The sequence below is a fragment of the Marinobacter sp. genome (genome assembly GCF_041984545.1).
Lineage (GTDB): Bacteria > Pseudomonadota > Gammaproteobacteria > Pseudomonadales > Oleiphilaceae > Marinobacter.
Genome location: NZ_JBHIXV010000007.1, coordinates 57,672 through 115,342, shown reverse-complemented (window position 1 = coordinate 115,342; position 57,671 = coordinate 57,672). Strand labels below are relative to the sequence as shown.

General features: G+C 59.3%; 49 protein-coding genes and 1 tRNA gene (2 of these 50 cut by a window edge). 17 read left to right on the top strand and 33 right to left on the bottom strand.

Annotation, left to right across the window (positions count from 1 at the left end):
* The 4 genes from ACFC20_RS05380 to ACFC20_RS05365 form a co-directional block, all read left to right on the top strand.
* Positions 1-440, top strand: the end of a protein-coding gene (locus ACFC20_RS05380; protein WP_375183412.1) for a DNA topoisomerase 3. The gene continues 1,744 nt to the left of window position 1, outside the view; only the last 440 of its 2,184 coding nucleotides appear in the window; its start codon lies off the left edge, out of view; its stop codon occupies positions 438-440.
* Positions 441-506: 66 nt separating this feature from the next.
* Positions 507-1,241, top strand: a complete 735-nt coding sequence (locus tag ACFC20_RS05375) for a response regulator transcription factor (RefSeq protein WP_375183413.1) — start codon at positions 507-509, stop codon at positions 1,239-1,241.
* A complete protein-coding gene (locus ACFC20_RS05370; RefSeq protein ID WP_375192101.1) occupies positions 1,234-2,868 on the top strand; it encodes a FecR domain-containing protein in 1,635 nt (544 codons plus the stop codon). The genes ACFC20_RS05375 and ACFC20_RS05370 overlap by 8 nt, the downstream gene beginning before the upstream one ends.
* A 33-nt stretch (positions 2,869-2,901) precedes the next feature.
* Positions 2,902-5,469: a CHASE2 domain-containing protein gene (locus ACFC20_RS05365; RefSeq protein WP_375192100.1), complete on the top strand. Its 2,568-nt coding sequence runs from the start codon at positions 2,902-2,904 to the stop codon at positions 5,467-5,469.
* 28 nt (positions 5,470-5,497) lie between these two features.
* Here the strand turns inward: ACFC20_RS05365 and ACFC20_RS05360 are convergent, their stop codons facing one another.
* The 17 genes from ACFC20_RS05360 to rpsB form a co-directional block, all read right to left on the bottom strand.
* Complete coding sequence (locus ACFC20_RS05360; protein ID WP_375192099.1) at positions 5,498-5,662, bottom strand: fibronectin type III domain-containing protein; 165 nt, start codon at positions 5,660-5,662, stop codon at positions 5,498-5,500.
* A gap of 500 nt (positions 5,663-6,162) precedes the next feature.
* Positions 6,163-6,239, bottom strand: a tRNA-Met gene (locus tag ACFC20_RS05355).
* 69 nt (positions 6,240-6,308) lie between these two features.
* The gene (rnhB, locus tag ACFC20_RS05350) at positions 6,309-6,992 is read right to left on the bottom strand and encodes a ribonuclease HII (protein ID WP_375192098.1); all 684 of its coding nucleotides are present in this window, start codon (positions 6,990-6,992) and stop codon (positions 6,309-6,311) included.
* Positions 6,992-8,152: a lipid-A-disaccharide synthase gene (gene lpxB / locus ACFC20_RS05345; protein ID WP_375192114.1), complete on the bottom strand. Its 1,161-nt coding sequence runs from the start codon at positions 8,150-8,152 to the stop codon at positions 6,992-6,994. Before lpxB ends, rnhB begins: the two co-directional genes overlap by 1 nt.
* A 39-nt stretch (positions 8,153-8,191) precedes the next feature.
* A complete protein-coding gene (lpxA, locus tag ACFC20_RS05340; protein WP_375192097.1) occupies positions 8,192-8,983 on the bottom strand; it encodes an acyl-ACP--UDP-N-acetylglucosamine O-acyltransferase in 792 nt (263 codons plus the stop codon).
* Positions 8,983-9,420 (bottom strand): 3-hydroxyacyl-ACP dehydratase FabZ, encoded by a 438-nt coding sequence (fabZ, locus tag ACFC20_RS05335; protein WP_375192096.1) that lies wholly within the window; start codon positions 9,418-9,420, stop codon positions 8,983-8,985. The genes lpxA and fabZ overlap by 1 nt, the downstream gene beginning before the upstream one ends.
* 11 nt (positions 9,421-9,431) lie before the next feature.
* The gene (lpxD, locus tag ACFC20_RS05330; RefSeq protein ID WP_375192095.1) at positions 9,432-10,457 is read right to left on the bottom strand and encodes a UDP-3-O-(3-hydroxymyristoyl)glucosamine N-acyltransferase; all 1,026 of its coding nucleotides are present in this window, start codon (positions 10,455-10,457) and stop codon (positions 9,432-9,434) included.
* Between the two features lie 46 nt (positions 10,458-10,503).
* The gene (locus ACFC20_RS05325) at positions 10,504-11,001 is read right to left on the bottom strand and encodes an OmpH family outer membrane protein (RefSeq protein ID WP_091992126.1); all 498 of its coding nucleotides are present in this window, start codon (positions 10,999-11,001) and stop codon (positions 10,504-10,506) included.
* A 45-nt stretch (positions 11,002-11,046) separates the two neighbouring features.
* Complete coding sequence (gene bamA / locus ACFC20_RS05320) at positions 11,047-13,365, bottom strand: outer membrane protein assembly factor BamA (protein WP_375192094.1); 2,319 nt, start codon at positions 13,363-13,365, stop codon at positions 11,047-11,049.
* A gap of 44 nt (positions 13,366-13,409) precedes the next feature.
* A complete protein-coding gene (gene rseP / locus ACFC20_RS05315; RefSeq protein ID WP_375192093.1) occupies positions 13,410-14,759 on the bottom strand; it encodes an RIP metalloprotease RseP in 1,350 nt (449 codons plus the stop codon).
* Between the two features lie 48 nt (positions 14,760-14,807).
* On the bottom strand, positions 14,808-15,992 hold the full coding sequence (ispC, locus tag ACFC20_RS05310; protein ID WP_375192092.1) for a 1-deoxy-D-xylulose-5-phosphate reductoisomerase: 1,185 nt from the start codon (positions 15,990-15,992) through the stop codon (positions 14,808-14,810).
* A gap of 2 nt (positions 15,993-15,994) precedes the next feature.
* Positions 15,995-16,834 (bottom strand): phosphatidate cytidylyltransferase, encoded by an 840-nt coding sequence (locus ACFC20_RS05305; RefSeq protein WP_375192091.1) that lies wholly within the window; start codon positions 16,832-16,834, stop codon positions 15,995-15,997.
* Between the two features lie 21 nt (positions 16,835-16,855).
* Positions 16,856-17,626, bottom strand: a complete 771-nt coding sequence (uppS, locus tag ACFC20_RS05300; RefSeq protein WP_375192090.1) for a polyprenyl diphosphate synthase — start codon at positions 17,624-17,626, stop codon at positions 16,856-16,858.
* Between the two features lie 71 nt (positions 17,627-17,697).
* The gene (gene frr, locus ACFC20_RS05295) at positions 17,698-18,255 is read right to left on the bottom strand and encodes a ribosome recycling factor (protein ID WP_375192089.1); all 558 of its coding nucleotides are present in this window, start codon (positions 18,253-18,255) and stop codon (positions 17,698-17,700) included.
* Between the two features lie 64 nt (positions 18,256-18,319).
* Complete coding sequence (gene pyrH / locus ACFC20_RS05290) at positions 18,320-19,048, bottom strand: UMP kinase (RefSeq protein ID WP_375192088.1); 729 nt, start codon at positions 19,046-19,048, stop codon at positions 18,320-18,322.
* A gap of 188 nt (positions 19,049-19,236) precedes the next feature.
* On the bottom strand, positions 19,237-20,106 hold the full coding sequence (gene tsf / locus ACFC20_RS05285) for a translation elongation factor Ts (RefSeq protein WP_375192087.1): 870 nt from the start codon (positions 20,104-20,106) through the stop codon (positions 19,237-19,239).
* A gap of 92 nt (positions 20,107-20,198) precedes the next feature.
* The gene (gene rpsB / locus ACFC20_RS05280; RefSeq protein ID WP_091992117.1) at positions 20,199-20,951 is read right to left on the bottom strand and encodes a 30S ribosomal protein S2; all 753 of its coding nucleotides are present in this window, start codon (positions 20,949-20,951) and stop codon (positions 20,199-20,201) included.
* Positions 20,952-21,204: 253 nt separating this feature from the next.
* Here rpsB and map point away from each other — a divergent pair, with 253 nt between their 5' ends.
* Genes map through dapE form a run of 6 tightly spaced genes read left to right on the top strand, consistent with a single transcriptional unit; the run spans position 21,205 to position 28,364 of the window.
* A complete protein-coding gene (gene map / locus ACFC20_RS05275) occupies positions 21,205-21,975 on the top strand; it encodes a type I methionyl aminopeptidase (RefSeq protein WP_091992116.1) in 771 nt (256 codons plus the stop codon).
* A complete protein-coding gene (locus tag ACFC20_RS05270; RefSeq protein WP_375192086.1) occupies positions 21,976-24,621 on the top strand; it encodes a [protein-PII] uridylyltransferase in 2,646 nt (881 codons plus the stop codon).
* Positions 24,618-25,820: a succinyldiaminopimelate transaminase gene (gene dapC, locus ACFC20_RS05265; RefSeq protein WP_375192085.1), complete on the top strand. Its 1,203-nt coding sequence runs from the start codon at positions 24,618-24,620 to the stop codon at positions 25,818-25,820. Before ACFC20_RS05270 ends, dapC begins: the two co-directional genes overlap by 4 nt.
* The gene (locus ACFC20_RS05260) at positions 25,817-26,158 is read left to right on the top strand and encodes an ArsC family reductase (protein WP_375192084.1); all 342 of its coding nucleotides are present in this window, start codon (positions 25,817-25,819) and stop codon (positions 26,156-26,158) included. The genes dapC and ACFC20_RS05260 overlap by 4 nt, the downstream gene beginning before the upstream one ends.
* 54 nt (positions 26,159-26,212) lie before the next feature.
* Positions 26,213-27,241, top strand: a complete 1,029-nt coding sequence (dapD, locus tag ACFC20_RS05255; protein WP_375192083.1) for a 2,3,4,5-tetrahydropyridine-2,6-dicarboxylate N-succinyltransferase — start codon at positions 26,213-26,215, stop codon at positions 27,239-27,241.
* On the top strand, positions 27,228-28,364 hold the full coding sequence (dapE, locus tag ACFC20_RS05250) for a succinyl-diaminopimelate desuccinylase (protein WP_375192082.1): 1,137 nt from the start codon (positions 27,228-27,230) through the stop codon (positions 28,362-28,364). The genes dapD and dapE overlap by 14 nt, the downstream gene beginning before the upstream one ends.
* 79 nt (positions 28,365-28,443) lie before the next feature.
* Here the strand turns inward: dapE and ACFC20_RS05245 are convergent, their stop codons facing one another.
* On the bottom strand, positions 28,444-28,662 hold the full coding sequence (locus ACFC20_RS05245) for a SlyX family protein (RefSeq protein ID WP_091992110.1): 219 nt from the start codon (positions 28,660-28,662) through the stop codon (positions 28,444-28,446).
* Positions 28,663-28,884: 222 nt separating this feature from the next.
* Between ACFC20_RS05245 and ACFC20_RS05240 the strand changes: the two genes are divergently transcribed.
* A complete protein-coding gene (locus ACFC20_RS05240; protein WP_375192081.1) occupies positions 28,885-29,409 on the top strand; it encodes a cold-shock protein in 525 nt (174 codons plus the stop codon).
* A gap of 47 nt (positions 29,410-29,456) precedes the next feature.
* Here the strand turns inward: ACFC20_RS05240 and ACFC20_RS05235 are convergent, their stop codons facing one another.
* The 3 genes from ACFC20_RS05235 to ACFC20_RS05225 all read right to left on the bottom strand — a co-directional run bounded on the left by ACFC20_RS05235 (position 29,457) and on the right by ACFC20_RS05225 (position 31,765).
* A complete protein-coding gene (locus ACFC20_RS05235; protein WP_375192080.1) occupies positions 29,457-29,831 on the bottom strand; it encodes a hypothetical protein in 375 nt (124 codons plus the stop codon).
* Positions 29,803-31,227, bottom strand: coding sequence for a Clp protease N-terminal domain-containing protein (locus tag ACFC20_RS05230; RefSeq protein WP_375192079.1), 1,425 nt, complete (start codon positions 31,225-31,227; stop codon positions 29,803-29,805). The genes ACFC20_RS05235 and ACFC20_RS05230 overlap by 29 nt, the downstream gene beginning before the upstream one ends.
* 97 nt (positions 31,228-31,324) lie before the next feature.
* Complete coding sequence (locus tag ACFC20_RS05225; RefSeq protein ID WP_375192078.1) at positions 31,325-31,765, bottom strand: VOC family protein; 441 nt, start codon at positions 31,763-31,765, stop codon at positions 31,325-31,327.
* A gap of 74 nt (positions 31,766-31,839) precedes the next feature.
* Between ACFC20_RS05225 and ACFC20_RS05220 the strand changes: the two genes are divergently transcribed.
* Positions 31,840-32,736, top strand: a complete 897-nt coding sequence (locus ACFC20_RS05220) for a DUF1853 family protein (protein ID WP_375192077.1) — start codon at positions 31,840-31,842, stop codon at positions 32,734-32,736.
* Between the two features lie 15 nt (positions 32,737-32,751).
* Here ACFC20_RS05220 and ACFC20_RS05215 read toward each other — a convergent pair whose 3' ends face one another.
* The 5 genes from ACFC20_RS05215 to ACFC20_RS05195 form a co-directional block, all read right to left on the bottom strand.
* Entirely contained in the window at positions 32,752-33,828 is a 1,077-nt protein-coding gene (locus tag ACFC20_RS05215) for a hypothetical protein (protein WP_375192076.1), read from the bottom strand.
* Positions 33,829-34,021: 193 nt separating this feature from the next.
* The gene (locus ACFC20_RS05210) at positions 34,022-35,149 is read right to left on the bottom strand and encodes a hypothetical protein (RefSeq protein ID WP_375192075.1); all 1,128 of its coding nucleotides are present in this window, start codon (positions 35,147-35,149) and stop codon (positions 34,022-34,024) included.
* Positions 35,149-38,619 (bottom strand): toxin VasX, encoded by a 3,471-nt coding sequence (locus ACFC20_RS05205; protein ID WP_375192074.1) that lies wholly within the window; start codon positions 38,617-38,619, stop codon positions 35,149-35,151. The genes ACFC20_RS05210 and ACFC20_RS05205 overlap by 1 nt, the downstream gene beginning before the upstream one ends.
* 54 nt (positions 38,620-38,673) lie before the next feature.
* Positions 38,674-39,447: a DUF4123 domain-containing protein gene (locus tag ACFC20_RS05200; RefSeq protein ID WP_375192073.1), complete on the bottom strand. Its 774-nt coding sequence runs from the start codon at positions 39,445-39,447 to the stop codon at positions 38,674-38,676.
* Positions 39,444-41,516 carry a type VI secretion system Vgr family protein gene (locus tag ACFC20_RS05195; protein WP_375192072.1) on the bottom strand — a complete coding sequence of 691 codons (2,073 nt, stop codon included), beginning with the start codon at positions 41,514-41,516 and terminating at the stop codon, positions 39,444-39,446. The genes ACFC20_RS05200 and ACFC20_RS05195 overlap by 4 nt, the downstream gene beginning before the upstream one ends.
* A 178-nt stretch (positions 41,517-41,694) precedes the next feature.
* Here ACFC20_RS05195 and ACFC20_RS05190 point away from each other — a divergent pair, with 178 nt between their 5' ends.
* The gene (locus tag ACFC20_RS05190) at positions 41,695-42,720 is read left to right on the top strand and encodes an NADP-dependent oxidoreductase (protein WP_375192071.1); all 1,026 of its coding nucleotides are present in this window, start codon (positions 41,695-41,697) and stop codon (positions 42,718-42,720) included.
* Between the two features lie 34 nt (positions 42,721-42,754).
* Here the strand turns inward: ACFC20_RS05190 and ACFC20_RS05185 are convergent, their stop codons facing one another.
* The 5 genes from ACFC20_RS05185 to ACFC20_RS05165 all read right to left on the bottom strand — a co-directional run bounded on the left by ACFC20_RS05185 (position 42,755) and on the right by ACFC20_RS05165 (position 48,550).
* A complete protein-coding gene (locus ACFC20_RS05185; RefSeq protein WP_375192070.1) occupies positions 42,755-43,723 on the bottom strand; it encodes an NAD(P)H-quinone oxidoreductase in 969 nt (322 codons plus the stop codon).
* A 72-nt stretch (positions 43,724-43,795) separates the two neighbouring features.
* Positions 43,796-45,535: a sugar phosphorylase gene (locus tag ACFC20_RS05180; protein ID WP_375192069.1), complete on the bottom strand. Its 1,740-nt coding sequence runs from the start codon at positions 45,533-45,535 to the stop codon at positions 43,796-43,798.
* Positions 45,532-46,755: a glycosyl transferase gene (locus ACFC20_RS05175; protein ID WP_375192068.1), complete on the bottom strand. Its 1,224-nt coding sequence runs from the start codon at positions 46,753-46,755 to the stop codon at positions 45,532-45,534. Before ACFC20_RS05175 ends, ACFC20_RS05180 begins: the two co-directional genes overlap by 4 nt.
* Before the next feature lie 15 nt (positions 46,756-46,770).
* Complete coding sequence (locus tag ACFC20_RS05170; RefSeq protein ID WP_375192067.1) at positions 46,771-47,583, bottom strand: HAD-IIB family hydrolase; 813 nt, start codon at positions 47,581-47,583, stop codon at positions 46,771-46,773.
* A gap of 13 nt (positions 47,584-47,596) precedes the next feature.
* Positions 47,597-48,550 (bottom strand): hypothetical protein, encoded by a 954-nt coding sequence (locus ACFC20_RS05165; RefSeq protein WP_375192066.1) that lies wholly within the window; start codon positions 48,548-48,550, stop codon positions 47,597-47,599.
* Between the two features lie 74 nt (positions 48,551-48,624).
* Here ACFC20_RS05165 and ACFC20_RS05160 point away from each other — a divergent pair, with 74 nt between their 5' ends.
* Complete coding sequence (locus tag ACFC20_RS05160) at positions 48,625-50,079, top strand: YdiU family protein (RefSeq protein ID WP_375192065.1); 1,455 nt, start codon at positions 48,625-48,627, stop codon at positions 50,077-50,079.
* A gap of 73 nt (positions 50,080-50,152) precedes the next feature.
* Here the strand turns inward: ACFC20_RS05160 and ACFC20_RS05155 are convergent, their stop codons facing one another.
* A complete protein-coding gene (locus tag ACFC20_RS05155) occupies positions 50,153-51,667 on the bottom strand; it encodes a fumarate hydratase (protein ID WP_375192064.1) in 1,515 nt (504 codons plus the stop codon).
* Between the two features lie 182 nt (positions 51,668-51,849).
* On the opposite strand from ACFC20_RS05155, the gene ACFC20_RS05150 reads away from it, so the two are divergent.
* Complete coding sequence (locus ACFC20_RS05150; RefSeq protein WP_375192063.1) at positions 51,850-52,623, top strand: enoyl-CoA hydratase; 774 nt, start codon at positions 51,850-51,852, stop codon at positions 52,621-52,623.
* A gap of 306 nt (positions 52,624-52,929) precedes the next feature.
* A complete protein-coding gene (locus ACFC20_RS05145; RefSeq protein ID WP_375192062.1) occupies positions 52,930-55,740 on the top strand; it encodes a hypothetical protein in 2,811 nt (936 codons plus the stop codon).
* A gap of 60 nt (positions 55,741-55,800) precedes the next feature.
* Here ACFC20_RS05145 and ACFC20_RS05140 read toward each other — a convergent pair whose 3' ends face one another.
* Positions 55,801-56,865: a CaiB/BaiF CoA transferase family protein gene (locus ACFC20_RS05140; RefSeq protein ID WP_375192061.1), complete on the bottom strand. Its 1,065-nt coding sequence runs from the start codon at positions 56,863-56,865 to the stop codon at positions 55,801-55,803.
* A 192-nt stretch (positions 56,866-57,057) separates the two neighbouring features.
* Here ACFC20_RS05140 and ACFC20_RS05135 point away from each other — a divergent pair, with 192 nt between their 5' ends.
* Positions 57,058-57,671, top strand: the 5' portion of a protein-coding gene (locus tag ACFC20_RS05135; protein ID WP_375192060.1) for an AraC family transcriptional regulator. Its footprint extends 406 nt past the window's final position; the window shows 614 of its 1,020 coding nt (coding positions 1-614); the start codon lies at positions 57,058-57,060; its stop codon lies beyond the right edge, outside the window.

The following is a 57,671-nucleotide window of genomic DNA, read 5'->3' as shown; positions in this document are numbered from 1 at the left end:
CGACCCTGGAAACCATCCGGCGTGGCGAGGGTGATCCAAGGCAGTTCCTTGAAACGCTCAAGGAGGAGATCCGGGCGCTAATGGACCGACCGGAAGGTCAGGCCGCCGCTCCTTCAGGGCTCCCCGGCAACCTCGCCGAAACGTCCTCCCCTCACTGCCCAAAATGCCGCGCACCCATGCGCGAGCGAGACGGAAAATTCGGGCGATTTCATGCCTGTACGCGCTATCCGCAATGTCGCGGCACCCGCCCCATCGAAGAAACTCGGCCCGAGGACGGAACCGGCCAGAAACCGGTACCCTGCCCCCACTGTTTCTCGCCCCTGGTCAGGCGCCAGGGGAAAAAAGGCTGGTTCTGGGGCTGCAGTAATTTTCCTGCCTGCCGACAAACAGTTGATGACGACAACGGCAGGCCGGCCCTGCGTTTACGCAAGACTACATAACGAAACTGAACCCGGATCCACATTTTGTGATAATTCGACGACGCATTCTTTTCCTGGAGACGGTCGATGCGCATTGCTCTGCTTGAAGATGAAACCGAACAGGCACAGCACATTCAGGCAATTTTGTCTGAGCGTGGTCACCACTGTGACAGTTTTCCAACCGGCCAGAATTTTCTGAGCGCCGTTTTGCACAGAAGTTACGATCTGCTGATCCTCGACTGGCAGATACCGGACATGACCGGCATCGACGTTCTCGAGAATGTGCGAGCGCAGTTGAACTGGCCGATTCCGGTCCTGTTCCTGACCCAGCGGGACAGCGAGACCGACATCGTTCGGGCCCTGGACGCTGGCGCCGATGACTATCTCGCGAAACCGGCGCGGGCCGCCGAACTGGTCGCCAGAATCAATGCGCTGGCCCGACGCTCCAATCCCGACAGCGACAAGGAAGTGCTGCGCTACGGCCCTTTCGAAATCAACACCCAGCAGCGCACCATTGCCTTGCACGGCACTCAGCTAACCCTGACCGACAAGGACTTCGACCTGACCCTGTTCCTGTTCCAGAACCAGGGGCGACTGTTGACCCGGGAAATGCTACTAGAGCGTGTCTGGGGGCTGGCCAGGGACATCAACACACGCACTGTGGACACCCACATGAGCCGGCTGCGCCGGAGGCTGGGCCTGAATCCGGAAAATGGATTTCGCATCAAGACCATCTATCAGCGCGGCTACCGCCTGGAGGCCATGAAAACGCCGGCGCCGGCGGTCGAAGACGGGGAACTTCAGAAGGCAGCCAATGACTGACCGCACCACCCGGCTTTTTGCCCTGCTGGTCTCCGCCCTGATAGCACTGGGGTCGGCCCCGGCAGGCGCCGAGCTTTCCGTTACCCGCGGATCGGCGGGGCAGACCGATACCGCTTCCGCTAATCAGATGCCCGAGTGGATCTACACGCTCCGTCCGGGCGAGAGCTTTCGGGAGGTAGCCGACGAGCTGCTCGCTAACGGATACACCGGCGCACGACTGCTGCAGTACAACAGAATCAGCAACGGAGCCACCCTGGCTGCCGGCGACAGTGTTCGCATTCCGCTTTCCTGGTTGAAACGCCAACCTCAGCCCGCCAAAGCGACCTCCGTGTCCGGCACGGTTCAGTTAATCTCCGCCAGCACCGGCCGGAAGATGCCGCTGGACGAAAACGCTCTGATTCGGGTGGGTGACGAAATTCTGTCAGCCTCCGGTACCGCGACGGTGGAACTGGCGGACGGCTCCGAGGTCCGGATTTCACCCAACTCCCGCCTCATCTTCAATCGCCTGACCCAGTACGGCAAGGCCGGCATGGTAGATACCCGCCTGAGACTTGACCGGGGTGAAGTCCACACCCGCGTTAAGCCCGTTATGGAGGGCGGTGCCCGTTTTGAGATCGAGACACCCTCAGCCGTGGCCGCAGTAAGAGGCACCGTTTTCGCCCTTCAGACATCGAGCAACGGTAGCAGCCTGCAGGTGACGGAAGGCACCGTCGATTTCGGGGCACCCGGCAAGGTTCGCCGTATCCCGGCCGGCTTCGGAGCCAGCCTGTCCACTGGTGACCGGGCCGGACTGAGCATCCGGCGGTTGCCACCGGCACCACAGATCAACCCCCTGCCCGCCACGCTCACCAGCCTGCCATCGACCATGACATGGCAGGATAGCCGGGCGCCACGGCACCGCATCGATATCTTTGAGACCGAGAGCGGCCGCTGGGTGGAAAGTCGCACCACCGCCGAAAATTCATTCGACATCGGGCTTCTGGACAACGGCCGTTACGAGATTCATCTGGCAGCACTCGACAGCCGTGGCATTGCCGGCATGCCGGGCGTGGTGCCGGTAGAGGTGGATCTTCAGGCTCGCGCTGCAAGCCTTGTGGCGCCGAACGATGGCGAGACCGTGAACGACGACATGCCGGAGTTCCGCTGGCAACTCAAGGGCCAGAACGAAGTCGCCCGGGTTGAAATTGCCGCGGACCAGAATTTCAGCAATCTGATCACCACCAGCGAGTGGGCACCCGAAAACACCGCCCTGCCTTCGCGTCCACTGGGGCCGGGCAAATATTACTGGCAGGTGGTTACCGAGGCCGGTGGTAACTCTGTGGCCACCACCGAAGCGCGCACACTGGTGGTGAACGGCAGCCTGCCGCCCGTTCGAATCATCAGCGTTAACTACATCGATAGCCAGGTGCGGGTATTCTGGGAGAAGGTCGACACCGCCACAGACTACCGACTGCAGCTCTCTGAGGAGCCGGGATTCAACAATATCATCAAGGAAGCGACGCTCTCTGATACCACTGCAGCCTTGCGTCTGATTCCCGGAAGGCGGTATTTTGTGCGCCTGAAAGCTCTTTCTGATGGCCCACTGGAAAGCCGGTGGGGACCCGGGAGGGAACTGTACCTGGAATAAACCGTTGATCGACCGAAACACACAGCAGGACTCATGAACCGGGATTGGCTGCCAATACGAACAACCCCCTGGACCCTGGGCCTGATCCTGCTGACCCTTGTACTATTGGTTCAGATCAGCGCCCTGCCGCAACGCCTGGACTTCTGGCTTTACGACCAGGCCATAACCTCTGCCCCTCCCCGGATCTCAGACGACGTGGTGCTGGTCACCATTGATGAGCGGAGCCTGGGTCATCTTGGGCGCTGGCCCTGGCCGAGGAACCTGCATGCGGAGCTGGTCTCCAAACTCCACCAGGCCGGCGCGAAGACCATCGTGTTCGACATCCTGTTTTCAGAGCCCTCCCCCGACGACGCATTACTGGCAAAGGCGATGAGGCGACACGGCAATGTCTTCCTTCCGGTTTACCTGTCTCCGCCGACCTCCCGTTATCTCCTGCAGGAACAACTGCCTGTCGACCCGCTCGCCAGTGCCGCTGCCGGCCTGGGCCACGCTCACGTGGAGCTGGACAGTGACGGGGTAGCCCGCGGCCTGTATCTCTACAACGGGATGGGTCAGAAGCTGTGGCCCAGTCTTTCCCTGGCGGTGACCGGCGCCGAGCCGGACCGGGTATCAACGGCGGATGCACCTGCCTATGTGAACGTCCGATCCGGTTATCGGGCCGTTCCCCTTGCCGGGGGTGCAGGCTCTATTCCCGCCTATTCCTATTCGGAGGTTCTCAACCAGCCACCCTCACCGGAACTGTTCCGGGATAAAACGGTGTTCGTCGGCGCCACCGCCGCCGGTTTCGGTGACATTCTGCCCACACCGTTCTCCGGGCTGAGCCGGCCCATGTCGGGGGTCGAGTTTCACGCCAATGTGTTCTCTGCCCATCAACTGGGACTGCTGATCCGCACGGCTCCACCCTGGGCCGCCGCCCTACTGACAGCCCTGGCCATCCTGACGTTGGCAGCGGTATTGCCCAGGATGCGGCCGGCACGCACCCTGCTCGCCTGCGGCGCGGCGGCGCTTTTGCTCCTCGGTCTGTTTCTGTTCGGCCTGTTCCGGCTGGGCTGGTGGCTTCCCGTAGCCAACGCACTGCTGGTTCCACTGCTGGCCCTTCCGGTGTCCAGCGGGCTCCGACTGGCCATGACCAATCGCTTCCTGAACCGGCAACTGGACGACCTGGCGCGAAGCCCGCAGGTTTCCCTTCCTGCCCCGGCGGGCCGCCATCCGACCCAACTCCTGGAGCATTTCCGGGCCCTGCTGAGGCCGGAGGGCTGGCTGCTCATGGAGGAAAACGAGCTGCTTGCTGCGAATGGGCTGGTACCGGATGACATCCCGGCCGGCCTCGAACCGGGCTACTGGCATCACGACAGCAACCGCAGCTGGATCCGACTGCTACGGGGCGGTACCCGTTACCATCTAGGGCTGTTATTACCGAACGACCTTGGTCGTGAGGCCATCCAGCGTTACCTTCGCAGGCTGCGCCTTGAAGATCCGGCACAGACATCGCACTCGTCCAGGCCAAGGGAGAACATTTCGGCACGGATCGAGCGGGTCCGTCTGGCTACCGAGCGACTCAATCACATGCAGGAGTTTATTCGGCGCAGCTTCGAGCACATGCCGGATGGCATTATCGTGACCGACGAGCTGGGTGTGATTCGCTTCGCCAATGGCCACATTGAGGAATGGTTCCAGGAGCCGATGCCGAGCCTCGGCGGCCTGCCACTGGTCAAACTGCTGGAGGGCCACGACCCGAGGGAGACACCACCCTGGCATGAAACCGTATCCGACACCCTGACCCTGCAGCAGAGCCGCACAGTGGACCTGAAGATCCGCCACAAGGACTTTCTCATTCACTTTGCGCCCTTCGCCCTGCCCGATGGTGACCAGCAAGGCATCATTGCCAACATATCCGACATCTCTGAACTTCGGGAGCAGCAGCGACAGCACCGGGAGGCGATCGACTTTATCTCCCATGATGTGCGCTCACCCCTGGTGTCTCAGCTTGCGCTGATCGAACAACTGAAGCGTGACCCGAGCCATATCGATCAGGAACAGCTGGACCAGTTGGGCCGACTGGCGCGGCGAAGCTATCATCTGGCCGAGGAATTTGTTCAGTTGGCCCGGGCCGAGCAATTAACAGAAACCCGCTTTTATGAATGTGAGTTTCTGTCCATCGTGGAGAACGCCCGCGATAGCGTCAGTGAACAGGGCGTTGAGAAGCAGATCCAGATCCAGCTCCATGGCAGTGAGGATCTCTGGCTGAAGGGTAACGCCGAACTGCTGGAGAGAGCCGTCATTAACCTTTTGACGAACGCCATCCAGTACAGCCCGGAAGCGTCTACCGTGAGCATTCAGGTATTCCGGGCCGGCCATCAGGCCTGCCTCACCATCGCCGACGAGGGCAGCGGCATAGATCCAGACGAGCTACCACATCTGTTTGATCGTTACCGGCGCCAGAAACGCACAGAGCTCGCTGGCATTCACGGTACAGGCCTGGGCCTGTCCTTCGTGAAAACGGTCGTTGAAAAGCATCGTGGAGAGATTTCGGTGGCATCAAGCCCGGGGCATGGATCGGCGTTTACGCTGAAGCTGCCAATCGCAAACCCGCTTCAGTAAGGCGAGCCGGCCTCGAACCGGCTGTGAATCATGAACTGATCGATTTGCTGACAACCTCAGACGGGGCGCTGATCAGACCATTAATGTCCTGAACCTGGATCGTAAAGTACCAGGTACCCGTGGCGAGGCCCCCGATCCGGTAGGACATGTCAGCCTCGGCCGCCGCATTTTCGACAACCACCTGCTTGGTCAAGTCCCCTGCATCCTGACCATAGCGAATTACATACTTATCAAGCTCCCCCATCGGGATACTTTCGCCGTTCACCCGGGTTAGCGGCGCTGTCCAGCTCAGGGTTGCTGCACCCTGCCCGCCACCGCCGGAGCTTCCACCCCCACAGCCCGTTAAAACGATCCCTACTATGCACGCGGCAATCCATGCCTTTGACATTTTAATGACGCGCTTCATATGGATTTGGAACCAAAATGTCGTCGAATTTTAAAAATTTTACAAAACAGACCGAATTATCTATGTGAAGCCCGTCATTTCCCAAGTTACGAAATTGTCAATTTCTCGTCAGGAATCGGTAAGAAAGCAAAGGAAGTCTCTGAATTATCGGGCAAAAATTTGCCCGCAGAAGACAGAACGGGGCGCACGCATGCTACGGAAGTTGTACGGGCAGACTGGAAGGTGAGATTGCATCGGTGGGCGGTGACGGGAAATAAAAAAGCCCGCTGTTGCGGGCTTTTCGAAAGTGGTAGCGGGGGCTGGATTCGAACCAACGACCTTCGGGTTATGAGCCCGACGAGCTACCAGACTGCTCCACCCCGCATCAAAACTGGTTGTTGCCGGGGCACCCCCGATCAACGTGCGCGTATATTAAGGATTAGATGAGAGGCTGTCAATCGATATCTTCGAAAAGATCGGTCCGGAAAACGGGTTCGGACTCAGCGGCGGGGCCACCGCTAAACCAACCCACCTGGTCAATTACCTCCTGAACCGGGCGGAAGGACCGACGGTGTTCCGATGTCGCCCCAAGGCGGCGCAGGGCCTCCAGGTGGACAGGCGTCGGGTAACCTTTGTGCTGGGCCAGCCCGAACCCCGGGAAACGCTCTTCCAGGGCTTCCATTTCCCTGTCTCGGGTCACCTTCGCCAGAATGGAAGCCGCGCTGATGGCCTCAACTCGACTATCTCCCTTGATTACCGGCTCCGACGGCCAGTGCCATTTGGGGCAACGATTACCATCCACCAGAACATACTCCGGCGGAATCGACAGTCCGCAGACCGCTCGCTCCATGGCGAGCATGGTCGCCTGGTAGATGTTCAGCTCATCTATTTCCCGGGCCTCGCATCGACCAATACTCCAGGCCAGCGCCTGATCAAGGATCTGCTCATACAGGGCGTTTCGGCGCTTTTCAGTCAGTTTCTTCGAATCGGCCAGGCCAGCAATGGGCCTGTCGGGGTCCAGAATCACCGCGGCGGTAACGACAGCACCGATCAACGGGCCGCGCCCTACTTCATCCACGCCCGCCAGCAGGGATCCGGTATAACGACATTCGAACGGAGGCAACGGAACCCTGGCCATTATCGCCCTGTATTCTCAAGCAGATCGGAGATGGCCTGGGCTGCCTTTTCATCGGCATCCTGCCGAAGGGTCTGGTGTAACTCGGTAAACGCCCCTTTCAGCCGCACTCGCTCATCCGTGTTCTCAAGCCGCTCGAGTACGGCGGCACCAAGACTTTCCGGGGTGGCGGCGTCCTGCAGCAGCTCAGGCACCAGCGGCTGCCTGGCAAGCAGATTGGGCAACGCGACATGGGGCACCTTCACCAGCCGTGAGACCAGTGCATAGCTGAAGCCACTCAATCGATAGCCCACCACCATGGGCTTTTTCAGCAACATGGCTTCCAGAGTGGCGGTACCGGAGGCGAGCAGCACCACATCGGAGGCTGCCATCACATCCCGCGAGCGTCCCCGCACGATGGTGACAGGCAGCTTGACGGCGAGTGCGTCCACCAGGGCCCGCACCTGCTTCTCACGTTCCCGGTTCACACAGGGAATCACCAGCTGCAGGTCCGGCCGCTTTTCCTGAATCCAGCGGGACGCCTCCAGAAACAGTGTGCCCAGTCGCTCCACCTCACCGGCGCGGCTGCCGGGCAGCACTGCCAGAACCGGCGCCTCGGGGTTCATGCCCAGAGAGACCCTCATCGCCAGCGTATCGGGCTCCATCGGGATCCGGTCGGCCAGCGGGTGGCCCACAAACGCCACAGGCACCTGATGCTCCTCGTAGAATCGGGCCTCAAACGGAAACAGGGTAAGCATCAGGTCCACGGATTTCGCAATTTTGAAAATCCGCTTCTGCCGCCAGGCCCACACTGAAGGGCTCACGTAGTGGACAGAGGGGATGCCAGCCTCACGACAGCGTCGCTCGATGGCAAGGGTAAAATCCGGGGAATCGATGCCGATCACGACATCCGGCGGCGTGGTAAAGAAGTAATCGAGCAATCGGGCCCGAATGCGGAACAGCTCACTGATACGGCCCAGCACTTCCACCAGCCCCATCACGGAAAGCCGCTCCATGGGCACCAGGGAGTGGAAACCCTCGGCCACCATCTCCTCGCCACCAATACCGACGAAACGGGCGTTCGGGTAGCGCCGCCGCAGGGAGCGAATCAGGCCGGCACCAAGGATATCCCCCGATGCCTCACCGGCAATAATGCCAAAGGTCCGTTTACTCTGGCTGATCATTGCGTGAGAGGGTTCTGTCACCAACAGGCTCCCGCCGGGTTAGCGGATGATGCCGCGGTGCGCTCCGCGCAATGAATCGATGAGGGGTCGAATTTCTGCAACATCGGCAAAGGACTTCTCAAGCTCTTCCACGGCCTGCTCGGTGGTGAGCCCCTGACGGTAGATAACCTTGTAGGCCCGGCGCAACGCCAGCAGCACTTCGCGGCTGAAGCCACGACGTTTCAGCCCTTCCACGTTCATGCCATGGGGCTGCGCCGACTGGCCACTGGCCATGACGTAGGCGGGAATATCCTTGAGTACGATACTGCCACCGGCTGCCATGCTGTGGGGGCCAATGTGGCAGAACTGATGCACCATGGTGCCACCGCCCAGAATCGCATAGTCACCCACCGACACATGGCCTGCCAGGGTGGCACAGTTCGCCAGAATGGTGTTGTCCCCTACGATGCAGTCGTGGGCCACATGGACGTAGGCCATCAGAAGATTACCACTGCCAATGCGGGTTTCACCGCGATCCTGGACGGTACCGCGATGAATCGTGCAGTTTTCGCGGATAACGTTATTGTCCCCGATCACCAGCGTGGTTGGTTCGCCGGCGTATTTCTTGTCCTGACATTCTTCACCGACACTGGAAAACTGGAAAATGCGGTTGTTCCTGCCAATGACCGTTGGCCCTTTGATGACCACATGGGAGAGGATTTCGGTGTCGTCGCCAATTTCCACGTCCGGGCCAATATAACTCCAGGGACCAACGGTGACGTTGCTCCCCAGTTTGGCTGACGGGTCCACAATTGCCTGAGGATGGACACCCGACCAGTCATTTGTCGCCATCAAACTTCTCTCTCAGCGGTAAGAATCTCTGCCACGCAAACGACTTCGCCGTCGACCAGCGCGCGACAATCAAATTTGTAAATGCCACGTTTTCCGGAAATAAATTCCGATTCCATGCACAACTGGTCCCCGGGCAGCACCGGGCGCTTGAAGCGCGCTTTGCTCGAACCAGCGAGGTATTGTACCACGCCGTCCGAGGGTTTCCGGCCGACCGTCACAAACCCGAGAATGCCTGAAAGCTGGGCCATGGCCTCTATGATCAACACGCCGGGCATAATCGGATTGTTCGGAAAATGGCCCTGGAAGAACGGCTCGTTGAACGAAATATTCTTGTACCCCTTGATCGATACGCCTTTTTCGACCTCCGTTACCCTGTCCACCAGCAGGAAAGGGTATCGGTGCGGCAGGTATTCCAGAATTTCGTCAATCTTCATCATGTTGATTGGCCTCAGCCCTTGAGTTTCTTTTCCAGTTCTTTTACTCGTCGCGCCAGCACGTCCAGCTGACGAAAACGCACCGCATTCTTTCGCCACTGGCGGTTGGTATCGGCACTGGTGCCGGAAGAGTACACGCCTGGCTCACGAATATCACCGGTGACCAGGGTCATGCCAGTGAGGTGCACGTGGTCTGCAATCTCAAGGTGCCCGGCAACGCCCGAGGCACCACCAAAGACACAATGGCGCCCGATACGGGTACTGCCGGCAATGCCCACCATCGCTGCCATGGCACTGTGGTCGCCGATGCGCACGTTGTGGGCCACCTGAATGAGGTTGTCGAGCTTGACCCCGTCTCCGATCACCGTGTCATCGAGGGCGCCACGGTCAATCGTGGTGTTGGCGCCAACCTCAACGTCATCGCCCAACACCACCCGGCCCAGCTGGGCAATTCTCTGCCAAGCGCCTTTTTCATTGGCAAACCCGAATCCGTCGGAGCCAATCACCGCACCGCTGAGGATATGGCAACGCTGGCCAATCACCACATCATGGGCCAGGGTAACGCGCGGCCGAATCAGGCTACCTGCGCCGATACGGGTTCGGGCACCCACTACGGTGCCCGCGCCCACCACGACCTTTTCACCGATATTGGCCTCAGCTTCCACGACCACATGGGGGCCAACGCTGGCGTCGTCGGCGATGGTGGCTGTCGGGTCAATCACAGCCGTAGGGTGGATGCCGGCGGGTGCCTTCGGAGCCGGGTCGAACCAGTGGCTCAGGCGAGCATACCCAAGGTAAGGGTTATCGAGTAACAGGACATTGGTGGCAACATCCTCGGCGGAGGCAGGTGAAATGATGACTGCCGAGGCGCGGGTGTCAGCCAGGTACTTGCCGTAGGAGGGGTTGGCCAGAAAGCTGATCTGCCCGGGGCCTGCTGCCTGTAGCGTAGCCAGCCCCGAAACCCGGATTTCGGGATCGCCCCGAAGCTCCGCACCGAGGGCGCTGGCGACATCTCCCAGGCGATACGTCCGATCTGTCATTATGCTCTCTCCAGCCACATTCCGGTCGATCCTGTGGGCGTCAGGATCAACGGTTGAGTTTGTCCAGAAGCTGGGAGGTCAGATTCATTTCCGGCTTCACATAGACCACCGCCTCGCTGGGCAGGATCAGGTCCAGATCATTCTCTTCAAGCAGTTCCTTTACAGCGGCGTCTACCTCGGGGCGGGCCTGCTCCAGGAATGCCTGCTTGCGCTGGTTGACAGTCGAGTCCAGGCGTTGTTTCAGGAAGTTGAATTCCTTGACCTTTTCCTGGAACTCGCTGGCCAGCTTGTTACGCTCACTTTCATTCATCATGGCGCCGTCTTTCTCCAGGCGCTCCTGCAGCTTGCGCGCGGCTTCCTGGGCTTCGCGCACACGGGCTTCATCCCCGGCGAAGTCTTTCTGCAGCGTTTCGCTGAAGGCCTTGGCGTCGTTGGAGGAAAAAAGCGCCTGGCGCAGATCGACAACACCGATCCGGGTCTCTGCCATGGCCGGCGACGCCATCGCCATAACCGCTGCAGTGATGATCAAAAGGAATCGGGACATTGGTTTTCTCCTGGTTTTCATCCGTTGGTTGTTATTATCCATGCTTTAGAAGGTCTGGCCCAGCGAGAACTGGAACACCTGGGTATCGTCACCCGCCTTGTCGTTCAGCGGGTAAGCCAGACTGAAGGCCAGTGGGCCAACCGCGGTAATCCACTGGAAACCGACCCCGGCCGCGGTTCTGACCTCACCCAGTTCAGGATCAAAGCCACGAGCGGTATCAAAGACCTGACCGGCGTCCAGGAAGAACGATGTCCTCATGGACCGGGTGTCGCCCGCAAACGGTGTCGGGAAGATCAGCTCCAGGCCGCCCTCGGTGAGCAGGTTACCACCGAAGGGGTCCGGATCAGAAAGGTCGTTGGGGCTGTTGGTCGCCCTCAGGCCCAGTGAGTTGGCCTCGTAGCCACGAACAGAACCGTAGCCACCTGTGTAGAAGTGCTCGTAGAACGGCATCTGGGTACGGTCACCGTAACCGTCGCCATAGCCGATTTCCGACCGCGCCCGGAAAACCCAGCGGTTGTTATCGGTGATCGGGAAATAGAAATCGGTCTTGTGGGTGGCCTTGTAGAACGTAAGGTCACTGCCCGGCACTGCCACATCCAGCGACAGTGAATGACTGTAGCCGTCGGTGGGAAGGACGCCACGGTTCAGGGTGCTGCGGCGCCAGCTTCCAAACAGGAAATAGTTGGTGAAGGAGTCACCTTCCTCATCAATGAATTCCGTTACCTCCTGAGAGGTGAACAGGCCTTCCTTGATGTTGGATTGGGTGACGCCGGCACCGAAGTTCAGTCGGGTAATACTGTCTATCGGATAGCCGAAAGTTACCCGGCCGCCGTATTCGTCCAGCAGGAAGGAGGAAATATCCTCTTCCTCATAGTCGGTTTCCCGGGCAAAAAGGCTGAAGCCGCGGCTCACACCATCCACGGTATAGTAGGGATCAAGGTAGGAAATGTTGGCGCTCTTGACCGAGTCGCTGACATTCACCCCAAAGGAGACCCGTTTGCCGGTACCGAAGAAGTTGTTCTCCGACACGTTGGCCCCGAGGATGACGCCAGAGTTCTGGGAGAAGCCCACGGAGGCGGAGAGACTGCCAGTCGGCTGCTCTTCGACGGAATAGTTCACATCCACAAGATCATCCGTGCCTGGCACCGGAACCGTGTCGACGTTGACGGTCTGGAAAAAACCCAGTCGCTCGAGCTTGGTCTTGGAGAATTCGATCCGGTCCGAGGAAGCCACTCCCCCTTCCATCTGGGTCATTTCCTGGCGGAGTACGTCGTCACGGGTGGAAACGTTACCCTCGAAGTTGATGCGACGTACATAGGCGCGCTTGCCGGGCTCTACAAAGAAAGTAACCGCCGCGGTGTTATTTTCACCCGGCTCAGGTACCGCGTTGACATTGGCGAACGCATAGCCCTCGCGACCAAGCCGGAAGGCGAGCGCCTCGGAAATGGCGGTCATGCGGGAGCGGGAGAACACATCGCCCTCCTCCACCGGAATCAGGGATCTGAGTTCTTCCTCGCCGACGATCAGCTCGCCCCGGAGCCGGATCTCGGAGATGGTGTACTGCGGCCCCTCGTTGAGGGCAATGGCAATGAACACCTTCTGCTTGTCCGGAGAGATGGACACCTGGCTGGACTCGACGTTGAAGTCCAGATACCCGCGATCCAGATAGAAGGAACGCAACGATTCCAGATCGCCGCTCAGACGTTCTCGGGCGTATTTGTCGGAGTTGGTGATCGAGTTCCACCAGCTGGTGGTCTCCAGCTCGAATAGCTCCTTGAGTTCCTCGTCGGTGAAGTCCCGGTTGCCAATCAGGTTGATGTGATGAATGGCGGCCACGGACCCTTCATTGATCTCAAGACGGATTGCAACCCGGTTACGGGGCAGTTCCTCCGCCGTTGCCTTCACCCTGGCGTTGTAGCGACCCTGAGCAATGTAGGAGCGCAGGATTTCCAGTTCCAGGCGTTCCAGGGTGGCTCGCCTGAATACCTGGCCTTCCTGGAGTCCGGCGCCGGCCAGCGCATCCATAAGCATTTCGGTTTCGATATTCTTGTTGCCCTCAATTTCGATATCGCTGATGGAGGGCCGCTCGCGCACCGTCAATATGAGAACGCCCGCATCCCGACTCGCCTCTATATCGGTAAAAAGCCCTGTTCTGAACAGGGCCTTGATGGCATCGGCCAGCTCGGTTTCATCCAGCTGCTCGCCAATGTTCACCGGAAATGCGGAAAATACCGTGCCTGCAGAAACCCTCTGCAAACCCTCAACTTCAATATCCGAAACCGTGAACTGATCGGCCATGGCCGACATCGGAACGGACACTGCCGCAGCGAGGCCGACGGCTACACCTAGAAGAGAACGTCTCATTCAAATATTTCGCCTGGTTAATGCGCGTAAGGAGCTCGCAATTCTCACAACCGCATCAGGTCGTTGTAAAGAGCAAACACCATTAATGTGAGGATCATTGCCATACCGATTCGTAATCCGAATGCCTGGGCCTGCTCGGAAAGCGGCTTCCCGCGGAGCGCCTCAATGGAGTAGTACACAATATGACCACCATCGAGCACCGGCACCGGCAGAAGATTGAGAATACCCAGACTCACACTCAGATAGGCCAGAAACCGAACGAAGTCCTCAAACCCGGAACTGACGCTGGCCTCGGCCACTCGGGCAATGGTGATTGGCCCACTGAGGTTGTTGGGTGAAAGCAGCCCGGTAATCATTTTCTGGATGGCCACCAGAGTGAGCCGCGTGTCGGCCCAGGTCTCGCTCAGTGCAACCGGCAGGGCGGCAATCGGACCATAGCTGACGTCCCGCAGCACCTCCTCTGGCCAGGTTACCGCCTCGACGCCGGCACCAATAAACCCGATTGTCTCGCCCCCGTCCTCTGTGCGGGCTTCGGGCGTCACCTGGAACACCTGCTCGGAGCCGCCTCGTTCCACGGTAATCTGCAGCGTCCGCCCGGGCGCATTACGAACGCGCTCCACCAGATCAAACCAGCTACCGACAGGCTCGCCCTCCACCGCCAGCACACGGTCTCCGGTTTTCAGACCGGCGGCCTGGGCCCTGCCGTCATTGGAAATCTGGCCAAGAACCGGTGGGATCGCCGGTCGCCAGGGGGTAATGCCGAACTCCGCCAGCGGATTGGGCGTGTCTTCACTCAGTCGCCAGCCGTCCAGTGGCCCGCTTATGGTTCCACGGGCGCCATCGTCCGATACGCTGAGGGCGATGTCTCCATGTTCGCCGGTGCGCTCAAGAATGCGCATATTCACATCGCGCCAGGAAGACACCCGATGTCCGTCCACAGAGTGAATTTCCATGCCTTCCTGCAGCCCGATTCGCTGGGCAACGCTGCCATCGGCAACCTCGCCGACAATCGGGGCAACGTGGGTAACGCCAACCACGCCCAGCAGCCAGTAGGCCGCTATGGCAAACAGGAAATTGGCCACCGGGCCCGCCGCTGCAATAGCAATACGCTGCCCCGGAGTCTTGGAGGTGAAGGCCTGGTCGCGAAGCTCCTCCGGAACGGGGCCTTCCCGCTCGTCCAGCATTTTTACATAGCCACCGAGTGGAATGGCCGCAACCGCAAATTCGGTCCCGTGCCGGTCGTACCAGGAGAATATGGGCTTGCCGAATCCGACGGAGAAGCGCAACACTTTCACGCCACACCGCCTGGCCACCCAGAAGTGGCCAAATTCGTGCAAGGTGACCAGGATGCCCAGGGTCAGCGCAAGCGCAAGAACGGTTTCGATAATCTGCATAATCTTCCCGATTGATGGCTTCGGCAGCGCGCCTTCATGCTGCGACTCTCAGACAGTTAACAACCCTATCTGTTCCCGGGCACGGATACGGGCCTCGGCGTCCCTGGCAAAGATGATGTCAAAACTGTTGGCCGGCTCTACCGCAATCGCCGCCAGTGTTCGCTCTATGATAACGGGGATATCCGCAAAACACAGGTCGCCCGCCAAAAACGCAGCAACCGCCACCTCGTTGGCAGCGTTCAGAACCGCCGGTGCGGTACCGCCCGCCTCGAAGGCCTCGGCCGCCAGCCGCAGGCAGGGAAAACGCACCAGGTCTGGCCGCTCGAAATGGAACCGGCCAATGGCAAACAGATCCAGAGGCGCCACACCCGCGTCTATGCGTTCTGGCCAGGCCAGGCCGTTGGCAATCGGGGTCCTCATGTCCGGGCTCCCCATCTGGGCCAACACCGAACCGTCGGCATACTCCACCATCGAATGAATGATGCTTTCGGGGTGAACGTGAACTTCGACATTACGGGGTGTGGTATTGAACAGCCAGCAGGCCTCGATCAACTCGAGACCCTTGTTCATCAGCGTGGCCGAGTCCACAGAGATCTTCTGCCCCATGGACCAGTTGGGATGGGCACAGGCCTGAGCCGGAGTCACCAACCTTAGCTGGTCGGCACTGAATTCCCGAAAAGGGCCGCCCGAGGCGGTCAGCAGGATCCGGGTAATACCCGCACCCTCCGGATCCCTCACCTTGTCCGCCGGCATGCACTGGAAAATGGCGTTATGCTCGGAATCAATGGGCAGGAGTTCGGCGCCGGAGGCGGCCACCGCATCCATAAACAGCTTGCCCGACATTACCAGGGCTTCTTTATTGGCCAGCAGCACCCGCTTGCCCGCCCGTACCGCCGCCAGCGTGGGAGACAGGCCGGCAGCACCCACGATCGCAGCCATCACGGTGTCGGCTTCCGGGGCCGACGCCACTTCACACAGACTCTCCTCACCGCCCAGCACCTGAATGTCAGGCACGTTGGCGAGCAGAGCGGCCAGGGTTTTCGCAGCCTCGGGACAGGCCATGACGGCTACCTGCGGGCGAAACTCCCGACACAACACCGCCATTTCGTCGGCACGGGTGTTCGCAGTGAGCGCATGGACGGTAAAGCGCTCCGGATGGCGACGAACGACATCCAGCGTGCTGAGTCCGATGGAGCCCGTGGCCCCCAGAAGACTGATTCGGCGAACGACCATAGTCACCACTGCCCGGCTGTCAGCCAACCCAGTTTGGTCACGATGAGCGCAAACACCGGAATAGCGGCCGTCAGGCTGTCAATTCGATCCATGATCCCGCCATGGCCTGGCAGCAACTGGCTGCTGTCCTTGATCCCGCGATAGCGCTTGAGCATGCTTTCAAACAGATCCCCCAGGACCGACACCAGACCGGTCGCAAGACTTGCAATCACCAGCAAGAAAATCTCGGAGAGTCCGGCGGAGGCGAGGAAACCGATCAACAGAGCAAACAGGCCAACTGCAAGAAGCCCACCCCAGACGCCGGCCCAGGACTTACCGGGGCTTACCCGGGGCGCCAGTTTGGCCTTGCCAAAAGCCCGGCCCGCAAAATAGGCGCCGATGTCGGCTACCCAGACCACGCAGAACACGTACAGGATCAGCAGCAAGTTGCTACTGCTGTCACCGAACTGAAAGCCACCGGTGCGCATATGGTTGAGCCCGACCCAGGCCGGCACAAGCACCAGCAGCCCCATGGCCGCCCTGACCGGCAGACTGCCCCATCGCTCAGAGCCGGCCGGATAGCTGCGCACCAGGAGGAAACACACCAGCCACCACACCAGCGCCAGCCAGAGCACGACTTCAAAAGGAACGTTCAGCAGGGCGAACAGGATTGCCGCCGTTATCAGGGCGTAGACTACCCGGCCGGCGCCACTGCCCACGCCTGCCATGTTCGCCCACTCCCAGGCGCCAACGGTGATGATGGCACCCGTGAACAATGCGAAGCCCAGAGGCGGAAGGAAAAAAATCCCGCCAATTGCGATCGGGGCGAGGACCAGTGCAGTGATAATTCGGGTTTTTAACACGAGTAAAGTCGCTATCGTTCGTTATTGTTGTAGAGCCTTGGCGGCGATCTGATCGTCCGTCTGGCCAAAACGGCGCTGCCGACCGGCGTATGCCTCCAGCGCCTTGCGCATTTCCTCATGCTGGAAGTCTGGCCAATAGACCGGTGAAAAGTACAGTTCCGTATAGGCGAGGTGCCAAAGCAGGAAATTGCTGATGCGCTGTTCACCCGCGGTGCGGATCATCAGGTCAGGTACCGGAAGATCGCCGATACTGACGTGTTGCTGAATCAGGTCGTCGGTGATATCGGAAGGCTCGATCTGCCCTGCCCGAACCTTCTCGGCTATCTGGCGCGTGGCCTGGCTGATGTCCCAATGTCCGCCGTAGTTGGCGGCGATGACCAGCGTCATCTGAGTGTTGTTGCGGGTCAGTTCTTCTGCCGCCGCCATATGCTCCTGAAGCGTGGGACTGAAGGCCGAACGGTCACCGATGATACGAAGACAGATGTTATTGCGGTGGAGCTTGCGAACTTCGCGCTCCAGCGCCAGCAGGAACAGTCTCATTAGCGCCGAGACTTCGTCCTTCGGTCGGCGCCAGTTCTCGCTGGAGAAGGCGAACAGGGTCAGCACTTCAACCCCCTCACGGGCACAGGTTTCCACAACCGCCCGGACCGCATCCACGCCGGCCTTGTGGCCTGCTACACCCTTCAATCGGCGGGCCTTGGCCCAGCGATTGTTACCATCCATGATAATGGCCACATGCCGGGGCCGGCTGTCTGCCGACACCGGAAACTCTGCGGATACCGTTCCCGTCATGAAATCCCCTGTGCGGCCGGGACAGCGTGCCCTCCCGGCCAGTCAGTTCGCTTGCAAGTGAACCAGGCGGATCAGACCGCCATCAGGTCCTCTTCTTTGGCCTTGAGCATTTTCTCAACTTCCGCGATGTAGCGGTCAGTGAGCTTCTGGATCTCATCCTCACCCTTGCGCTCGTCGTCCTCGGTGATTTCCTTTTCCTTCAGCAGTTCCTTGATCATGCTGTTGGCATCGCGACGAGCGTTACGGATGGAGACGCGGCCGTGCTCGGCATCCGCCTTGGCCTGCTTGACCATTTCACGGCGGGTTTCTTCCGTGAGCATCGGCATCGGCACGCGGATAATGTCACCGCTGGTGGCCGGATTAAGCCCCAGGTCTGACATCATGATTGCTTTCTCAATGGTGGGGACGAGGTTCTTCTCCCACGGTGACACCGTGAGGGTCCGATTGTCCTCGATGTTGACACTGGCCACCTGCTTGAGCGGTGTTTCCTGACCGTAGTAATTCACCATGACGCTGTCCAGGATGGACGGATGCGCGCGGCCGGTCCGGATCTTGTTGAATGCCGAATGCAGAGCGTCCAGGCTCTTTTTCATCTTTTTCTCGGCTTCTGCTTTGATGTCGTCAATCACTTCATCATCCTCGATTCGTTCGTCATTTCATTCGCTGATCAGGCTGCTGCATCGGACAGCCGGGTTATTCGATCAGTGTACCTTCTTTTTCACCGGTTACGATGCGGGTCAGCGCGCCTGGGCGGTTCATGTCAAATACCCGCAGCGGCATTCCATGATCACGGGCCAGGCAGATCGCGGTCAGATCCATCACACCGAGCTTCTTGTCGAGCACCTCGTCGTAGGTGAGGTAATCGTATTTTTCGGCACTGCTGTCCAGATGCGGATCGGCTGAGTATACGCCATCCACCTTGGTGGCCTTCAGTACTGCGTCCGCCTCAATCTCGATACCCCGCAGGCAGGCTGCGGAATCTGTGGTGAAGAACGGGTTGCCAGTACCGGCACAGAAAATCACGACATCGCCGTCCTTGAGGTCACGAACGGCGCGCCTGCGGTCATAGTGCTCAACAATCCCGCTCATGGGAATGGCCGACATTACACGGGTACGGATGTTGGAGCGCTCCAGGGCATCGCGCATGGCAAGACCATTCATGACCGTTGCCAACATGCCCATGTGGTCGCCGGTCACACGGTCCATGCCGGCGGCATTCAGGGCCGCGCCCCGGAACAGGTTTCCGCCACCGATCACGAGGCCAACCTGCACACCGATGCCGATCAGCGCGCCGATTTCAAGGGCCATGCGGTCGAGAACTTTGGGATCAATACCGAAATCGTGTTCCCCCATCAGGGCCTCGCCACTGAGCTTGAGCAGAACACGCTTGTATCTGGGCTGGGTTTTCGATGAAGTCGGCATGATGATCCCCTTGTCGTCTGTTGGCTGCGCTCCGGCGTGGTATCCGTTGCAGGCTTGTATCTGACATACTCCTCTCACAAAAGGGGTATCTCAGATACAAGCCCGCCACGAGAGCCGGGACACCCGGCTAACGTGGCAGACTCAGGTGACGCAGCAAGCCCGAAGACCCGCTGCGCCAGAACGAAGGATCAGGCCTTGCCTGTGCCAGCTGCAGCAGCAACCTCGGCAGCGAAGTCCACCTCTTCCTTCTCGATGCCTTCACCCACTTCCAGGCGAACAAACCCAACCAGCTCACCGCCGTTGGACTTGATCAGCTCGCCCACGGTCTGGTCCGGGTTTTTCACGAAAGGCTGTTCGACAAGGCTGTTCTCCTTGAGGAACTTCTTGATGCGGCCGCCCATCATCTTCTCGACGATCTCGGCAGGCTTGCCTTCCATATCCGGCTGGGCCTTGATGACTTCTTTCTCTTTCTCGAGCTCTTCAGCCGGCATATCTTCCGGCTTGCCAACACGCGGGTTAACAGCCGCAGCGTGCATGGCGATGTCACGAGCCACCTCAGGATCGCCAGCGGTCAGAGCCACAACGGAAGCGATCTTGTTGTTGCTGTGCACATAGCCACCAACAACCGGACCTTCAACCTTGACAATCCGACGCACGGTGATGTTTTCACCGATCTTTTGAACCAGCGCCTCACGCTTGCTCTCCAGATCGCCTTCCATCAGTTTGGCAACGTCGGTTTCGCCCTTGCTGAAAGCAACGTCCAGCACTTCATTGGCGAAGTTCAGGAAGTTGTCGTCACGAGCGACAAAGTCGGTCTCGGAATTCACTTCCAGAATGTAGGCCACGGTGTTGTCGTCGGAAATCTTGATCAGTGAAGCGCCCTCAGCGGCGGTGCGGCCGGCTTTCTTGGCGGCCTTCAGACCAGAAGACTTGCGCAGCTCTTCGATTGCCGCGTCAACACTGCCCTCGGCTTCTACGAGCGCCTTCTTGCACTCCATCATGCCAAGGCCGGTACGCTCACGCAGCTCTTTGACCATTGCAGCGGTAATTGCAGCCATGTTCAATCCTCTTAACTGTTCCGAATTCGGTGGGAAGGAGCGCCCGCAATCACCGCGAGCGCTCCTCAGATCTTCAACGTGAAGGTAAAGCGTTACTCAGCGGCCGGAGCAGCGCCTTCAGCGTCTTCGCTGACTTCAACAAACTCGTCAGCACCGGCACCGGCAGACTGGGCTGCTTCGATGCAGGTATCAGCAACGGCTTTCACGTAAATCTGGATCGCACGGATGGCGTCGTCGTTGCCCGGAATGATGTAGTCCACACCGTCGGGATCACTGTTGGTATCGACCACACCGATCACCGGAATGCCCAGCTTGTTGGCTTCCTTGATGGCGATGCGCTCGTGATCCACGTCGATCACAAACATGGCGTCGGGCAGGCCACCCATGTCCTTGATACCGCCGATGGAGCGCTCCAGGCGGTCCATTTCACGGGTGCGGTCCAGGGCTTCTTTCTTGGTCAGCTTGTCGAAGGTACCGTCCTGGCTCTGGGTTTCCAGGTCACGGTAGCGACGGATGGACTGACGAATGGTCTTGTAGTTGGTCAGCATACCACCCAACCAGCGGTGGTTCACGTACGGCTGGCCAGCACGCTCAGCTTCTTCCTTGATGATCTTGGCGGCGGCACGCTTGGTGCCAACGAACATGATCTTGTTCTTGTTCTCTGCCAGCTGCTGAACGAACTTCAGCGCGTCGTTCATGGCAGGAACAGTCTGCTCGAGGTTGATGATATGAATCTTGTTACGGGCGCCGAAGATGAACTTCGACATTTTCGGGTTCCAGTAGCGGGTCTGGTGACCGAAGTGAGCACCTGCCTTCAGCAGGTCACGCATATTTACCTGAGCCATGATAGTTACCTTCTTTAGCTTCGGGTTAGTCCTCCACGTGTCCGATCATCCCAACCTGACTCCTTGAAACCAGAAGCAGGCACCCTGGGATAACGTGTCGACACGTGTGTGAATTTGCCGGATTCGTTTCCAGCGGGCGCGTTTATACCATAATCGGCCCATCGGACGCCATTATTTTTGCGCGTCCGCTTCCTTGTACCCGGGCAGCAGGCCCCTTAAAATGCCGGTTTGACACACATCGACGGGAAACCCAATGCAGGTATCGATCAAGACTCCGGAAGAAATCGAAAAGATGCGCGTTGCAGGTCGTCTGGCGGCCGACGTTCTTGAAATGATCGGCGAGCATGTGAAGCCGGGCGTTTCTACCGAAGAACTGGACCGGATCTGCCACGACTATATAGTCAACGAACAGAAAGCGATTCCGGCGCCGCTGAACTACAAAGGGTTCCCAAAATCCATCTGCACCTCGGTGAATCACGTCATCTGCCACGGCATCCCGTCCGAGAAGAAAATTCTGAAGGACGGAGACATCCTGAACATCGACGTCACCGTAATAAAGGATGGTTACCACGGTGACACCAGCAAAATGTGGATTGTCGGCAAGCCCAAGCCCGGCACCGAGCGCCTGATCCAGATCACTCAGGAGTGTCTTTACAAGGGCATCGAACTGGTGAAACCGGGCACGCGACTGGGCGACATAGGCCATGTGATTCAGCAGCACGCCGAAAAGCACCGTTATTCGGTGGTACGGGACTACTGTGGTCACGGTATTGGTGCTGTCTTCCACGAGGAGCCCCAGGTAATGCATTACGGCAAACCCGGTACCGGCATGGAGCTGAAAGAAGGCATGACCTTCACCATCGAGCCCATGATCAACCAGGGCAAGTACCAGACCAAGCTGCTACCCGACGGCTGGACAGTGGTAACCAAGGACCACAAGCTTTCAGCACAGTGGGAGCACACCATCCTTGTGACCGCAGACGGCCACGAGGTTCTGACCAAGCGAACGGAAGAATCCTTCTAAGTGGACCTGAGCGAGCTGGAATCCCGCATCAGTAACGACCCCTCTCCGGTAAAGGCGGCACGTGAGCTATTAAAGGAGAGATACAATGCGGATGCCGAGGCGTTCCGGCAGGGTGCGGATGTCCGTGCCCTTGTCCACTCCCGGGCCGACACCGTCGACACCGTGCTTCGGCTGATCTGGAACCGCTACCCCTTTGCCCAATCGTCCGACATCGCCCTGATTGCCGTCGGTGGCTATGGCCGGGGAGAACTGCACCCCCACTCGGACATTGACCTGCTGATTCTGACCCGCAACGGCATCGATGAAGCCTGGCAGGAAGACCTCGGCGCCTTCGTGACTCTGCTCTGGGATCTGCGACTGGATATCGGGCACAGTGTTCGCAGCATTGAGGAAAGCAAGGCTGCGGCCCGGGAAGACGTGACCATCCTCACCAACCTTCTTGAAACACGGACCATTGCCGGGCCTGATGAGCTGCGCAGTGAATTGAGCGAGCAGGTCTACTCCGACAACGTCAGCACCGACCGCGACTACTTTATTGCCAAGCGGGAAGAACAAAAGGAGCGCCACCAGAAATACGGCGACACCGAGTACAACCTGGAACCCAACGTTAAGGGCTCCCCAGGCGCCCTGCGCGACATCCAGACCATCGGCTGGATTACCAAGCGCCACTTTGGCCTGCAGAACATTGCCGACCTGACGCGGTTCAGCATCCTGACCGAAGAGGAACACCAGATCCTGTTTCAGGGCGAAACCTTCCTCTGGCAGTTACGGTTTGGCCTCCAGCTACTGGCGGATCGCAACGAGAACCGGCTGCTGTTTGACCACCAGCGTGCCCTGGCCCAGATGCTCGGCTACAAGGACGAGGGCAAGCGCCTGGGCGTCGAGCTGATGATGCAGTCCTATTACCGCACGGTGCTGGCGCTGGCCGAGCTGGCTGACGTGATCCTTCAGTACTACGACGAAGCCATCCTCGGCAGCTCGTCCGACGACGCCATCCAGCCCATTAACAAACGGTTCCAGATCCGCAACTACTACATTGAGGCGGTGAACAACCAGGTGTTCGCCTACGCGCCCTACGCCATCATGGAAATCTTCGTGCTGATGGCCCAGCACCCGGAGATCAAGGGCATTCGCGCCACCACCATCCGCTCGCTCCGGGCTCACCGCCACCTGATTGACGACGCCTTCCGGTCGGACCTGGCCGTCACCACGCTGTTCATGGAGCTGCTACGCACCCCGCACGCGCTCGACCAGACCCTGTCGGCCATGAAGAAGTACAACGTGCTGGGCCGGTACCTGCCGGAATTCGGTCAGATCATCGGCCAGATGCAGCACGACCTGTTCCACATCTACACCGTGGATGCCCACACCATGCGGGTGATCCGCAACATGGTCCGCCTGGGGAGCGCCGAGGCCCGCACCGAGTACCCGCTCGCCTCGCGCCTGATCCACCGGCTGCCCAAGCTGGAAACCCTCTACATTGCCGGCATCTACCACGACGTCGCCAAGGGCCGGGGCGGAGACCACTCGGAGCTCGGCGCCATTGATGCCGAGGCCTTCTGCGCGCGGCACCATCTGAGCGAACGGGATACCCAGCTGATTTCATGGCTGGTGGAGAACCACCTGCTGATGTCGATGACGGCCCAGCGCAAGGACATTTCCGACCCGGACATCATCCATGGCTTTGCCCGGGCGGTCCCCAGCCAGGCACACCTGGATTACCTGTACGTACTGACCGTCTGCGACATCAGCGCCACCAACCCGAAGCTCTGGAATACCTGGCGTGCCTCGCTGTTGCGACAGCTCTACATTGAGACCAAGCGCGCCCTGCGTCGTGGCACCGAGACACCCATCGACCGGCAGGAGTGGGTGCGGGCGACCCAGTCCGAGGCGCGGGAAATCCTCCATGCCCAGAACATGTCGGACGAGCAGATCGACGCCATCTGGGACACCGTTGACGAGGACTACTTCCTCCAGGACTCCACAGTAGATATTGCCTGGCAGACCGCAGCGATCATCCGCCACGGCGACAATCCCGACCCGCTGGTGCTGATACGCGACACCCGGGGCGGCCCCACCGACGGCTATTCCCAGATCATCATCTACATGAAGGACCGGGTGGCCCTGTTTGCCGCCACCACGGCCGTGCTGGAGCAGTTGAACCTGAACATCGTTGATGCCCGGATCAGCTCCAGCGAAGGCCCCTACTCCATCAGCTCCTACGTGGTTCTGGACGAGAAAGGCCAGCCCCTGGGCATCGACCCGGCCCGCAAAGAGCGCGTACGCCTGCGCCTGGTTGAAGAGCTGGACGACCCGGAGGACTACCCGGACATCATCCATCGTCGCACGCCCCGGCAGTTGAAGCATTTCGCCTTCCCGACGGAGGTGACCTTCTCCAACGACACCATCAACCAGCGCACGGTGATGGAAGTCATTACGCCGGACCGGCCGGGCCTGCTGGCCCGCATCGGTCAGGTGCTACTGGAGCATCGGGTTCGCCTCACCAACGCCAAGATTGCGACCCTCGGGGAGCGAGTGGAAGACGTATTCTTCGTGACCGACGAACACGGCGAGCCACTCAGGGACCCGGCGGTGTGCCACAACCTGCAGCAAGACCTCTGTAAAATGCTGGACGACATTCAATGAATCCGAACCTTGACAGACTTCACCCCTACCCGTTCGAGAAACTGGCCAAGCTGAAAGCCGGCATCACCGTGCCCACACACCTCCGGCCGATTTCCCTGGGTATTGGCGAACCGAAGCACCCATCGCCGGAATTCGTCAAGAACGTGATTGCCAACAACCTCGACAAGCTTGCCAACTACCCCACCACCCGGGGTACCGACGAGCTGCGCGAGGCCATCAGCGCCTGGGCAACCCGGCGGTTCAACCTGGCTCCGGGCAGCCTGAGCGCGGCCCGCCACATCGTACCGGTCAATGGTACACGGGAAGCGATTTTCTCCCTGGTGCAGGCCGTCGTCGACAGCAGCAAACCGGCGAAGGTGGTCAGCCCCAACCCTTTCTACCAGGTGTACGAGGGCGCGGCTTTCCTGGCCGGGGCAGACCCGGTTTACCTGCCCTGCGACGGCTCCAACGGCTTCATACCGGACTTCGATGATGTGCCGGCAAGTACATGGCGTGATTGCCAGGTGCTGTTTCTCTGCTCTCCCGGCAACCCCAGCGGCACCGTGATTCCAAGGGAAACCCTGGCAAAGGTCATTGAACTGGCCGACCGGTACGATTTCATCGTTGCCTCCGACGAGTGCTATTCGGAACTCTACCCGGATGAAGGCAACGCTCCAGAGGGTTTGCTACAGACCTGTGCCGCCCTGGGTCGGGACGACTTTGCGCGCTGCGTGGTCTTCCACAGCCTGTCCAAGCGCAGCAACCTGCCTGGATTGCGCAGCGGCTTTGTCGCCGGCGACGCCCGGATTCTCGACGGCTACCTCAAATACCGCACCTACCACGGCTGTGCCATGCCCATTCATAACCAGTTGGCCAGCATTGCAGCCTGGAACGACGAGGACCATGTTCGGGAGAACCGCGCTGCCTATCGGGCCAAGTTCGAGGCCGTGGTGCCGATTCTCCGTGAAGTTATGGCGGTGGACTTTCCGGACGCAGGCTTTTACCTGTGGCCAGAGACGCCCCTGGACGACGAAACCTTCGCCCGTGAGCTGTCAGCGCAGCAGAACGTTCATGTTCTGCCCGGCCGCTACCTCTCCCGAACGGTCAACGGCCACAACCCGGGCGAAAACCGCGTGCGGATGGCCCTGGTGGCTCCGCTGGACGAGTGCGTGGAAGCCGCGCACCGGATTGTTGAATTCGTAAAGGCAAACAAGGCATGAAGCTCTACGGCATCAAGAATTGCGACACCGTGAAAAAAGCCCGCAAGTGGCTGGATGAAAACGGCATCGGGCATGAGTTCCACGACTTCAAGAAAGACGGCCTTGATAGCGAGCTGCTCTCGCAATGGGAACAGGCCGTTGGCTGGGAAACCCTGCTGAACCGGCGCGGCACCACCTGGCGCAAACTTCCCGACGAGGTTCGTGATACCATTAGCGCCCAAAGCGCCCACGACATCATGCTGGAAAATCCGTCCATCATTAAACGCCCGGTCGTCGACCGTGACGGAGAGATCTCCGTCGGCTTCAACGCCGACGAATGGGCCAGCTGGGGCAACTGATTCCATTATCAATTCCGAGAACAGGCAATTTCAGACAACAGGAGCAACCATCAGATGAGTTTTGCATTCGGTATCGGCATCGGCACCCAGAACAACCAGGGCGAGTGGCTGGAAGTGTTTTACCAGCAGCCGGTCATGACACCCGACAACACCCTGATGGATGTGGTCTCCAACGCCCTGGACTATCGCGGTGGCAACCAGGCCATCAGCGCGTCGGCCGAGCAGCTCAGCCATCTTTCAACCGCGCTGCGCCAGGCCGGGCAAACCGACCAGGCCGCACTTGCAGAGAAAGCGGCCAGCAGCAAGCGCCCGGTGGTGGTCACTATTCTGGAAACCGACGACACCGCCTCCAGCACCCCGGAGGTCTACCTCAAGCTGCACCTGATTTCTCATCGCATGGCCAAGCCGCACGGCCTGAAACTGGACGGCATTTTTGGCCTGCTGCCGAACCTGGCCTGGACCAATGAGGGCGCCATCGACCTGAACGAGCTTTCCGAGCGCCAGCTCCGGGCACGCCTGGAAGGCCGCACCCTGGAAGTGAAGTCCGTGGACAAGTTCCCGCAGATGACCGACTACGTGGTGCCCAAAGGTGTGCGTATCGCCGATACCGCCCGGGTTCGCCTGGGCGCCTACGTGGGCGAAGGCACCACCGTGATGCACGAAGGTTTCATCAACTTCAACGCCGGCACCGAAGGCACCAGCATGATCGAGGGCCGCATCTCGGCCGGCGTTTTGGTGGGCAAGGGCTCCGACCTCGGCGGCGGCTGCTCCACCATGGGCACCCTCTCCGGCGGCGGCAACATCATCATTTCCGTGGGCGAGAACTGTCTGATCGGCGCCAACGCCGGTATCGGCATCCCGCTGGGCGACCGTTGCAAGGTAGAAGCGGGCCTGTACATCACCGCCGGCACCAAGGTGGCCCTGCTCGATGACAACAACGAGCTGGTGGAAGTAATCAAGGCCCGGGACCTGGCCAACCAGGCAGACCTTCTGTTCCGCCGCAACAGTCAGACCGGCGCCGTGGAATGCAAGACCAACAAGTCCGCCATCGAGCTGAACGAAGAGCTGCATGCAAACAACTGATTCCCCGACCCTCGATCTGGCCATCGACCTGATCCGCCGGCCATCGGTCACCCCCGATGACGCCGGCTGTCAGGAGCTGATGATGTCGCGACTGGCACCCCTCGGCTTCGCCGGAGAGCACCTGCGCTTTGGCGATACCGACAACCTTTGGGCCCGCAAGGGCTCCGGTGGCCCGGTGCTGGCCTTTGCCGGCCACACCGACGTGGTTCCCACCGGCCCGGAGAAAAACTGGGCCCACCCGCCGTTTGACCCGGTGATCCGGGACGGCTTTCTGTACGGTCGGGGCGCCGCGGATATGAAAGGCAGCCTCGCCGCTTTCGTGACCGCCTGCGAGCGTTTCGTGGCGGCCTACCCGAACCATCGCGGCTCCATCGCCCTGCTGATCACCAGCGACGAAGAAGGCCCGGCCCAGCATGGCACAGTGAAGGTGGTGGAAACCCTCGAAGCCAGGAACGAAAAGATCGACTGGTGCCTGATCGGCGAGCCATCCAGCACCCGCGAAGTGGGTGACGTGATCAAGAACGGGCGCCGCGGCTCGCTGCACGGCTACCTGACGGTTCGCGGTGTTCAGGGCCACGTGGCTTATCCGCATCTGGCCGAGAACCCGGTGCACTCGGTGGCGCCGGCTCTGGACGCGCTGGCCAAGGAGTTCTGGGACAACGGCAACGATTTCTTCCCGCCCACAACGTTTCAGATTACCAAGCTGGAAGCCGGAGTCGGCAGCAACATCATTCCCGGCGAATGCCTGGTGCATTTCAATTTCCGTTACTGCACGGAAAACACGGCTGAGAGTCTCGAGGAACGGGTGGTAGCCATTCTTGATCGGCACAACCTCAAGTACGACCTGCAGTGGCATTTGAGCGGTCGCCCTTTCCTCACCGATCGCGGCGCCCTGGTCTCTGCGAGCCAGGACGCGATACGGCGGGTAACGGGCCGTGAAACCGAGCTTTCCACCTCCGGCGGCACCTCCGATGGTCGCTTTATTGCCCCCACAGGCGCACAGGTGGTGGAACTGGGCCCGATTAACGCCACCATCCACAAAGTGGATGAGTGCGTGAAGGCCAAGGATCTGGACACACTGTCGGAGATTTACGAGCAGATATTGATCGACCTGTTGGCCTGATTTCCAGGGCAGGTCACTGGAAAACAAAAAGGGAAGAGGTCGAACCTCTTCCCTTTTCCGTTTCAGGGGACTGTCGCTCTCAGTAATGCGGGGGTGGTGTCTCTTCCTGCTCGGACTTGATGTTTGACGGCGAGACATCCTTGAGCTGTTTATGCAGCAGGCGCTTGGCCTCCCAAAGCTCCCGGATGTCCATCTCCTGTTTCGCCACCTGTTCACTGAGGGTATTGATCAGGTCATCCTGGAACGCGAGCCGCGTTTCCAGCTCTTCCAGACGGGTCTCCAGATCGTTCTGGCTCATTGGCTTCGGGCTCTCCCCTGCGTCGCTCTCTGAAGAATGTGATCGATAACACTGACTGCGCCGTTGCTTGGTCAGCGCTCGGGATAATCTGGTATCATGCGGCTTTTGCCCGCCAGCGCTCCCTTTTCACGGGAATTGGCGGTTGTCACCGGCCGGATGTGCGATTTTACCCGATATCCGGTTTTTACCGTTAGCGTTACAAGAATGGAGAATTTTCAGTCAATGCGTAATCCATCCAAAGCGATCCTTGTTGCTCTCCTGATCGCCATTCCAGCTCCCCTGGTCCTTGCCCTGCTGCTCACCCTGACCCCGGAGCCGCTGCGCCTGATTGCTGCGGGCCAGCTTGTTGAAGCTCTGGGCAGCAATGGCGGCATTCTCGCCTACATCCTCACACTGGTGCTCTTCGGTATTGCGGGCTTTCTCGCCGTTGCCATTGCCGCCAAACAGCCGGCCCGTCAGCGTTCCTCATCGCGGCCGAGCAACCGTGCCCAACAGCAGGCCGATGACGACGACGGCTATGACGACACCGGCCCCGAAGGCAACGAGGAAGGCACCGTTAAATGGTTCAACGTGAAAAAAGGCTTCGGCTTTATCGTTCGGGACAGCGGTGACGAGGTGTTCGTGCACTTCCGCGCCATTCGTGGCCGTGGTCGCCGGGTTCTGCGCCAGGGCCAACTGGTTCGTTTCAACGTTGTGGAAGCCGACAAGGGCCTGCAGGCCGATAATGTTTCCATCCTGAGTGACTGAAGCTCGCCCGGCCTGAATCAGAAAAGGCAGCCCTCGGGCTGCCTTTTTCAGTTCCAGACCACCTGCTGCTCTCCGCGGTGGTCCAACCGCCACCATTTGCCGTCCTCAACCGGCTCGCCCTCTTTCCAGTCCCCGGGACTGCATCGGATCTCGGTGTCCAATGTGCGCCAAGCGCTACGCGCGCAGTCGAGGTCGGAGCTCCAGGGCACCGTGCTGCCCTCAATCAGCAACGAGGTGAATCGCTTCCCGAACGCTTCCGGGTAAAGGGTGATTCTAAGACGCTGCCCCTCATATCGGGCCTCTCCCTTCACCACCCCGGCGAGTTCGCGATCGTCCAGTTGCAGCTCCTCAACATGGCTAACCAGCCACTCGGACACGGCACCCGGTTTGAGGTCACGAATGTAAATTTCCAGATCCTGCACCCGCTGAATCTCCGTCCTGCTGATGATATTGCCGGCTATAGTGAACCGGCCCGGGCCGGGCTGCAACCCATCGCTCCAGTTCCTGCCTCAGATCATCCACGGTTAATTCCCGGAGAGTGCCTGCGGCTCGACGTTCATGCCAGGCCACTTCCGACGCCGCGCGATGCAGCCGTAATTCCTCCAGCGACGACTCAATATCCGCGGTTGACTCGTGTCTGGCCAGCGCCACCAGAGACTGCCGCTTCAGGGTATCGCTCTGGGCCGAGAGTGCCTGGGCCTCGGCCGGGCCTCTTCGGGCAAACAGGTTCAACCTCGCGGCGGCGCGCTCCAGCCACTGAAGCATGCCACCCGGCGTACTGACACAGCGGCTGCGACGGGACGCAACAAATCGAATAACCGGCCGGGGAATCTGTACCTGCCACTGCCGCTCAATGGCCGGCTGGTGCGCTGTCAGTATGGCCTGTCGTTGCACCACGCTGGCAATGGGCAGATCGAACGCTTCCAGTGCCCGGCCTAAGCGATGTTGCAGGGCCTGCACCGATTCATGACTGCTCGGTCCGCTCGGACCCAGCAAGATTACCGGCCCGGCCCAGCGAGGCACGAGGGTCTTCGCCAGGCTGTCCGGAACTGCCATCAACGCCAGGAGATCATCGGGTGAGATGTTGTCCAGTACCAGAACGGGCCAGCGCCGGCCATCTCCCTCGGATTCAACGCTGTCTGCCCGCCCCGGTATAACCGGCAACTCGCTGGCCATGATCTCGGTCTCACGTCGCAGATCCAGTTCCAGGTAGTCCTGTTCCAGGGCTGCAAGCATCGACTGGAGCCAGGCGGTCTTGCCCGCCCCTCGCTCCCCTCGAACCCAGACCAGCGAAGACGGGCTCACGCCAAGGCTGATGGCCACGTCCTCCGCCAGCTCTACCCAGCCTGAATCGGCGACCACAATGGGCGCCCTCTGGGACTCCTCCACAGGCGGCGACGCCCGGTCGTTAACCGAGTCCGGCCATCGGCTGACCAGCTCCAGAACCGCAACGTAGGCTTTCTCCTGCAGGCGCTCACTGGCTCGAACCAGTGTCGCCAGAAGATCCGCCCAGCCCAGCCAGGCCACCTGCCTCGCCTCTCTCGCACTGGCGAACCAGTACATCAGTTGGGAAGACAGCTGATCCTCGCCGGCCACTTCGGTAACGATGGGTTGTTCACATTGAATGGTTCGCGTGAGTTCATCCATGTCGACCCCGCAGCCCCGCAAAAATCGCGGAATGGAGGAGTCGGAGTCCAGCAGGGCGAGTAAATAATCTTCAACGGTAATGACCGAACCGCCCCGGCGTTCCACGCTTTCCCGGGCGTGTAACAGGGCGGTCTGGCACAGGGGATCCAGGCATCCTTGCCAATCTTCCATCGAACGTCTCCATGTTCTGACTGCATCATCCTGATGCGAAAGCGTTGGTGAAGCCCTGAATCATATCACTTTTTGATCGCTCAGGGCCTGCACCCGGCTACCAGGTGCCGGTGTTCTCCATGCTGGCCCAGGGTTCCTTCGGGGGCAGGGCCTCGCCCTTCTGGAGCAACTCGATGGAGATGTTGTCCGGGGTGCGGATGAAGGCCATATGACCATCCCGGGGCGGCCGGTTGATGGTCACGCCGTTGGCGATAAGGTGGTCGCACAGCGCGTAGATATCGTCGACCCGATAGGCCAGGTGCCCGAAATTGCGGCCGCCGGTGTACTCTTCCGGATCCCAGTTGTAGGTCAGTTCGATCATCGGCGCACGATCCTCGCGGGCCCGCGCCTCGTCTTCCGGGGCCGCCAGAAACACCAGCGTGAACCGGCCTTTGTCGCTGCTTTTGCGGCTGATCTCGACCATACCCAGAAGATCACAGAAAAAATGCAGCGTTTCATCCAGGTTGCTCACCCGGATCATGGTGTGAAGATATTGCATAACGCCTCCTCAAAACCGGATTGATCGTAAATTCAGAGTCTTACCTTGCCCATAGTTTACGGTATTCTGGCCCCATGGATGAAAAAACCAAACCACACTCCCTCTTTGATCTGCGCACGCCAGCGGTGCGCCACCTGGCGTGGCTTTGCCAGGCACCGCAACTGCTCCGCTCGCCCCTGACTTTCGAGCCATCTCGTTACCTGCCAGACGGCTACCAGGCTCTGCTCAGACACTGGGACCAGCATCCCGACAGCTTGCCTCCTCTGCTTCGCGAAACGCCGCCGAAGCGTCTGGGCTTCTATTTTGAGCGCCTGTACCGGGTGCTTCTGGAGGACCTTCTGGGGTGGGATATCCTGCTTCAGAACCGGCAGATACAGGCCAACGGCCGCACCCTCGGCGAGCTGGATTTCATCGTACACAACCGAAACGAGGGACGGCTTGAGCACCATGAGATCGCCATCAAGTATTATCTGGGAGTTCCGGAAACAAACGGCCTTACCCACTGGTACGGGCCCAACGCCAAGGATCGCCTGGACCTGAAAACCAGCCGCATGATCAATATCCAGAGCCAGCGAACCCGACTGCCCGAAGCGCAGGCACTGCTGGCTGAAGCCGGCGTCTCAGGGCCGATTACACCGCGCCTGTTCATGCCCGGGTATCTGTTTTACCCGTCCCGGTCGGATTATGCGATTCCCGATTACGTGCCAGCGGATCATCTGACCGGGCAGTGGCGCTACGTTTCTGAGCTCACTGCCTCATCAACCCGGCATTGGGTGGTATTGAACAAACCCGACTGGATCGGGCCCTGGCAACAGGCTGACGAGCCTCAGGAAGAGGAATTGGTCCCCGCTCTGGACACAATTGAGCAGAAGCACTTACCACTGCTGTTTGCCGCGCTTGCGCAGGATGGGCCAGATCGCTCCTGGCGGGAAGTGGAGAGGATCTTCGTGGTGCCGGAGAGCTGGCCATAAGCCCGCAATGAAGCCTCAGATCGGCCAGGCGTTCGCCGGCCGCACCTTTCGGTACTCTTCCATAGTAATCTTGCCCAGTTGCGGTGTGAGCTTGCAGGTTCGGCTGGCCCAGGGGTACGAAACCTGTCGCCGGTAAACTTCCGACCGGCCCTCGCCTTCCTTCCAGGATTCCAGGTCCAGATCGCGCCAATACCTGGGATTTCGGCCGGTTTTTAGGTCATGCTCCGCCGTTACCGGATCCAGGTGCCGGAAAGGCTCCAGGCGCGGGGTATCAGGCAACGGCTGGCTCACGTCCATGTAACGCTGCAGCATATCCCACATCGCCAACACCTCCGTCTTATCCGATTCGATGGTACTGAAGCCGGTTTTATTGAACGTTTTCTGGATATAGCGGTGCACGAGCATCAACCGATAGAACACCCCGCTTTCCTGAATGACCCGCTCGATGTAGGCATCAAATTCGACAAACGGCGCTTCAAAGAACCGGCCGCGACCAAGGGCAATTCGGACCTGACCCGTGAGGCGGTTGAATTCGCTGCATCCGTCTTCGAGAGTCTTGTCCAATTTCCTGTTGATGGCTTTCTCGAAAGGCTTGAGGAGGAATCCGAGGCCGGTGCTCATGATCCAGTTGGTGGTTGAGGGTGTGACCCAGATGGCGAAGCCGTACCACGCAATTGTCAGGACAATGCCAAGCAACCCAACCACTAATCCAGGTAGTTCCCTGACAGCATCAACTTCGGCAACCATCCAAACCATCACGGCCGGGCCCGCCAACCACAAAGACAGCACCCAGACCAATGGAATAATGAGCAAAAGGACCTTGAGTCCCATCTTGCCGTTGAGGAACCGAATTCGTTGATGATCCCACCACCAGTCCTTGGATTTGAAATCAGGATCAGTCTGCTCGTGTTCCTGAAGAGCTTCTACGTCTTGAATGGCCCCAAGAAAAGGAATCACTCCGGCATACACGCCGACAGGCTGAAGCTCTTCTCCAAATCGGTCGCGCTCCGTCGGAGCGACTGGTAGAGAATCTAATGATTGCGCTTGAAATGCTGTGACAGAGTACGTCAGCGTCGGCGAGGGGGCGCTCATATGCTCACCTGAAAAATGGCGCCATCATTGGAACGAACCGAATTCCTGCAGCGAGTATCGTCCACTCTTTTCGATCTCATGATCTTGTGCTTCCTTGCCTTCGATTATCTGGAACTTCGAGCGCCAGAGGTCCCACTCCAGGACGACCTCAGTTGTTCGTCTTAATAGATAGGTAGGCCGTCCTTTGGCACCGTCATGCAGTCATTGAGGATATCCGGGAAAACTCTTCATCAACCTGAGCAAAAATCTCCAAAACAGGCCGGCTCGGATCCGCTGCTTGCAGTTCCAGCACCCGCCTGCTCTGGCGCTTCAGTTCCTCGCTGGGACGGGCCCACTGGTCTTCGGGGAGCGGTTCGGACCACTGGGCCATGGCCCTGGGCAGTGTCTTTTGGCTCATGCGTTTGATCTTTTTAACCTCCCACTCCACCAGCCGGTTCGGGATGGTCCAGAAGGTGACCAGGTGATACAGGTACCAGCCGATCAGGTAGAGCATGCCCCGCTTGCCGTTCCTGTACTCGTCATGAAGACGTTTGCGGGCGTTGCGGAAAACGTGGACGCCCTCCCAGGGCGGATCGTCAGGACCCTGAAGCTCCAAGGGGTCCTGAATTTCCTTCAGCGTGTGTACCTCGTACTCCATGTAAGCCCGGATGGCCTCCCAGGTGCTTATCGCCTGAGGTTGGCCATAGGTTTCAAACTCCAGAGTGTATTTCTCGCCGGTTTCCGGGTGGTAGAAGCCAATGCCAAAGCCGTACTGGCGCTGTACGCCGTATTCTGTGGCGCCCTGCGCTTCGGTGACCCAGGCCACCAGCTCTTCCCAGGGGACGAAGATGGGTTCCTTTTGGCCCTTTGGGACGAAACACACTTCGCGGCGTTGACGGTTGAAGCGGGTTGGGATTACGTCTTTTAGTCTCGCATAAGCCTGCCAGCGCGGAAGAGATAGCATGAAAAGCCCGAAGAGCCCTCCCCACGCAGCTATCGAGAACCCGTAATCGAACATTTCCTGAAGTACTTCTACGGCAATCTCCAGCGATCTACCGTGGGCGACCGCAAGTCCAGATAAGATTAGCGGAAAGCCAAAAGCACCAAGCAAGAACAAGCCAAAAGGGCCGCCAAATGTCATTTGCCAACCAAATACCGAGGTCGCCTTCGCTCCAAAATCCAAGTAGCCCTCATTCACTTCTCCAACTGCATGCCCATGATCCACCCGCGGCAGGCCAGTTGGCAGGGGTTTAGGGGCGAGAAAGGTTAATCGGCCACTGGGAAAGGACTCGGAACGTCCCGCACGGGGTGGCTGTTCGGACTGAGCACTTTTTCGGTTCATCAAAAACCTTCCATTGTTATAAATGGCTGACGGAGCTGCCACCAGGTAACTGCCGCTTCCGGAGCCTCCTGCACGGGGGCCAAGGGATACTGACTATCCGGAGTGGCCTTCAGCATATAAACGGCACCGGTATAGGCTCCATTTTCCTGCAATGTTTCCAGCTTGACCATCAGGGCTAGGTCGCGCGTACGGAGGCCATGCTGAGTCTTCCCGTTGGCCGGGGGCGTGAAGGTCAGCTGCAGGTGGCCACCACCGACCGGTTGTTTCAGACTGATCAGGATTGAGCCAGTACAGGGTATCCAGGTTTCCGGTTTGAAAGAGAACATTCCCCTTTGCCCCGGCTGGATTCTCCACGCGGAGATGGACACCCGATGGGAAGCATTGCCCTCCAGGGGTTCTATCAAACTGTTCGCCGGCAAGCCGTGGCAGTTCAGTTCCAGCCTGGATGGCTGATCTTTCTCCGCCGGCACTTCATCCAGTGTGATACTGTTGCCGATCCGAGCGAAAGACTCTGCGTAGTCGGCCAGCGTGCCATTGTGGATATGTGCACGTTCCCGTGACCAAGGCGTGGTTTCTAGCCATTTATCCCGCTCGCTCAGGTTGTAACGGTTATACAGCCAGGTACCACCCAACTCAAATACCGTGAATACCAGCCCCGCAAAATTCAGGCGGAAAAACAGACGGGACAGGCCCTGGCCTGCGGTGGCCCAGGCAATGGCTTTCTTTTCTGGACCCAGAGAGGAAAGAGCCTGAAGAAATGACTGACCAGTCCGGTACAGCCCGTAGGCATTAGTGGCAGCCAAACCACCACTGCCCATCATTCCAAGCACAGCACCAGCCTGAGCTTCGGCATTGCCGGTCTGGACCGCTCTCAACCAGTTTTCTCGGTGCTTGTATGCGCTCAGGGCAGAGCTGAAAGCTCCTGCTCCATACGCAAAAATCCCCAGCCCCACATGAAGTTTACCCATCCGGATATGTACCTCCCGTAAAGCGGTGCCCTGCCACGCACTGGCCAGGTTTTTTGCCCTGGCGCCATATGCAGTGTCCATGATGCCCTGAGCAGCAAGAAAACCCGCCGCTGCGGTCGCCCACACGCTTTCATAAATGCGCTGCTTAGCATCCGGGTTCTCTGAACTCGAGCCAATCTCGTCAGAAACATTCCATAAGATTGCTAACTGAACCCCAAATATCAAAAACCCAAGCCCATCCCCTACAAGGTTCGCCCTGGGAGCCGAGCCCAAGCCATGCCGAAAATGGCCTACCAGTCGCCCAACTTCCTGCTGCGACACAGGGGGCGGCACCAAGGTTATGCCCGCACGACCGGTGGTAACTGACTCCAGTTTCAGCCCCGTATCGGTTTCCTCAACAGGGCTGAGGGCGGCTGCCACGCGCTTTCCGATCCTACGGTGCTCCTCGCGAGTGGCTTTGAAGGCAATCACCAACTCCTGAGCCCTTTCAGAGCGATGGCCATGGGTGGATTTAGCAACTTCGTGGTCGTTCTGAAGCTGCTTCATCTGTTGATCCAACTTCAGCATTTGCCTGAGGTTATCCCGGAACGTCGCCAACTCAGTTGCCGAAGCAAAGCGGAATTCCGCTTTGCCCTGGTCGATGGCATCCAGCATGCGCCGCTTGAAAAAGTACGGCAGGTCGCGGAAGAGATCATCCAGCTCCGGCAGGGTCTGGCTGCCAATAGCCTTATAAAGCTCTCCGACCGCTCGCCCTTTAGCTTTGGCAATCGCTGGAGTAATCGTGTCTCCCAGCAGCGCTGCCTTATCCTGAATTTGCTGCGTGTAGTGGGAGAAATCCGGGAGCTTCCCTTGTTCTTCCGCTTTTATCCGTTGCACCCAGGCCGCCGCGCGGGTGACTATTGCGTAGCCGGCGGAGCCAACCGCAACATAGGTTTTGGCCAGTTCTCCGTCTTTGGAGCGGTCTCTCTTTGGCAGGGTCTGAAACAGGGGACGACTGTATTGGGGGTTCTGCTCCAGCCATTCCAGCACGCCCTCGCTGGCCTCATCCGATCGGCAGATATCCTTCAGGCAGGCGTACTCCAGATCGAGGGCTGCTTCAATTTGAGCCTCGTCTGTCGGGTCAAAATACCATGCGGCCTGGTGATAGTGATTGTTCGTCACCAGCTCGAGGCGGTCACTGGTTATGTCCGTTAACAGTGCCTGCCAGCGAGACAGTTTGGCGCGTTGACAGGCCATGAACTGGTCCATGGCCTCACGGTCGATCAAGTCGTTGACTCCACGATGGCCGAAACCGCGCCCTTCCAGGATCGCTTTCAGATTTCTGCGGTAATCCTTCTCCAAAGCGACAATGCCCTCAATGTGGGATTCCACAAAATCCGGCTTGGCCCCTACCATGGCCTGTCGCACATACCACTCGTCCACCGCTCGCTGCATTTTGGGAAGGATGCCGTAAGCATTGGTTCGGTTCGCCGTGGCTCGGATCTCTTCGACCCTTGATTTAACACCGGCGGGCAATGAAAGATCGTTAGGGCCCGGCCTGCTCTCGTCCTCAAGTTGTCTCAAGGCTTCCAGCAATGCCGACTGGGTATCTGAGCGATCACTTTCCGACATGGCCTCCAGATCCTTCCGCATGGAGACAATGGCGGGATGATCCGAGTTGGTCATCATCGCATCCAGGCCCTGCTCATCCACCAGGGTCATGGACTCTATCAAGGTGCCAAGAAAATAGTCCCGCTCCTCGTTTCCCTCCTCGGTCCAGCTTTCGAGCCACCCCACAACATCATCTTGATGCTGGGCAAGGTCAAGCATCACACCCACGTCGTCCCTCAACACAAGGCAGAGGCAATTGGAGACATCGTCGATGGCCTGCTGTTTGATCAGCTTGCCGAACCGGCTCTTGTGGTAATAGGGCTGATTTTCCCAGTGATAGGGTTCGTTTTCCTGCGGATGAGCACCTTCGAGGGCTTCCGGTGTGTAGTCCTCAGCAAATTCAGCCACCCATTGCTTGGCCTGTTCGGGCGTCAGTAAGTGCTTGCCGCCGTTCAGCGGCGAGGCATCGGCCAGCTCAACGTTCTGCAGCAGCGCCTGACGCTCTTGGGGATCACCCAGTACCTGTGCTTTCTTACGGGCGGTCCATGCCAGTTCCGAGAAGGTAACGTAAAGCGTATGGGATACCGGGTACTCCAGCTTGCCATCGTTGTGGCCGGTAAGCTCTCCGTTCTCATGGAGATACTCGTGGAGCTCCCCGGCATCGGCATCCAGAACATACAGGTACCCATTCCTGAGAAGACGGTAGCCCAGTGAACGCGATGTAAGCGAATACGGGTACCCTGGATCAGTATCCTCAGGCGCGACCTCAACTCGCCCATACCGGATGGGCAGCAGGTGCACAGTCTTGAGCAGTGGGCAGGAAGCACTTTCATCAATGGGAGTACCTGGCTGCTCCCAGCACAGGAGATCACTGCTTGCCCGTTCGTCAGAGGGCCGTTGTATCCGAGTCATGGTTCATCCTTGATCCAATAATGATGTCGCGTCAGGCAGAGTACCGATGTCGGGCTACAGTTCAAACTCTGCAAAAAGGTAGTGCATCATCGCCCGCAAGTTGTCGTGCCCACTCTCGACTGCTTTATTCAGAATTCTTTTAAGTGCCGGGTAAGCGTTTTGCAGATCAGATCCACCGATCTCGTTACGCATGGAATCATCCAGACTGCTCCATACCTGCAGCACCCTTTGGCGTTGATTGAAGGCATCAAAGGCGGCCGTTAACTCGGGAGAAACGACCACCTTCTCAATTGGCTTGGCGATGGGCCCGGCTTGCGCTGCAGGCGATTCAACAGAAATCCATTGTCTGCTGACCCGGTCCGGGACAATCAACCGATCCACCACTCTGGCCGGACAGCCGGATAAATTCTCTCCGAGCACCGACCTGGCCAGTGCCGGATGCGCGATGCGCATCAGATTCTCTATTCCTGGCGCAACCTCTGCTTGCAGATGAGCCCGCATCCATCGAGTGCAACTGGCACGATCCACGGCTGAAACCAGCAGGTATCCCGCTTCCTCTTCGGGTCCCCGATCAAGAAAAGCTCCAAGTATCGGGTCCTCGGGGCCTTCAAGCCAGACGAGCCAGGGCGATACCTCGGTAACCACTTCCCAGCGCGTTACCGCGTAGAGGCACTCTGCATCTCCAACTTGTCCTTCGGCCCACTGATAGATCTTCTCTCCAAGGCGCGGAATGGCGACGCCGTCCAGAACCAACCCGACCTGGTGGTCTTCGGGCCAGGCAAAATGGGTAAACGGAGACTCCGATATCGGGCAGGCATTCAAATTCATGCGCTTTGAGCCTCGCACACCGGACAGGTGGCATTGCCCTTCCGCAAAGCCGCGACCTGGGATTCAACGTTAATGGCCGGCGCGTTCTGCCGTTGCTGAACCTCCGCCAATGTAGTCTGCGCGGGCGCCTGGGGTTGGTCGGCTTCAATGATCCAGGGCATCTCCGGCGTTGAGCCATGTTGCCCGCTCCCACTCCCAGGAGCACCACCCGAGTTAATCTTGATCCCCGGCCCACTTAACGTCACCCCACTCGGATCCAGCTTCAGAAGGCTGCCACCCGCCGAAATGGTCAGCTCCGCACCGGCATCCAGAACTACCTTTGCACCGGCCTTGTGGTGCACCTCGGTACCTGCCTCGCTGAGCGTGCCCTGCGCGGATTTCTGGTGGAACGTGCCGCCGATGTTCTGACTGCAGTCGCCACCAACAGCCTTCCGTTTCTCAGCATCCACAGTGCAATGATCATTACCCTTGATATGGCTGAACCGATGGTTCTCCACGGTCAGGTGGCTGTCGTTTTTGATGACTTCGGTGCGGTTGTTTTCCGTGAGCAGATCGAGGTCCTTCTGGGCGTGCACGTAGATCTGTTCCTGGTCTGCTTCGTCCTCGAAGCGCAGCTCGTTGCTGCCCTCACCCTTGTGGGTTTTGGTTTTCAGGGTGGTGCGGGTTTTGTGTTCCGGCAGCGCGTACGGCGGCGTGTTGGTGGCGTGGTGGGTTCTTCCGGTAATGATGGGCTGGTCCGGATCGCCGTCGAGGAATGAGACAATCACTTCGTGGCCGATGCGCGGCAGGGCCATGAAGCCATACTGACCGCCGGCCCAGCCCTGGCTCACCCGCAGCCAGGCGCTGCTGTGTTCATCGTTCTTTGAATAACGGTCCCAGGGAAAGCGCACTTTCACGCGCCCGTGCTCATCGCAATGAATCTCCTCGCCCTCCGGGCCGGTCACGATGGCCATCTGCGGGCCGTCCATCAGCGGGCGATGTGGGGTCTGCGGGCGCCAGGGCCGGTCGGCGGGGATGGCCGTGAACTGGTTGTGGTAGCTCGTGGGTTCGCTGCCGCCTTCCTCTTCCAGGGCCTGGGGCTGGGTGCCGGTGTGGGTCACCGCCGTCAGCAGCCAGTCCCGGTTCAGGGCCTCGATGTCGTGGTCGGTGAGCGTGACTTTGGCGCCGGCGCGGAAGTCCGGGCGGTTGCTGTCGCCGGCGGCGGTGCTAGCGTCGTTACGCAGGGCCTGCAGCCGGACTTCGGTAAAGGGCTGGCCGCTGGCGTCAGCCTTGAAGCGGCCGGGGTAGTCGTAGTGCTGATAATCTTCCCGGTGGTTCACCTCCCCGGCGGCCTGTTCGTGCATCAGGGCGTAGGCGGGGTTCTTGAAGGTGTAGTCCTTCATGACCACGGAGGCGACCCGTACCCGTTCTTCGAAGCGGAAACGGAAGACGGCCGGCTGCCGGGTACTGCCGCCGGCTTTGGCGTTGTACCTAACCGGTTCCAGCACCGGGGCATCACCGTGGTGGTCAGCGATTATCAAAGCGGGCTGGGTGTCGCCGTCCACGCTGCCGTGCTCGTATCGGTAGTACCAGCCTTCCTCGGCGGCCAGTCGCTCCAGGAAGGCCAGGTCGCTCTCCCGGTGCTGCACGCAGTACTCGCGCTCTTCCGGCGGGCGCTTGAGGTCGAACACGGTGTCGATCAGGCCTCGCTCTTCGAGCAGGGTACGCACGATGGCGTCGGTGCTTCGGGTCTGGAAAATCCGGCTGTTGTGCATCAACCCCAGGCGCCAGAGCGGCGGCTGGATGACCAGTTCGTAGCGGGTGCGCCGATGGCCGCTGTCGCCCCGGGCGAATTCATTGACCACGCCGGTTAATCGCCGCAGCGGTTCGCCGTTTTGCCAGACCACCAGATCCACCGGCTGTTCGAGGATCTCGGAAGCCTGGATAGAAGGGTCAAAACTTGCCAGCTCCAGCCGACCGGAAAACACCTCGGACAGGCGTTCGGTGAGCGTGAAGCCAACCACGGAGAAAAGATCAGAAGGGAGTTCGCCAACGCGGGCGGTAAACTGCAATCCACTTGCCTGGGGCATGTCTTCAATCCTTTGAAGATAAATCGGTTTACGGCTCGTCCTGAGCTGCACCTGATTATAGCGATCAGGCAGGAGAATGAAACCCCGCGCCCTGCCCGATCATTCAGGATGAGAGGTTGACCGGCGATTCGTTCTGCTGCACCCTAATCTGGTTTCATTATGCAACCGGAGAAAGCGAGTGACTGATTACAAGAACCGAGCGGTAGTGCTCAAACAACGCCCCCAGGGTGAGATCCAGGAAGGCGATCTGGTATTGGAAGAACGTCCGGTGCGATCCCCGAACGAGGGCGAGGTGGTTGCCCAGGTACTCTGGCTTTCCCTGGATCCATACATGCGCCCGAGGATGAACGATGCCAAGGGCTACATGGACCCGATTGGCATCGACGAGCCGATCGTGGGCGAGAGCGTGGCCCGGGTGGTCGAATCCCGGTCCGACAAGCTCAAGGTGGGTGATCTGGTCACCTGCTACTCCGGCTGGCAGGAGTACGTAACCTTCCCCGCCGATGCGCCGATGGTGTACAAGATTCAGCAGCGCGACAACGTACCCCTGCAGGCCTACCTGGGCGTGGCAGGCATGCCCGGGCGCACCGGCTACTGCGGCCTGATGTACGTGGGCAAGCCCAACGCGGGTGAGACCGTGGTGGTATCCGCCGCCTCCGGCCCGGTCGGCACCGTAGTTGGCCAGACCGCAAAATCCGAAGGCTGCCGCGTGGTCGGCGTGGCCGGAGGACCGGAAAAATGCAACTTCGTGGTGAACGAACTGGGCTTCGATGCCTGCGTGGACTACAAGGCCGGTAACCTGGAAGCCGATCTCGAGGCGGCCTGCCCCGACGGCATCGACGTCTACTTCGAGAATGTGGGTGGCGCAGTCACTCGAGCCGTCGCACCGCTGCTCAATCCTGGAGCTCGAGTTCCCATCTGCGGTTATGTGTCGGCCTACAACGCCACCGATATGGCAAGTGTGGAAACGCCTTTCCACGTTTTGAAAGCCCTGGATCCGGTACCCGAGCACCGCTTTTTCCTGGTGACGGAATGGCAGGACCGGCACCAGGAGATCACCGATATCCTGGCATCACGGGTGGCTTCCGGGGAGCTGAAATACCGTGAAACCGTGGCGGAAGGCCTGGAAAACGCCGTTGAGGCATTCAAGGGCATGCTCAAGGGCCGCAATTTCGGCAAGCAGCTGGTTCACGTCGCCGACTGAACCAACTGAGCCGCCGGCCCCGAGCCATGGTCTATCACTCGGCGATCTGCAGGAGCACCTTGCCGGTGTTCTTGTTTTCGCCCACGTAGGCCATGGCTTCTTCGAGCTGCTCGATGGGCCAGGCGCTGTCGATGATCGGCTCAATCTGGCCTGCGCTGAGAAGCGGCCAGACATGCCGGTACAGCGCCTGCATCACATCGCCCTTGTCCTTCACCGTGCGAGAACGAAGCGTGGAGCCAATCAGGCGCTGACGTTTGACCAGCATCAGGCCAAGGTCCACTTCAGACATACGCCCGCCCATCAACCCGATCAGCACAATCCGGCCATCCACATTCAACACCCGCTGGTCCTCGGCGATGTAGCTGCCGCCCACCGGGTCCAGCACCATGTCCACGCCACCCCAGTGTTTCACAGCGTCAATGAACGAACCCTGATTGCGGTTCCAGACGCCGCTGGCACCCAGCTTGCGACAGGTTTCCAGCTTGGCGTCGTCGCCAGCAGTGGCAAACACGGGGTTGCCGAAAGCGGTGGCCAGCTGGATAACCGCCGTTCCGAGGCCGCTGGCCCCGGCGTGCAACAACACACGCTCGCCAGGCTTCAGTTGCGCTTCGTGATACAGGTTCAGCCAGGCGGTGGCGAACACTTCCGGTATCGCTGCCGCTTTCTCGAGGGACAGGCCCTTGGGTACTGGCAACACCTGAACTTCCGGCACCACCACCCGTGTCGCATAACCGCCACCGGTCAACAGGGCGCAAACCTCGTCTCCGGGCTGGAACCGACTGACCCCGGAACCAACCGAGGCAATCCGGCCGCTGACCTCCAGTCCCAGGATGTCCGAGGCGCCGGGCGGTGGTGGATACAGCCCTGCCCGTTGCATCAGATCCGCCCGGTTGATGGCTGTCCAGACAACTTCGATTTCCACATGATCTGCCGGCGGCGTGCCCGGGCCGTCCCAGTCCTCCCAGGTGAGATTGCCTCCGGTAACCTTGATTGCTCTGTTCATGTCTGACATCTCGGCCTTGCTGCTATGGCCACAGCATACCCTATGTTTTTCGGGCATTGCACAACCGGCGTCTCAGTTGGTTACGTCCCGGTTCGAGAGCCAGACACTCTGGTAAGGCTTGAGGGTAACGGAGCCGGAGAGGTCATCAATCTTGAGGCCGGAGATCAGGTCCTGCCAATGATCGGTGCCAATCAGGTTGATGTCGCTCAAGGCCACTTCCTGCAGCTGATCGCTGATGTTGTGGATGCAGAAGATGGACTGATCGCGGCGCATGCTCTGGCGCCAGAAGCCAAACAGCTTCAACCCCAGGTGGAGGGTGAACTGGGTAGCGTTGGGGTGGAATGCCGGCTGCTTGCGGCGGATGGCGATCAGACGCTTGAGTTCGGCAAAGGCCTTGCCGTGGTGGCTCAGGGGGTCGCCGAGCTTTTCTTCCAGATCGTCCAACTGCCACTGACTGCGGTTGATGGAGCGTAGCCGCCCGGTGTGCTCCACCCGGGCCAGGTCGTTCTCCGTGGCCAACAGGCTGTGGATGTAGAACGCAGGAATGCCTTCGAGCGCCAGCATGATGGTGTGGGCGCAGAGAAATCGTGGAAGCTGCCAGTGGTCGCGACCGGATTCGGCGGTGCCCTGCAGCGCATCGTACAGGGCAATATTGATTTCGTAGGGCTGGTCCCGGCCATCGGGGGTACGACGGAACGACACCTTGCCACCAAACGACTCCATGGTATTGATCAGCCGTTGCTTCTCCTCGTCGCTCAACAGCCCGTCGGTGGGCCGCATGCCAACGCCGTCGTGGGAGGCAATGAAGTTCAGGTAGGTGGTGCCCATCTGCGCCGGCGGCATGCTCATCAGCCAGGTTTTCAGATGCTTGCAGTCACCGGTCACCAGAGTATTGATCAACAGCGGCGGCAGGGAGAAGTTGTAGATGACATGGGCTTCGTTGGCGTTGCCGAAATAGGTCAGGTTCTCCCGGTTCGGCACGTTGGTTTCGGTGATCACCACCGCATTCGGGCTGTGGTGCTCAATCAGCAGCCGCAGGATCTTGATCAGCTCGTGGGTTTGCTGCAGGTGAATACAGGGCGTACCCGGCTCCTTCCAGAGGAAGGCGACGGCGTCGAGCCGGAACAGGATGATGCCCCTTTCCAGGTAATATCGAATGATGGCTGCGAATTCGATCAACACCATGGGGTTGGCGAAGTTCAGGTCCACCTGGTCTTCGCTGAAGGTGCACCACACATAGCGCTCGCCGTCGTCGGTCTGGACGGCATTCAGCAGTGGTGAGGTGCGCGGCCGTACTACTGCGCTCAGATCATCCCGGGGATTGCCCTCGAAGAAATAATCCTTGCCTGGTTCCACGCGCTTGCGGAAGTTCTCGAACCAGCGGCTGCGGGCCGACATGTGGTTGATAACGAGGTCCGCCATCAGCTTGTAATCACCCGCGATACGCTCGATGTCTTCCCAGGCGCCGTGGGATTCGTTCACCGCCAGGTAGTCCATCACCGAGAAGCCGTCATCCGAGCTGTACGGAAAGAACGGCAATATGTGAACCGAGGAGACGGTATCCGCCAGGCAATCCTGAAGGAACCGGTGCAAGGTGACCAGTGGTTTCTCATCCGCCCGCTGAACGGTGTCGGCGTAGGTGATCAGCACCACATCGGATTCGTCCCAGTGGTTCTGGTGCGCCGGTGGTGGCTCCTGGTTTGGCTCAAGCCCCATGGTGGCGAGCAACTGCTCTGCCAGGAAATCGCAGTCCAGCTCCGGGTAGACCACCTCCAGCATGGACTCCAGTTTGACCTTGAGCGGCTGGGTCATGGTTTGAATTCCTCGTTATCCAGCTCCACGGCCTCCAGCAACTGCTCCTTGATGTCTGGTATGGCGCTGGTTACCCGGTTCCAGCTGGGAATGAACGGCGTGTCCATGGGGTTGTCGAGGAAGTAGGCGCCGGCGCGCATCACATTCTGGGCAAACAGCTCCACCGCCTTCTCTTCCTTGTGCCGGTCGAAGGTCAGGCCATTGATGATGGCGTCGTTCTGGTAGGTCTCGACAAAATCCAGGGCAATCCGGAAATAGGTGGCCTTGATGGTGCGGAACTTTTCGTTGGAGAAAATCTCGCCGTTGGTGGCCAGTTTGCGGAACAGGGCCTTGGCGATGTCCATGCTCATCTTGGACAGGCCCTTGCTGGCATCTTCTGGCGACAGATCCTGATGCTTGTGGTCGTACACATCGGCGATGTCCACCTGGCACAGGCGGTTGGTGGCGTAGTTGCGCTTCATCTCCGAGAGCACACCAATCTCAAGGCCCCAGTCGCTGGGAATGCGCAGATCGTTGATCACATCGGTGCGGAAGGAAAACTCGCCAGCCAGCGGGTAGCGGTAGCTGTCGAGGTAATCCAGGAAATCGCTGGGGCCGCAGACCTTTTTCAGGGAACGGATCAGGGGCGTGACCAGCAGGCGGCTGACCCGGCCGTTCATCTTGCTGTCTGCCACCCGGGCGTAATAGCCCTTGCAGAACATGTAGTTAAACCCGGGATTCGCCACCGGGTAAATCAGCCTCGCCACCAGGTCCCGGGAATAGGTCAGGATATCGCAATCGTGCAACGCCACGGATTTACTCACACCCGAGGCCAGCACGTAACCGAAGCAATACCAGACATTGCGCCCCTTACCCATCTCCGTCGGCGCCAGGTTCTGTTCGCGCAGCTTCAGATCGATGTCGCGCAGCCGCGGACCGTCGTTCCAGAGCACCCGGAAGTTCTGGGGAAGTTCGGAGAAGTACTCCAGGGCATGGCGGTACTGCGCCTCATCCGCTCGATCCAGGCCGATGACCACCTGGTCGAGGTAAGGCACCTTGCCCAGTTCCTGGACGATGTTTTTCAGGGCCGGACCTTCCAGCTCGGAATACAGCGACGGCAACACCAGCGACATTGGGCGGGCTTTCCGGAAACCCATCAGTTCCGCTTCGAGTTCCTCCACCGGGCGCCGGACCAGGTTGTGGAGGGTGGTGACAATGCCATTCTGGTAAAAGTCGCCCATGGCGGCTCTCCTTCGCTAATAGCCGTACTCAAACAGCAGGTTGAGTACGCACTCGTTCCAGCCTTCGGGGCCGGGTTTGAGAGAACGCATGGCGTGTTTTGCCGAGGGCAACTGGACCTGCTCGCTGTTCACGCCCCGGATCACCACCGGTATATCCGCCGCTTCCAGCATTTGCTGATCGTTGGGGCTGTCACCCAGAGCAATCGCTATCAGAGGCCCGTCGCCATGCTCCTGGTACTGCTCTTGATATTTCGAAAGCAAGAACCGGGCCCCGTCGGCCTTGTCGAAGACCCCCATGGCATGAAGAAACCGCCCTCCAGCCACCAGCCGCAAGCCTTCCCGGGCCAGCGCCGCTTCAAATTCCGCCCGCTCCTCATCCGTGCCCTGCCAGAGCAAGGGCTCGGTGCCCACCCGCTGTTTGGCCAGCGCCGCTGCGGCTGCGTCCATGCCCGTTTCGCTCGCAAGCTCCTGAACCGACATATCCTCAAAACCCCTAAAACGGGCACCCTCTGCCCGCAGCTTTTCGAGTACAGCCAAAACCTGCGCGCGGGTTGCACCAAAATTCACCACGTCCTCCCGATTGTTGCCAAAGACGTGGGGCGGTATTACTACGGCTGCACCGTTTTCGACGATGAACGGGTCGGTATTACCCAGGTCTTCGCGCAAAGCCCGAATCTCGGGCAGTGTCTTGCTGGAATTGAGAATCAGAGGAATACCGCTGGAGCGCAGTTTGGCCAGGGCCGGCTGTGCGGCCCGCCAGTCGTAATTATCATGGTCGAGAAGCGTGCCATCGAGGTCTGAGAAGAGGATCAGGCGGGGCCTGGCCATGGTGAGTTCTCCATCAATCTGAACGGAACTGCGGAAGGCCAAGAGAATGGTCTTCCGCGACTTCAATCAGTACATCCGCCCTGCCGGGCATCTCGGCAAGGCAGGCGCGGGTAACCCGCTCGTAGTGCATTACGAAGCGTGCCACCTCGGCCTCGCTCATAATGCGCAGGTTTTGCACGCCCCCCGAAGCCACGCCCTGTTCTGGTGCATCCCGCTCGAGATCAGCACCTGATTTTCGGGCCAGTTTTTTCTCCTGAAGCCGCCGCCACTCCAGCACACAGTCCATGGAAGGCGCCTTCAGCATTACCAGGCAATCCAGCTGGCCAAAGAAATCCCTGTACTCCCCCTTGAGGCACTGGTTCACGTAACCACGCCAGGTGCCATCAGGATCTTCTTCCGATTCAAGCCGATTCACGGGGGCGGCCAGTGCGGCTGCCTCCTCCGGCATGGCGCCCAGGCACCAACCTTCTATCAGGATGACATCGGCCCTGCCCTCGAAGACCGGCCAGTCTGTTTCGGGAACCCGATCGTCCCGGGCCTTGTCGAAGGCCGGAATGGGTGTCTGGTCCTCTGGCCCGGCTGAGCTCAACCGGTCCACCACCTGCTGCCCGAGGGCAAGGTCGTGGGTGCCAGGCACGCCCCGCGTAATAAACAGCGGATGCACACGTTCGGCGAGGTCCTGGCGCTCGGCTCTGGTAAGGTAGAGGTCGTCCAGGGAGAAATTGGCCGTGCCTGTAGCGTAATGTCGGGACAGTATCTCTCTTAGAAACAGGGTAAGCGTGGACTTGCCGGTACCCTGGGCCCCGTGGATACCCACCACAACCGGCCGCTGCTTCGACCGGTGCAATGCCAGAATGTGGTTTGCCAGAGGTAACAGGGTCTGTTGCACGGTATCGGCATAGGTTGCCGGCAGGTCTTCCTCGGCAATCAGATCAAGAACGGTTTGTTGTAAGGCGTGTTCAGGCACGTTGAGTTTTCCGATTTTGTCAGCAGTTAGAAGATAGGCAGCAGAATTCATACCAATGGGAGTATAGGCCTTTTATGAGTGGCAACGGTTTTCGCGTGGAGCACCGCTACCTGGAACTCCCGGACAGTTTTTACACACGGGTAAGACCCACGCCCCTTCAGGATGCCAGAATGGTGTGCTTCAACCACGCCCTGGCTGAGGACATGGGCTTCCGGGCGGATTCAGAATCCGACTGGACCGGTATTGGCGCCGGCACCGAACTTCTGGAAGGCATGGACCCGGTCGCCATGAAATACACCGGGCATCAGTTCGGCGTGTACAACCCGGACCTGGGCGACGGCCGTGGCCTGCTGCTCTGGGAAACGATGGGGCCGGACGGCCGCCGTTGGGACTGGCACCTCAAGGGCGCCGGCATGACCCCTTACTCCCGCTTTGGCGATGGCCGTGCGGTCTTGCGCTCCACCATCCGGGAATACCTGTGTAGCGAAGCCATGTACGGGCTGGGCATACCCACCACCCGGGCCCTGTTCATGGTGAGCGCCAGAGACCCGGTACGCCGGGAATCCATCGAGACCGCCGCCGCGCTTGTGCGGGTTGCCCAGAGCCATATCCGTTTTGGCCACTTTGAGTTTGCCGCCCACCACGAGGGGCCTGAAGCGGTCAAAACCCTGCTGGAACATGTCATCGCCCTGCACTTCCCCCACCTGATTGACCTGCCGGAGGACGAGCGCCACAGCCGATGGTTCGAGGAAGTGGTGGAGCGCACCGCACGGCTGATTGCCGACTGGCAAGCCGTTGGTTTCTGCCATGGCGTGATGAACAGCGACAACATGTCCATTATCGGCGACACCTTCGACTACGGTCCCTACGCCTTCCTGGACGATTTCGACGCCGGCTACATCTGCAACCACACCGACCAGGGCGGCCGCTATGCCTACAACCGCCAGCCCCAGGTCGGCTTCGAGAACTGCAGGTTCCTGGCCACCGCGCTGCTGCCCATCATGGATGAAGACGATGTGCGCCGGGGCCTGCGACGCTATGAAGTAGCCTACAACGAACGTTTCCTGCAGAACATGCGCGACAAGCTGGGACTCGCCCGGGAGGAAGAGAGTGACCTGAGCCTGATTATGGACACCTTCAGCATGATGCACGAGCACCACGTGGACTACACCCTGTTCTTCCGGGCCATCTCCAACCTGCACAGCCGCGGCCATGCACCGGTGCGGGACCTGTTTGTGGACCGCAGCGTGGCAGACCAGTGGCTGGAGCGGTACGAGGAACGGCTGCTGAAAGAGACCCGCGCCCACGATGAGCGGGAATACGCCATGCGCGGGGTAAACCCGAAGTACATCCTGAGAAACTACCTGGCGCAGCAGGTGATTCAGGAAGCCCGGAACGGGGATTACGAGCCCATGAAGGCTCTGCTCAAGGTGCTGGAGCGGCCCTTTGACGAGCAGCCCGAGAACGAGGCTTATGCGGCACTTCCGCCGGATTGGGGAAAGCATCTGAACATCAGCTGTTCAAGCTGACGGGGCAAGCCAACAAAAAAGGGCCGGGCGATACACTCGCCCGGCCCTTTTCTTTTCCGACAGGCTCTTACGATCAGACCGCCTTGGCAGCAATGATCTTCTCGTGCCACTCGGCCGGGCCGGTCTGGTGCACGGACGAGCCACGGGAATCCACCGCCACGGTCACCGGCATGTCTTCTACCTCGAACTCGTAGATGGCTTCCATACCCAGTTCCGGGAAGGCAACCACGTCCGCCTGCTTGATGGCCTTGGATACCAGGTAGGCAGAACCGCCCACGGCCATCAGGTACACCGCACCGAATTCCTTGATGGCATCGATGGCCACCTGGCCACGCTCTGCCTTGCCGATCATGCCGGTGAGGCCGGTTTTCTCGAGCATGGTGTGGGTGAACTTGTCCATGCGGGTGGCGGTTGTGGGGCCCGCCGGGCCAACCACTTCCTCACGTACCGGGTCTACCGGGCCCACGTAATAAATGAAGCGGCCCTTAAGATCGACCGGCAGTTCCTCGCCCTTCTCGATCATATCCACCATCTTCTTGTGGGCGGCGTCGCGACCGGTGAGCATCTTGCCGGACAGCAGCACGGTTTCGCCCGGCTGCCAGTCCTTCACATCTTCCGGGGTAACGGTGTCCAGGTTCACACGGCGCACGTTCTCGCCCACTTCCCAGGTGATTTCCGGCCAGTCGTCCAGGCTCGGCGGCGTTTGCAGCGAGGGGCCGGTGCCATCGAGAGTGAAATGGGCGTGGCGAGTGGCGGCGCAGTTGGGAATGATCGCCACCGGTTTGTTGGCAGCGTGGGTGGGGTAGTCCTTCACCTTCACATCCAGCACCGTGGTCAGGCCGCCCAGGCCCTGGGCGCCAATGCCCAGATCGTTCACTTTCTCGAACAGTTCCAGGCGCAGCTCCTCGGCGCGATTGGAGGCGCCACGGGCTTTCAGATCATGAATGTCGATCGGGTCCAGCAGGGCTTCCTTGGCCAGTTCCATCGCCTTTTCGGCGGTACCACCAATGCCGATACCCAGCATGCCCGGCGGACACCAGCCAGCGCCCATCTGCGGAACCATCTTGAGCACCCAGTCCACCACCGAGTCTGACGGATTCAGCATCGCAAACTTGGATTTCGCCTCGGAGCCGCCGCCTTTTGCCGCCACGTGCACTTCCACTTTGTCGCCCGGCACCATCTTGTAGTGAATAATGGCGGGGGTGTTGTCCTTGGTGTTCTGCCGCTTGCCATCCGGATCGGCCAGCACCGACGCCCGCAGCACGTTGTCCGGATGGGTGTAGGCGCGGCGCACGCCCTCGTTGATCACGTCATCCAGCGGCCGATCGAAGCCCCACTGAACCTGCATGCCGATATTGACGAATACCGTCACGATACCGGTGTCCTGGCAGATAGGGCGATGTCCCTGGGCACACATGCGCGAGTTGATCAGGATCTGGGCCATGGCGTCCTTGGCCGCCTGGGACTCTTCCTTCTGGTAAGCCTCATAAACGCCCTGGATAAAATCCTTGGGGTGGTAATAGGAAATGAACTGCAGCGCGTCTGCGACGCTCTCAATCAGGTCGTCCTCGCGGATTACGGTGGTCATAGGCGCCTCATCAGGTGAGTATCGTTATGTCGTGTCGTCAAAAAACGGAGGCGAGAGTTTACCAGAAAAACCGATGAGCGAGTGATTGGACGGAAGGCGAAACGCTAATGAAAAGCCGTTAAACCTACCCGAGAAAAAAGGTACCATCCTAACCAAACCACAAGAACAACCGAGGAGATCCCGTGACCCACCTCGTCCAGACCGAGACCAAAGACCGCATTCTCACCGTTCGACTGAACCGCCCGGACCGCAAGAACGCGCTCACCCACGACATGTACACCGCTATGGGCAACGCCCTGGAGCAGGCCCGGAGCGACGCCGGCATTCGTTGCGTGCTGTTCACCGGCTCCAGTGAATGTTTCACGGCCGGCAATGATCTTGGCGAATTCGCCGCGGGGCTTCCGGGCGATTTCGAGCACACGCCCGTCGGCCGCTTCCTGCTCCTGCTGGCAACCGCCAGCAAACCGGTAGTCGCGTCGGTAAATGGCCCCGCCGTTGGCATTGGCACCACCATGCTGCTGCACTGCGATATGGTGTTCGCCGGCCATAACGCCAAATTCCAGATGCCCTTTGCCAGCCTCGGTCTGTGCCCCGAGGGTGGCTCCAGCCTTTTGCTTCCGGCCTGGCTCGGACGGGTTCGCGCCGCCGAACTGCTGATGCTTGGCGACGCCTTCAGCGCCGAGGACGCCCTGGCCTTCGGGCTGATCAACCGGGTTTGCGAGCCCGAACACACCGAACAGGCCGCCCTGGACACCTGCCTCCGCCTGGCCAGCAAAGCCCCAGCCGCAATCCGGGCAACGAAAGAGCTGCTCAATCGCCCGAATCTTGAGGCGCTGCGTGCCACCATGCTGCAAGAGGGTGAGCTGTTCAGCCAGAGGCTCAAATCCCCGGAAGCTGCAGAGGCCTTCAGAGCCTTCATGGAGAAACGGCCACCGGATTTTTCGCGCTTCGAGTGACCTCCTGGAACGCATCACAACCCGGCGCCCCGCAACTCGACAAACCGATAACCCGGAACTATTTTTCAGAAAGGCCGAACGACAACCGCCCGGGGAGGGTTGTATCCATAAGAATCACACTTTTGGCTGATCAACACTTGCCATACTGTCGCTATAGTCAGAGTTACAGAAATTGGCTCAAAGCGCTGGCTACAATTTCAGACAACAGTTCAAGCAGAACAGGCCGCTGACGACGGGCTTACCGGATCAGACCGGCTCCCTCAGCTGCCGAACATAACGACACAACAACAGGAAAAGGTTCCACCCATGTTCAAGAAAACTCTAATAAGTCTTGCCGTGGCGTCTTCCCTTGGACTCACAGGCTGCTTTGATAGCGGTAGTACCGGGAAGAATGCGAATCCGCAGTATAAAATCAGCAACCCGGATTTCACTGGTAAAACCTGGCCAATTTTCAACCCGCTGACCAGCGAGCTTCCCGTCCCAAGCGATCTTCAGTTTGAACAGGGTGCGAATGCAGACGGCACCTTCAGCGGCTCATCGGCGAATGCGATCACCAATGCTCTGGATTACATGGATGGATCATCGACAACCGCGCAGTTCGATATCAAGCTGAACGCGAGCATTGATCCTGAAAGCGTCGACGCTACCCCCGTTATTCTGAATAACGGCGCCCCCGCGCCTAACCCAAATCAGAACGTGTTTGTCCTCTCTCTGGATTTCCCGGGGGGCGACTCACTGCTGAACAATTCGAGCTACTACACGAGCCTTATTGCCGATCTGGTGGAGAGTGGCGACATCTCACCGGCTCCCACCAGAACAAGCTTCCCGGGCGAAACACCAACCTTCAAGCTTGGCCTGGCGTTTCAGGAACTACAGACCGCGGTGCAGAACTTTGGCCCCACGAGCACAGAGGCGGCGGCCGCAGCCTCTAAAGTTCTTGCCTTTAACAATGAATATCGGGCCGAGGTCGTTTCACTGGACGGTGGCACAAATAACGTCCTGAGGATCACTCCGCTCAGACCTCTGAACCCCAAAACCAAGTATCTCGTCGTTGTGACAAACGAAGTGACAGATGACAATGGCGACCCTATTGTTGCGTCTCCGTCATATCAGAACATTTCTGATCCGGCACAACCTCTTGGTAGCTCCGCCCTCGCGCCGGTTCGGGCTGCGATTGGCAGCTGGGAGGCGCTTGCCGGTGGCTACTTCAATGCTTTGACGAACGGTGGCCGTGGATCCGACCCCCTTACTGCGGACGACCTGGCCCTTTCGCTTACCTTTACTACTGGAGGCACCAAGGACGTACTGGAGGCCGCAGCGTCACCAGCCCAGTTCTTCTACAAGAGTGCGCTTGTGACTACTCGCCAGGAAGCGATTGCCAAATACCTTGCTGCAAATGCTGATTCTTTCGAGGATATGACTCCCACAGAGCAGTACGTTGCACTGGCAACCGCTGCTGGCACTGCTGTTTTCACGGTGGGTGATGCCAACATTCGCACTGGCGCTTCGAATACTGAAACCAACTTGGCAGGTGCCGGAGCGGACTTCAGCAATCCGGAGCCAAGAACTATCACTCCGATCGAAGCAACAAGGATCCCTGCAAGTGCAGCTCTTGGAGCGAGTGCAAAGCCGGGCACCATTTTCCAGGCTGGAATTAATCTCCCATACTATCTCGGAATTCCTACTTCGTCCGATCCATCCGCTCTCAACTCCACTTGGGAAGCATCGACAACCGTTGGTGGCATAATTGACGCAGGGGCCGGAAACGAAGCGGGGACGACTCCACCTTCTGATAAAGTAACCTTCCGTTTCCCGTTTGCAGAGGAAAAGGGCACCGTATTCGCGCCGCTACTTATTTCTGTTCCGGACAACGGCACATGTAGCGCAGCCAAACCCTACGATGTGGTCATTTATCAACACGGCATTTTTGGCAACCGCTCACACAGTCTTGCCTTGGGCAACCAACTCGCCGGTGCGTGTTTTGTGACTGTAGCGATGGATCTTCCGCTCCATGGAATCGCGCCTAAACTTGCGACTGGCTCGGTTGATCCGGCACTTGCGTTCAGCGTAGACGTAACACAATCAGGTGGAACCTTCACCGATAGCCCACTTCCGATGAGTGAACGGCACTTTGGCTGGGGTCAGACTGCGGATGGCACACCGACAAGGATGCAGTACGCCACTGACGCTGCAAACGCTGTCGGGTCTTCTGCGCAGTTTTTCCTCAATCTGAGTAATCTACCGGCGGCACGCGACAATAACCGCCAAGGCGTGGTGGACCTGCTTAATCTGAATGCCAGCTTGGTCAGATTGAACACTATCGATTTGGATAACGCAGACACCGATTCAGACCCCGTCACAGGGGGCGGTGACGTTGACGTCACAGGCGGCAGCAAAGTCTATTACGTTGGACACTCTCTGGGAGGTATTCTCGGAACAACTTTCGTAGCCCTTGCAAACGATGCGGCACAAGCCGCTACGATCGGCAACAGCAATATTGTTCCGATCAGTGCGGCGGCCTTTGTCACTCCCGGCGCGGGGATTGCAAAGCTCCTCGAGAACTCGCCCTCAATTGGCAGCACCGTTCTGGCAGGCTTGGCCAAAGCAGGTTTGACTCAAGGCACCAGCAATCTTGAGCTCTTCCTGAATGTTGCCCAAGGATCGCTGGATAGCGCAGAGCCTCACAACTTTGTGAGCTCATTGCTCAATAGCAATAGCAAGGTATATCTGAACGAGATATACGGCGATGGTTCGACCAAGACAACCCAGGATCAGACCATTCCCATTGCAGCCGACACTGCGTACGCAGGCCAATACTCCGCGCCGCTGGGAGCCGCATTGCCGGCGCCGTTGGCGGGTACTGAGCCTTTGATCGCCCAACTGGAAGCAGACACCATTACAGGCGACATTATTGGGACTTCCCAGAACGCGAATGTGGTGCGGTTCACCTCTGGTACGCACACTACTATCATTCAGCCATCAACCACTGAGGGACCTGCGGTGTTTGGCGATATGGCACAAAACATAATCAGCTTCTTTAGCACCGATGGAGCAAATATCACCTTCAACAACGGTGTTTACGTCAAGCAAGGCGAGCCAAGTCCGTCCAATCCATAAATCGAGAATAAAACTCTTAAAACGCCCCGGCAGATGTCGGGGCGTTTTTTATGGTTTCTCCTAACCCGGAAGAAACCTAATTTGTGCTCCCAGTTGTGCCTGTCTAACTCCATCACCACGGTCCTGTCCTACGACCATAGCTCGAGACCGTATCTGCGGATGCTCCGCCGCCTCCTCAATCGTCAAAACCGGCTCCACACACGCATCCACATCCGCAAAAATCTCCCGCCATTCGGCTAGAGTCTTCTCCCCTACTTTCTCCTTGATCGCCGCCTTCAGGGCTCTCTGGTGCTCCGGCTTCTGGCTGGTCGCCAGGCTTTTCATGTCACCAATGCCCAGGGTATCGCACAGCCGCGCCGAGAACTGGGGCTCCAGGCTGCCCACGGAAAGCCATCGGTCGTCACGGGTCCGGTAATAGTCATAGAAAGTGCCGCCATTCAGCATGCCGGTCTCGGGCGCCTGGTGCTGGCCGCCAGCCAGGGCGGCGGCGCCGGCCATGGCATTCAGGGCGAAGGCTGCGTCGGTCATGCTTATGTCGATGAACTTACCCTCGCCGGTATTCTGGCGATGGATAACGGCGGCCAGGATGCCCATGACGGCGTGATGCGAACCGCCGGCCACGTCGGCAATCTGTATGCCCATGGGCGGCGGGCCGCTGTCGGCGCGTCCGCAATGGCTGGCGACGCCTGAGATGGCCAGATAGTTGATGTCGTGGCCCGCCCTGTCCCGGTAAGGCCCGGTCTGGCCGTAGCCGGTGATGGCGCAGTAAATCAGCTTCGGATTGATTGCTTTGAGCGTCTCATAGCCGATACCCAGGCGATCCATGACGCCCGGCCGGAATTGCTCCACCACGATGTCGTAGTCTTTGACCAGTTCCTTGACCCGGTCCACGCTTTCGGGCTTTTTAAGATTGAGCTGGATCGTTTGCTTGCCCCGGGTCAGGTAGGAAAAGGCGGTGCTGAACTTGCCGTCGAACGGTGGCATCACCTTGGTCAGATCCACTCTGTCCGGCGCCTCCACTCTCAGCACCTCCGCGCCCATATCGGCCAGCATCATGGTGGCGTAGGGCCCCGGTAACAGGGTGCTGAAATCGAGGACTTTCAGTGAAGACAGTGGTCCTGCCATGGCAATCTCCTTGTTGTTGGATCGGTTTGAAACGGGGTTGATGATTTCATGCTGCCCGGTTTTGCCGACCGGGCCAACTGCCGGTTGCATCATTCCTATTGGCCGTTTCTACCAGCGTGGCCGGTGTTGGTCGGTTGCATTGTTCCACCGGGGTTTTATGATGGGTTTCGTTTTCTTGGAATGGCGAGCGTAATGTCCGATCTGACGGTTTCCAGGCACTTTGTTCAGGCCGCTCTGGTGGGTGCGGAAAGACTGGGTTTCGATACCCGCGAGATGCTGCGTGATGCGGGCATTTCACCGGATTTGCTGCGCATCGAGATGGCCCGGGTGAGCAGTGATCAGTTCAGCCGTTTGATGCAGGTGCTCTGGAGCCGCCTGGGCGATGAATTCATGGGCCTTGGACCCAGGCGCGCCCGGGCAGGCACGTTTGCCACCATGTGCGCCCTGGTGATCGACTGCCCCAACCTGGAGTCTGTGTATCGCCAGGCGTTCCAGTTCTCGCGGCTGTTCGAACCGATGGTGGCCATGGAACTTGAGGTGGGCGAGCAAAAAGCCCGCCTTGTCACCCGGATTGAAGGCGAGATTCACGATCCCTGCTTCTTCCTTCGGGAGAGCATTCTGGTGATCTGGCACCGTCTGGGCAGCTGGCTGATCGGGCAGCCGGTGGAACTGGAGCAGGCGGAGTTCGACTACCCCCGGCCCGAGCATGGCGACGAGTACCGCCACATTTTCCACTGCCCTCTTACCTTTGAGTCCGACACCACCGCACTTACCTTTGACAAGCGCTTCCTGTCGGCACCGGTGAT

Coding starts and splice junctions, on each gene's coding strand:
- ACFC20_RS05375 (WP_375183413.1), top strand. CDS start 507: ATGCGCATTGCTCTGCTTGAAGATGAAACCGAACAGGCACAGCACATT.
- ACFC20_RS05370 (WP_375192101.1), top strand. CDS start 1,234: ATGACTGACCGCACCACCCGGCTTTTTGCCCTGCTGGTCTCCGCCCTG.
- ACFC20_RS05365 (WP_375192100.1), top strand. CDS start 2,902: ATGAACCGGGATTGGCTGCCAATACGAACAACCCCCTGGACCCTGGGC.
- rnhB (WP_375192098.1), bottom strand. CDS start 6,992: ATGGCCAGGGTTCCGTTGCCTCCGTTCGAATGTCGTTATACCGGATCC.
- lpxB (WP_375192114.1), bottom strand. CDS start 8,152: ATGATCAGCCAGAGTAAACGGACCTTTGGCATTATTGCCGGTGAGGCA.
- lpxA (WP_375192097.1), bottom strand. CDS start 8,983: ATGGCGACAAATGACTGGTCGGGTGTCCATCCTCAGGCAATTGTGGAC.
- fabZ (WP_375192096.1), bottom strand. CDS start 9,420: ATGATGAAGATTGACGAAATTCTGGAATACCTGCCGCACCGATACCCT.
- lpxD (WP_375192095.1), bottom strand. CDS start 10,457: ATGACAGATCGGACGTATCGCCTGGGAGATGTCGCCAGCGCCCTCGGT.
- ACFC20_RS05325 (WP_091992126.1), bottom strand. CDS start 11,001: ATGTCCCGATTCCTTTTGATCATCACTGCAGCGGTTATGGCGATGGCG.
- bamA (WP_375192094.1), bottom strand. CDS start 13,365: ATGAGACGTTCTCTTCTAGGTGTAGCCGTCGGCCTCGCTGCGGCAGTG.
- rseP (WP_375192093.1), bottom strand. CDS start 14,759: ATGCAGATTATCGAAACCGTTCTTGCGCTTGCGCTGACCCTGGGCATC.
- ispC (WP_375192092.1), bottom strand. CDS start 15,992: ATGGTCGTTCGCCGAATCAGTCTTCTGGGGGCCACGGGCTCCATCGGA.
- uppS (WP_375192090.1), bottom strand. CDS start 17,626: ATGACGGGAACGGTATCCGCAGAGTTTCCGGTGTCGGCAGACAGCCGG.
- pyrH (WP_375192088.1), bottom strand. CDS start 19,048: ATGCCGACTTCATCGAAAACCCAGCCCAGATACAAGCGTGTTCTGCTC.
- tsf (WP_375192087.1), bottom strand. CDS start 20,106: ATGGCTGCAATTACCGCTGCAATGGTCAAAGAGCTGCGTGAGCGTACC.
- rpsB (WP_091992117.1), bottom strand. CDS start 20,951: ATGGCTCAGGTAAATATGCGTGACCTGCTGAAGGCAGGTGCTCACTTC.
- map (WP_091992116.1), top strand. CDS start 21,205: ATGCAGGTATCGATCAAGACTCCGGAAGAAATCGAAAAGATGCGCGTT.
- dapC (WP_375192085.1), top strand. CDS start 24,618: ATGAATCCGAACCTTGACAGACTTCACCCCTACCCGTTCGAGAAACTG.
- ACFC20_RS05260 (WP_375192084.1), top strand. CDS start 25,817: ATGAAGCTCTACGGCATCAAGAATTGCGACACCGTGAAAAAAGCCCGC.
- dapD (WP_375192083.1), top strand. CDS start 26,213: ATGAGTTTTGCATTCGGTATCGGCATCGGCACCCAGAACAACCAGGGC.
- dapE (WP_375192082.1), top strand. CDS start 27,228: ATGCAAACAACTGATTCCCCGACCCTCGATCTGGCCATCGACCTGATC.
- ACFC20_RS05245 (WP_091992110.1), bottom strand. CDS start 28,662: ATGAGCCAGAACGATCTGGAGACCCGTCTGGAAGAGCTGGAAACGCGG.
- ACFC20_RS05240 (WP_375192081.1), top strand. CDS start 28,885: ATGCGTAATCCATCCAAAGCGATCCTTGTTGCTCTCCTGATCGCCATT.
- ACFC20_RS05230 (WP_375192079.1), bottom strand. CDS start 31,227: ATGGAAGATTGGCAAGGATGCCTGGATCCCCTGTGCCAGACCGCCCTG.
- ACFC20_RS05225 (WP_375192078.1), bottom strand. CDS start 31,765: ATGCAATATCTTCACACCATGATCCGGGTGAGCAACCTGGATGAAACG.
- ACFC20_RS05220 (WP_375192077.1), top strand. CDS start 31,840: ATGGATGAAAAAACCAAACCACACTCCCTCTTTGATCTGCGCACGCCA.
- ACFC20_RS05215 (WP_375192076.1), bottom strand. CDS start 33,828: ATGAGCGCCCCCTCGCCGACGCTGACGTACTCTGTCACAGCATTTCAA.
- ACFC20_RS05210 (WP_375192075.1), bottom strand. CDS start 35,149: ATGAACCGAAAAAGTGCTCAGTCCGAACAGCCACCCCGTGCGGGACGT.
- ACFC20_RS05205 (WP_375192074.1), bottom strand. CDS start 38,619: ATGACTCGGATACAACGGCCCTCTGACGAACGGGCAAGCAGTGATCTC.
- ACFC20_RS05200 (WP_375192073.1), bottom strand. CDS start 39,447: ATGAATTTGAATGCCTGCCCGATATCGGAGTCTCCGTTTACCCATTTT.
- ACFC20_RS05195 (WP_375192072.1), bottom strand. CDS start 41,516: ATGCCCCAGGCAAGTGGATTGCAGTTTACCGCCCGCGTTGGCGAACTC.
- ACFC20_RS05185 (WP_375192070.1), bottom strand. CDS start 43,723: ATGAACAGAGCAATCAAGGTTACCGGAGGCAATCTCACCTGGGAGGAC.
- ACFC20_RS05180 (WP_375192069.1), bottom strand. CDS start 45,535: ATGACCCAGCCGCTCAAGGTCAAACTGGAGTCCATGCTGGAGGTGGTC.
- ACFC20_RS05175 (WP_375192068.1), bottom strand. CDS start 46,755: ATGGGCGACTTTTACCAGAATGGCATTGTCACCACCCTCCACAACCTG.
- ACFC20_RS05170 (WP_375192067.1), bottom strand. CDS start 47,583: ATGGCCAGGCCCCGCCTGATCCTCTTCTCAGACCTCGATGGCACGCTT.
- ACFC20_RS05160 (WP_375192065.1), top strand. CDS start 48,625: ATGAGTGGCAACGGTTTTCGCGTGGAGCACCGCTACCTGGAACTCCCG.
- ACFC20_RS05155 (WP_375192064.1), bottom strand. CDS start 51,667: ATGACCACCGTAATCCGCGAGGACGACCTGATTGAGAGCGTCGCAGAC.
- ACFC20_RS05145 (WP_375192062.1), top strand. CDS start 52,930: ATGTTCAAGAAAACTCTAATAAGTCTTGCCGTGGCGTCTTCCCTTGGA.
- ACFC20_RS05140 (WP_375192061.1), bottom strand. CDS start 56,865: ATGGCAGGACCACTGTCTTCACTGAAAGTCCTCGATTTCAGCACCCTG.